Annotated in this window: 40 protein-coding genes, 2 rRNA genes and 4 pseudogenes (1 of these 46 running past the window's edge); 22 read left to right on the forward strand and 24 right to left on the reverse strand. The window is 71.5% G+C overall.

Annotated features, from left to right (window positions below; all coding sequences use genetic code 11):
• Positions 1-2,368 (reverse strand): 23S ribosomal RNA (locus N5I75_RS05115); the annotation flags it as partial.
• A gap of 315 nt (positions 2,369-2,683) precedes the next feature.
• Positions 2,684-4,209: ribosomal RNA gene (locus N5I75_RS05120) — 16S ribosomal RNA — on the reverse strand.
• Positions 4,210-4,918: 709 nt separating this feature from the next.
• Here N5I75_RS05120 and N5I75_RS05125 point away from each other — a divergent pair.
• Together N5I75_RS05125 and ptsP are read left to right on the forward strand one after the other, a co-directional pair.
• Positions 4,919-5,368 (forward strand): PTS sugar transporter subunit IIA, encoded by a 450-nt coding sequence (locus N5I75_RS05125; RefSeq protein ID WP_476674777.1) that lies wholly within the window; start codon positions 4,919-4,921, stop codon positions 5,366-5,368.
• 78 nt (positions 5,369-5,446) lie between these two features.
• A complete protein-coding gene (gene ptsP, locus N5I75_RS05130) occupies positions 5,447-7,117 on the forward strand; it encodes a phosphoenolpyruvate--protein phosphotransferase (protein WP_476674779.1) in 1,671 nt (556 codons plus the stop codon).
• A 104-nt stretch (positions 7,118-7,221) separates the two neighbouring features.
• On the opposite strand, the gene N5I75_RS05135 is transcribed toward ptsP, so the two are convergent.
• Both N5I75_RS05135 and N5I75_RS05140 read right to left on the reverse strand, forming a co-directional pair.
• The gene (locus N5I75_RS05135) at positions 7,222-8,121 is read right to left on the reverse strand and encodes a hypothetical protein (RefSeq protein ID WP_476674781.1); all 900 of its coding nucleotides are present in this window, start codon (positions 8,119-8,121) and stop codon (positions 7,222-7,224) included.
• 104 nt (positions 8,122-8,225) lie between these two features.
• A complete protein-coding gene (locus tag N5I75_RS05140) occupies positions 8,226-10,199 on the reverse strand; it encodes an acetoacetate--CoA ligase (protein WP_476674783.1) in 1,974 nt (657 codons plus the stop codon).
• Between the two features lie 212 nt (positions 10,200-10,411).
• On the opposite strand from N5I75_RS05140, the pseudogene N5I75_RS05145 reads away from it, so the two are divergent.
• Positions 10,412-12,711: pseudogene (locus N5I75_RS05145) on the forward strand (glycoside hydrolase family 31 protein).
• A 106-nt stretch (positions 12,712-12,817) separates the two neighbouring features.
• Here the strand turns inward: N5I75_RS05145 and N5I75_RS05150 are convergent.
• Positions 12,818-13,363 carry an NUDIX domain-containing protein gene (locus tag N5I75_RS05150; RefSeq protein ID WP_476674785.1) on the reverse strand — a complete coding sequence of 182 codons (546 nt, stop codon included), beginning with the start codon at positions 13,361-13,363 and terminating at the stop codon, positions 12,818-12,820.
• Positions 13,364-13,460: 97 nt separating this feature from the next.
• Here N5I75_RS05150 and N5I75_RS05155 point away from each other — a divergent pair, with 97 nt between their 5' ends.
• From N5I75_RS05155 to glpK, 5 genes and pseudogenes are all read left to right on the forward strand, one after another.
• A complete protein-coding gene (locus N5I75_RS05155; protein ID WP_476674787.1) occupies positions 13,461-14,270 on the forward strand; it encodes a M15 family metallopeptidase in 810 nt (269 codons plus the stop codon).
• Positions 14,271-14,434: 164 nt separating this feature from the next.
• On the forward strand, positions 14,435-14,911 hold the full coding sequence (locus N5I75_RS05160; protein ID WP_476674789.1) for a Zn-ribbon domain-containing OB-fold protein: 477 nt from the start codon (positions 14,435-14,437) through the stop codon (positions 14,909-14,911).
• Between the two features lie 16 nt (positions 14,912-14,927).
• The gene (locus N5I75_RS05165) at positions 14,928-16,118 is read left to right on the forward strand and encodes a lipid-transfer protein (RefSeq protein WP_476674791.1); all 1,191 of its coding nucleotides are present in this window, start codon (positions 14,928-14,930) and stop codon (positions 16,116-16,118) included.
• A gap of 349 nt (positions 16,119-16,467) precedes the next feature.
• A pseudogene (locus tag N5I75_RS05170) lies at positions 16,468-17,211 on the forward strand (MIP/aquaporin family protein); the annotation flags it as partial.
• A 78-nt stretch (positions 17,212-17,289) separates the two neighbouring features.
• On the forward strand, positions 17,290-18,819 hold the full coding sequence (gene glpK, locus N5I75_RS05175) for a glycerol kinase GlpK (RefSeq protein WP_476676922.1): 1,530 nt from the start codon (positions 17,290-17,292) through the stop codon (positions 18,817-18,819).
• A gap of 140 nt (positions 18,820-18,959) precedes the next feature.
• Here the strand turns inward: glpK and N5I75_RS05180 are convergent, their stop codons facing one another.
• The 4 genes and pseudogenes from N5I75_RS05180 to N5I75_RS05195 form a co-directional block, all read right to left on the reverse strand.
• Positions 18,960-19,562: a GTP-binding protein gene (locus N5I75_RS05180; protein WP_476674793.1), complete on the reverse strand. Its 603-nt coding sequence runs from the start codon at positions 19,560-19,562 to the stop codon at positions 18,960-18,962.
• Between the two features lie 63 nt (positions 19,563-19,625).
• A complete protein-coding gene (locus N5I75_RS05185) occupies positions 19,626-20,030 on the reverse strand; it encodes a DUF742 domain-containing protein (protein ID WP_476674795.1) in 405 nt (134 codons plus the stop codon).
• 9 nt (positions 20,031-20,039) lie between these two features.
• Positions 20,040-20,477, reverse strand: a complete 438-nt coding sequence (locus tag N5I75_RS05190; protein WP_476674797.1) for a roadblock/LC7 domain-containing protein — start codon at positions 20,475-20,477, stop codon at positions 20,040-20,042.
• A pseudogene (locus N5I75_RS05195) lies at positions 20,474-23,205 on the reverse strand (sensor histidine kinase). Before N5I75_RS05195 ends, N5I75_RS05190 begins: the two are co-directional and overlap by 4 nt.
• A 437-nt stretch (positions 23,206-23,642) precedes the next feature.
• Between N5I75_RS05195 and N5I75_RS05200 the strand changes: the two are divergent.
• Both N5I75_RS05200 and solA read left to right on the forward strand, forming a co-directional pair.
• Positions 23,643-24,065 (forward strand): hypothetical protein, encoded by a 423-nt coding sequence (locus N5I75_RS05200; RefSeq protein WP_476676923.1) that lies wholly within the window; start codon positions 23,643-23,645, stop codon positions 24,063-24,065.
• A 26-nt stretch (positions 24,066-24,091) separates the two neighbouring features.
• Complete coding sequence (gene solA / locus N5I75_RS05205; protein WP_476674798.1) at positions 24,092-25,255, forward strand: N-methyl-L-tryptophan oxidase; 1,164 nt, start codon at positions 24,092-24,094, stop codon at positions 25,253-25,255.
• A gap of 6 nt (positions 25,256-25,261) precedes the next feature.
• Here the strand turns inward: solA and N5I75_RS05210 are convergent, their stop codons facing one another.
• From N5I75_RS05210 to N5I75_RS05225, 4 genes are all read right to left on the reverse strand, one after another.
• Positions 25,262-30,028 carry a hypothetical protein gene (locus tag N5I75_RS05210; RefSeq protein WP_476674799.1) on the reverse strand — a complete coding sequence of 1,589 codons (4,767 nt, stop codon included), beginning with the start codon at positions 30,026-30,028 and terminating at the stop codon, positions 25,262-25,264.
• Positions 30,029-30,103: 75 nt separating this feature from the next.
• Entirely contained in the window at positions 30,104-31,003 is a 900-nt protein-coding gene (locus N5I75_RS05215; protein ID WP_476674801.1) for a hypothetical protein, read from the reverse strand.
• Positions 31,004-31,076: 73 nt separating this feature from the next.
• The gene (locus tag N5I75_RS05220) at positions 31,077-32,603 is read right to left on the reverse strand and encodes a hypothetical protein (protein WP_476674803.1); all 1,527 of its coding nucleotides are present in this window, start codon (positions 32,601-32,603) and stop codon (positions 31,077-31,079) included.
• 68 nt (positions 32,604-32,671) lie between these two features.
• Positions 32,672-33,370, reverse strand: coding sequence for a GntR family transcriptional regulator (locus N5I75_RS05225; protein WP_476674805.1), 699 nt, complete (start codon positions 33,368-33,370; stop codon positions 32,672-32,674).
• Positions 33,371-33,536: 166 nt separating this feature from the next.
• Here N5I75_RS05225 and N5I75_RS05230 point away from each other — a divergent pair, with 166 nt between their 5' ends.
• Together N5I75_RS05230 and N5I75_RS05235 are read left to right on the forward strand one after the other, a co-directional pair.
• Positions 33,537-34,859, forward strand: a complete 1,323-nt coding sequence (locus N5I75_RS05230) for an MFS transporter (protein ID WP_476674807.1) — start codon at positions 33,537-33,539, stop codon at positions 34,857-34,859.
• Positions 34,856-35,671: a putative hydro-lyase gene (locus N5I75_RS05235; protein ID WP_476674809.1), complete on the forward strand. Its 816-nt coding sequence runs from the start codon at positions 34,856-34,858 to the stop codon at positions 35,669-35,671. Before N5I75_RS05230 ends, N5I75_RS05235 begins: the two co-directional genes overlap by 4 nt.
• 33 nt (positions 35,672-35,704) lie before the next feature.
• Here N5I75_RS05235 and N5I75_RS05240 read toward each other — a convergent pair whose 3' ends face one another.
• Both N5I75_RS05240 and N5I75_RS05245 read right to left on the reverse strand, forming a co-directional pair.
• Positions 35,705-37,114 (reverse strand): HEAT repeat domain-containing protein, encoded by a 1,410-nt coding sequence (locus N5I75_RS05240; protein ID WP_476674811.1) that lies wholly within the window; start codon positions 37,112-37,114, stop codon positions 35,705-35,707.
• 278 nt (positions 37,115-37,392) lie between these two features.
• Positions 37,393-37,785, reverse strand: coding sequence for an ankyrin repeat domain-containing protein (locus N5I75_RS05245; RefSeq protein ID WP_361081006.1), 393 nt, complete (start codon positions 37,783-37,785; stop codon positions 37,393-37,395).
• Between the two features lie 287 nt (positions 37,786-38,072).
• On the opposite strand from N5I75_RS05245, the gene N5I75_RS05250 reads away from it, so the two are divergent.
• Together N5I75_RS05250 and N5I75_RS05255 are read left to right on the forward strand one after the other, a co-directional pair.
• Complete coding sequence (locus N5I75_RS05250) at positions 38,073-38,267, forward strand: hypothetical protein (RefSeq protein ID WP_324767692.1); 195 nt, start codon at positions 38,073-38,075, stop codon at positions 38,265-38,267.
• A gap of 37 nt (positions 38,268-38,304) precedes the next feature.
• Positions 38,305-39,879: pseudogene (locus N5I75_RS05255) on the forward strand (P-loop NTPase family protein); the annotation flags it as partial.
• Positions 39,880-40,657: 778 nt separating this feature from the next.
• On the opposite strand, the gene N5I75_RS05260 reads toward N5I75_RS05255, so the two are convergent.
• Positions 40,658-42,157, reverse strand: a complete 1,500-nt coding sequence (locus N5I75_RS05260) for an SCO1417 family PLP biosynthesis transcription factor (protein ID WP_476674814.1) — start codon at positions 42,155-42,157, stop codon at positions 40,658-40,660.
• 30 nt (positions 42,158-42,187) lie between these two features.
• Between N5I75_RS05260 and yczE the strand changes: the two genes are divergently transcribed.
• From yczE to N5I75_RS05280, 4 genes are all read left to right on the forward strand, one after another.
• The gene (gene yczE / locus N5I75_RS05265; protein ID WP_476674815.1) at positions 42,188-42,931 is read left to right on the forward strand and encodes a membrane protein YczE; all 744 of its coding nucleotides are present in this window, start codon (positions 42,188-42,190) and stop codon (positions 42,929-42,931) included.
• Positions 42,928-43,707 (forward strand): glycerophosphodiester phosphodiesterase family protein, encoded by a 780-nt coding sequence (locus N5I75_RS05270; protein ID WP_476674817.1) that lies wholly within the window; start codon positions 42,928-42,930, stop codon positions 43,705-43,707. Before yczE ends, N5I75_RS05270 begins: the two co-directional genes overlap by 4 nt.
• Positions 43,708-43,753: 46 nt before the next feature.
• Complete coding sequence (locus tag N5I75_RS05275) at positions 43,754-45,109, forward strand: MFS transporter (protein ID WP_476674819.1); 1,356 nt, start codon at positions 43,754-43,756, stop codon at positions 45,107-45,109.
• Between the two features lie 254 nt (positions 45,110-45,363).
• Entirely contained in the window at positions 45,364-45,738 is a 375-nt protein-coding gene (locus tag N5I75_RS05280; protein ID WP_003977404.1) for an RNA polymerase-binding protein RbpA, read from the forward strand.
• A gap of 86 nt (positions 45,739-45,824) precedes the next feature.
• On the opposite strand, the gene fxsA is transcribed toward N5I75_RS05280, so the two are convergent.
• From fxsA to N5I75_RS05300, 4 genes are all read right to left on the reverse strand, one after another.
• Positions 45,825-46,424: an FxsA family membrane protein gene (fxsA, locus tag N5I75_RS05285; protein WP_476674821.1), complete on the reverse strand. Its 600-nt coding sequence runs from the start codon at positions 46,422-46,424 to the stop codon at positions 45,825-45,827.
• Positions 46,425-46,491: 67 nt separating this feature from the next.
• The gene (locus N5I75_RS05290; RefSeq protein ID WP_476674823.1) at positions 46,492-47,304 is read right to left on the reverse strand and encodes a polyprenol monophosphomannose synthase; all 813 of its coding nucleotides are present in this window, start codon (positions 47,302-47,304) and stop codon (positions 46,492-46,494) included.
• A gap of 445 nt (positions 47,305-47,749) precedes the next feature.
• Positions 47,750-49,363: an amidohydrolase gene (locus N5I75_RS05295; RefSeq protein ID WP_476674825.1), complete on the reverse strand. Its 1,614-nt coding sequence runs from the start codon at positions 49,361-49,363 to the stop codon at positions 47,750-47,752.
• 76 nt (positions 49,364-49,439) lie between these two features.
• Positions 49,440-49,880, reverse strand: a complete 441-nt coding sequence (locus N5I75_RS05300) for an Lrp/AsnC family transcriptional regulator (protein ID WP_018534770.1) — start codon at positions 49,878-49,880, stop codon at positions 49,440-49,442.
• A gap of 234 nt (positions 49,881-50,114) precedes the next feature.
• Here N5I75_RS05300 and N5I75_RS05305 point away from each other — a divergent pair, with 234 nt between their 5' ends.
• Positions 50,115-50,591, forward strand: coding sequence for a hypothetical protein (locus N5I75_RS05305; protein ID WP_476674828.1), 477 nt, complete (start codon positions 50,115-50,117; stop codon positions 50,589-50,591).
• A gap of 15 nt (positions 50,592-50,606) precedes the next feature.
• On the opposite strand, the gene N5I75_RS05310 is transcribed toward N5I75_RS05305, so the two are convergent.
• Positions 50,607-51,710 (reverse strand): phosphotransferase family protein, encoded by a 1,104-nt coding sequence (locus N5I75_RS05310; RefSeq protein ID WP_476674830.1) that lies wholly within the window; start codon positions 51,708-51,710, stop codon positions 50,607-50,609.
• A 34-nt stretch (positions 51,711-51,744) separates the two neighbouring features.
• Complete coding sequence (locus N5I75_RS05315; protein ID WP_476674832.1) at positions 51,745-52,881, reverse strand: Rv3169 family protein; 1,137 nt, start codon at positions 52,879-52,881, stop codon at positions 51,745-51,747.
• Between the two features lie 401 nt (positions 52,882-53,282).
• Here N5I75_RS05315 and N5I75_RS05320 point away from each other — a divergent pair, with 401 nt between their 5' ends.
• Together N5I75_RS05320 and N5I75_RS05325 are read left to right on the forward strand one after the other, a co-directional pair.
• On the forward strand, positions 53,283-53,441 hold the full coding sequence (locus N5I75_RS05320; protein WP_476674834.1) for a hypothetical protein: 159 nt from the start codon (positions 53,283-53,285) through the stop codon (positions 53,439-53,441).
• A gap of 200 nt (positions 53,442-53,641) precedes the next feature.
• Positions 53,642-54,883, forward strand: a complete 1,242-nt coding sequence (locus tag N5I75_RS05325; protein ID WP_476674836.1) for a glycoside hydrolase family 18 protein — start codon at positions 53,642-53,644, stop codon at positions 54,881-54,883.
• 90 nt (positions 54,884-54,973) lie between these two features.
• On the opposite strand, the gene N5I75_RS05330 is transcribed toward N5I75_RS05325, so the two are convergent.
• Entirely contained in the window at positions 54,974-55,141 is a 168-nt protein-coding gene (locus N5I75_RS05330; protein ID WP_476674838.1) for an SCO1431 family membrane protein, read from the reverse strand.
• Positions 55,142-55,326: 185 nt separating this feature from the next.
• Between N5I75_RS05330 and N5I75_RS05335 the strand changes: the two genes are divergently transcribed.
• Positions 55,327-56,817: a M1 family metallopeptidase gene (locus N5I75_RS05335; RefSeq protein ID WP_476674840.1), complete on the forward strand. Its 1,491-nt coding sequence runs from the start codon at positions 55,327-55,329 to the stop codon at positions 56,815-56,817.
• 19 nt (positions 56,818-56,836) lie between these two features.
• Here N5I75_RS05335 and N5I75_RS05340 read toward each other — a convergent pair whose 3' ends face one another.
• Positions 56,837-57,671: the 3' portion of a peptidase C39 family protein gene (locus N5I75_RS05340; protein WP_476674842.1), read on the reverse strand. 560 nt of this gene lie beyond the right edge of the window; the window shows 835 of its 1,395 coding nt (coding positions 561-1,395); the start codon falls outside the window, past its right edge; the stop codon is at positions 56,837-56,839.

The following is a 57,671-nucleotide window of genomic DNA, read 5'->3' on the forward strand; positions in this document are numbered from 1 at the left end:
GAACTGGCGTCCAGAGTTCACAGTCTCCCACCTATCCTACACAAGCCGAACCGAACACCAATATCAAACTGTAGTAAAGGTCCCGGGTCTTTCCGTCCTGCTGCGCGAAACGAGCATCTTTACTCGTAGTGCAATTTCACCGGGCCTATGGTTGAGACAGTCGAGAAGTCGTTACGCCATTCGTGCAGGTCGGAACTTACCCGACAAGGAATTTCGCTACCTTAGGATGGTTATAGTTACCACCGCCGTTTACTGGCGCTTAAGTTCTCAGCTTCGCACACCCGAAAGTGCACTAACCGGTCCCCTTAACGTTCCAGCACCGGGCAGGCGTCAGTCCGTATACATCGCCTTACGGCTTCGCACGGACCTGTGTTTTTAGTAAACAGTCGCTTCTCGCTGGTCTCTGCGGCCACCCCCAGCTCAGACAGTAAATGTCATCACCGGTGATGGCCCCCCTTCTCCCGAAGTTACGGGGGCATTTTGCCGAGTTCCTTAACCATAGTTCACCCGAACGCCTCGGTATTCTCTACCTGACCACCTGAGTCGGTTTAGGGTACGGGCCGCCATGAAACTCGCTAGAGGCTTTTCTCGACAGCATAGGATCATCCACTTCACCACAATCGGCTCGGCATCAGGTCTCAGCCTCATGTGCGACGGATTTACCTATCACGGCCTACACCCTTACCCCGGGACAACCACCGCCCGGGCTGGACTACCTTCCTGCGTCACCCCATCACTCACCTACTACCAGATCGGGCCGGCGGCTCCACCACTTTCCATTTCCCCGAAGGGTCCGGAACGGCTTCACGGCCTTAGCATCACTGGATTCGATGTTTGACGCTTCACAGCGGGTACCGGAATATCAACCGGTTATCCATCGACTACGCCTGTCGGCCTCGCCTTAGGTCCCGACTTACCCTGGGCAGATCAGCTTGACCCAGGAACCCTTAGTCAATCGGCGCACACGTTTCTCACGTGTGTATCGCTACTCATGCCTGCATTCTCACTCGTGAACCGTCCACCACTAGCTTCCGCTGCGGCTTCACCCGGCACACGACGCTCCCCTACCCATCCATACGCCGTTGGGCTGTTGCTGAATGACACGACTTCGGCGGTACGCTTGAGCCCCGCTACATTGTCGGCGCGGAATCACTAGACCAGTGAGCTATTACGCACTCTTTCAAGGGTGGCTGCTTCTAAGCCAACCTCCTGGTTGTCTGTGCGACTCCACATCCTTTCCCACTTAGCGTACGCTTAGGGGCCTTAGTCGATGCTCTGGGCTGTTTCCCTCTCGACCATGGAGCTTATCCCCCACAGTCTCACTGCCGCGCTCTCACTTACCGGCATTCGGAGTTTGGCTAAGGTCAGTAACCCGGTAGGGCCCATCGCCTATCCAGTGCTCTACCTCCGGCAAGAAACACACGACGCTGCACCTAAATGCATTTCGGGGAGAACCAGCTATCACGGAGTTTGATTGGCCTTTCACCCCTAACCACAGGTCATCCCCCAGGTTTTCAACCCTGGTGGGTTCGGTCCTCCACGAAGTCTTACCTCCGCTTCAACCTGCCCATGGCTAGATCACTCCGCTTCGGGTCTTGAGCGCGCTACTATGTCGCCCTGTTCGGACTCGCTTTCGCTACGGCTTCCCCACACGGGTTAACCTCGCAACACACCGCAAACTCGCAGGCTCATTCTTCAAAAGGCACGCAGTCACGACGCAAGGAACAAGTTCCTTGCGCGACGCTCCCACGGCTTGTAGGCACACGGTTTCAGGTACTATTTCACTCCGCTCCCGCGGTACTTTTCACCATTCCCTCACGGTACTATCCGCTATCGGTCACCAGGGAATATTTAGGCTTAACGGGTGGTCCCGCCAGATTCACACGGGATTTCTCGGGCCCCGTGCTACTTGGGTGTCTCTCAAACGAGCCGCTGACGTTTCGACTACGGGGGTCTTACCCTCTACGCCGGACCTTTCGCATGTCCTTCGCCTACATCAACGGTTTCTGACTCGTCCTGTCGCCGGCAGACGACAGAAGAGAGATCCCACAACCCCCACGACGCAACCCCTGCCGGGTCTCACACGTCGTAGGTTTGGCCTCATCCAGTTTCGCTCGCCACTACTCCCGGAATCACGGTTGTTTTCTCTTCCTGCGGGTACTGAGATGTTTCACTTCCCCGCGTTCCCTCCACACTGCCTATGTGTTCAGCAGCGGGTGACAGCCCATGACGACTGCCGGGTTTCCCCATTCGGAAACCCCCGGATCAAAGCCTGGTTGACGACTCCCCGGGGACTATCGTGGCCTCCCACGTCCTTCATCGGTTCCTGGTGCCAAGGCATCCACCGTGCGCCCTTAAAAACTTGGCCACAGATGCTCGCGTCCACTGTGCAGTTCTCAAACAACGACCAACCACCCATCACCCCGAACCAGTAGATTCGAGTGCACTGGGGCCGGCACTGAAGGCAGCCGTACTCGGCCGTACCTTCAGATACCCAACAGCGTGCCCGACCCGGTCCCGTCCGGAGATCATGCTTTCCACGCCCCGAGGGGCAGTACTCACAGCCTCCGACCCGACAACCAGATCGAATAGTCAACGTTCCACCCATGAGCAACCAGCATCGAACGTGCGCCGATGTACTGGCCTCTGACCCGGACAAGTCCGAGTAAGAAGTGCTCCTTAGAAAGGAGGTGATCCAGCCGCACCTTCCGGTACGGCTACCTTGTTACGACTTCGTCCCAATCGCCAGTCCCACCTTCGACAGCTCCCTCCCACAAGGGGTTGGGCCACCGGCTTCGGGTGTTACCGACTTTCGTGACGTGACGGGCGGTGTGTACAAGGCCCGGGAACGTATTCACCGCAGCAATGCTGATCTGCGATTACTAGCAACTCCAACTTCATGGGGTCGAGTTGCAGACCCCAATCCGAACTGAGACCGACTTTTTGAGATTCGCTCCACCTTGCGGTATCGCAGCTCATTGTATCGGCCATTGTAGCACGTGTGCAGCCCAAGACATAAGGGGCATGATGACTTGACGTCGTCCCCACCTTCCTCCGAGTTGACCCCGGCGGTCTCCTGTGAGTCCCCATCACCCCGAAGGGCATGCTGGCAACACAGAACAAGGGTTGCGCTCGTTGCGGGACTTAACCCAACATCTCACGACACGAGCTGACGACAGCCATGCACCACCTGTACACCGACCACAAGGGGGACCCTGTCTCCAGGGTTTTCCGGTGTATGTCAAGCCTTGGTAAGGTTCTTCGCGTTGCGTCGAATTAAGCCACATGCTCCGCTGCTTGTGCGGGCCCCCGTCAATTCCTTTGAGTTTTAGCCTTGCGGCCGTACTCCCCAGGCGGGGAACTTAATGCGTTAGCTGCGGCACCGACGACGTGGAATGTCGCCAACACCTAGTTCCCACCGTTTACGGCGTGGACTACCAGGGTATCTAATCCTGTTCGCTCCCCACGCTTTCGCTCCTCAGCGTCAGTAATGGCCCAGAGATCCGCCTTCGCCACCGGTGTTCCTCCTGATATCTGCGCATTTCACCGCTACACCAGGAATTCCGATCTCCCCTACCACACTCTAGCCTGCCCGTATCGACTGCAGACCCGGGGTTAAGCCCCGGGCTTTCACAACCGACGTGACAAGCCGCCTACGAGCTCTTTACGCCCAATAATTCCGGACAACGCTTGCGCCCTACGTATTACCGCGGCTGCTGGCACGTAGTTAGCCGGCGCTTCTTCTGCAGGTACCGTCACTTTCGCTTCTTCCCTGCTGAAAGAGGTTTACAACCCGAAGGCCGTCATCCCTCACGCGGCGTCGCTGCATCAGGCTTTCGCCCATTGTGCAATATTCCCCACTGCTGCCTCCCGTAGGAGTCTGGGCCGTGTCTCAGTCCCAGTGTGGCCGGTCGCCCTCTCAGGCCGGCTACCCGTCGTCGCCTTGGTGAGCCATTACCTCACCAACAAGCTGATAGGCCGCGGGCTCATCCTTCACCGCCGGAGCTTTTAACCACCGTCCAGGAGGACGGAAGTGTTATCCGGTATTAGACCCCGTTTCCAGGGCTTGTCCCAGAGTGAAGGGCAGATTGCCCACGTGTTACTCACCCGTTCGCCACTAATCCCCACGGAAGTGGTTCATCGTTCGACTTGCATGTGTTAAGCACGCCGCCAGCGTTCGTCCTGAGCCAGGATCAAACTCTCCGTGAATGTTTCCGGGATATCCCGGTGACACCACGAGAGCGGACCGGGCGGGAGGAATAGTCCCGTCCGGTCACAGCGTCCTCGCTGTGTTTTGTTTCAAAGGAACCTCGCCCCAACCATCAGATGACGGCCGGAGACGGGGTAATCAACATATCTGGCGTTGACTTTTGGCACGCTGTTGAGTTCTCAAGGAACGGACGCTTCCTTTGTACTCACCCGAGAGACTCTCTCGTGGCTTTCCTCCGGGCGCTTCCCTTCGGTCTTGCTGTCTTGCGTTTCCGACTCTATCAGATCTTTCCGATCCGATTTTCTCGGGGTCTTGCTGGTACTGCTTGGTTCCGCTTTTCGGAATTCCGCTTTTCGCGGTTTTCCTTCCGGCGGTGCCGAAACTCTATCAGTGTTTTTCCGGCCCTCTGACCAGGCATCTGCGGACATGCAGAAGCCGAGCAAAGTTAAGGTTGACTTGATAGAGGCTGCCGGGCCGATGGACGCTCGGAGGCGTCGGTCTGCCCCAGGCAGGGATACGACAGTACATGGGGGTCAGGGTGCGGCGCAAATCGTTTGCCGGGCGCCCCTACGTCAGCCAACCGGTACCTCTGGTGCGGAACCGGGACTTTTTATGACTTACGCTTCTGAACAGTACGCCCTTGCACAGTACGCCGTCCAGCACAACAGTGACGGCGCTCAAGAATCTCCGCCCCCTTGGAGGCTTGCCATGACCAGTGTGTCGTCCCCTCTTGCTGGACGCGCCATCGGGCTCTCCGCTGTTCCTGACCCGGTGTTCTCCGGCGCCATGGTCGGCCCCGGCACCGCCATCGACCCCGTCCGTGAGCCCTCCGAGGCCGTCGCCCCCGTGGACGGCATCGTCGTGTCCCTGCACCCGCACGCCTTCGTCGTCGTGGACGACCAGGGGCACGGTGTGCTGACGCACCTGGGTATCGACACCGTCCAGCTCAACGGCGAGGGCTTCGAGCTGCTCGTCAACAAGGGTGACACCGTGCAGCGCGGCCAGGCCGTCGTCCGCTGGAACCCGGCCGCGGTCGAGGAGGCCGGCAAGTCGCCGGTGTGCCCGATCGTCGCGCTCGAGGCCAGCGCCGAGTCGCTGTCGGACGTCGTCGAAGATGGCGACGTCGCGGCTGGGGACGCTCTCTTCAGCTGGAAGTGACGGACGTCCGTACGCGGACGCCCGGCAGCAGCACAACCAACGCGGCGGCTCGGCCGCCGCACTATCGGAGACGGTGAGATGGAGACAACGCTTCGCGGCGTCGGTGTGAGCCACGGTGTGGCCATCGGCGAGGTCCGGCACATGGGGACCGCGGTGCTTGAGCCGCCGGCCAAGCAGATTCCGGCGGAGGAGGCCGAGCGCGAACAGGGGCGCGCCCGCCAGGCCGTCGAGGCTGTCGCGGCCGACCTGATCGCCCGCGGCAATCTGGCAGGTGGCGAGGCGCAGATGGTTCTCGAGGCCCAGGCCATGATCGCGCAGGATCCGGAGCTGATCGCCGACGTCGACCGTCGGATCACGGTCGGCAGCTCGGCGGAGCGCGGCATCTACGACGCCTTCTCGCACTACCGCGAGCTTCTCGCGGGCGCCGGCGAGTACATGGCGGGCCGCGTCGCGGACCTCGACGATGTGCGGAATCGTATCGTCGCCCGTCTGCTGGGGGTTCCCATGCCCGGCGTGCCGGACAGCGACAAGCCGTACGTCCTCATCGCGCGTGACCTGGCGCCCGCCGACACCGCGCTCCTCGACCCCGCGCTCGTCCTCGGCTTCGTGACCGAGGAGGGCGGGCCGACCAGCCACAGCGCCATCCTCGCGCGCGCTCTCGGTGTGCCCGCGGTCGTGGCGCTGCCCGGCGCGGGTGAGCTGGCGGAGGGCACCGTCGTCGCTGTCGACGGCAGCACGGGTGAGATCTTCGTGGACCCGACGCCGGAGAAGCGGGCCGCCCTCGAGGCATCGGCCGCCGAGCGCAAGGCCGCGCTGTCGGCCTCGACCGGCCCCGGCGCCACGTCGGACGGGCACAAGGTGCCGCTGCTCGCCAACATCGGCGGTCCTGCGGACGTCCCCGCCGCCGTCGAAGCCGGCGCCGAGGGTGTCGGTCTCTTCCGTACCGAATTCCTCTTCCTGGACGACAGCAAGCAAGCGCCGTCCGAGGAGAAGCAGGTCGAGGCGTACCGCCAGGTCCTCGAAGCGTTCCCCGAGGGCCGGGTCGTCGTGCGGGTGCTGGACGCCGGCGCCGACAAGCCGCTGGACTTCCTGACCCCGGCCGACGAGCCCAACCCGGCGCTGGGCGTGCGTGGTCTGCGCTCCCTCCTCGACCACCCCGAGGTGCTGCGGACGCAGCTGACCGCGCTGGCGAAGGCTGCCGAGGGTCTGCCGGTCTACCTCGAGGTCATGGCCCCGATGGTCGCCGACCGGTCCGACGCCAAGGCGTTCGCCGACGCCTGCCGCGAGGCCGGTCTGCAGGCCAAGTTCGGTGCGATGGTCGAGATTCCGTCCGCCGCGCTGCGTGCCCGCTCGGTGCTGCAGGAGGTCGAGTTCCTTTCGCTCGGCACCAACGACCTGGCCCAGTACACCTTCGCGGCCGACCGTCAGGTCGGTGCCGTGTCGCGGCTGCAGGACCCGTGGCAGCCCGCGCTGCTCGACCTCGTCGCGCTGTCCGCCGAGGCGGCGAAGGCCGAGGGCAAGAGCTGTGGTGTCTGCGGTGAGGCCGCGTCCGACCCGCTCCTCGCCTGTGTGCTGACCGGTCTGGGTGTCACCTCCCTCTCCATGGGTGCGGCCTCGATCCCGTACGTCCGCGCGACGCTCGGCAAGCACACGCTGGCGCAGTGCGAGCGGGCGGCGGCTGCCGCCCGCGCCGCGGACTCCGCCGACGAGGCGCGTGCCGCCGCGCAGGCCGTGCTGTCCGGCGAGTAGCCGCACAGCCCTGGCCCGGTCCGGGCCAGGGTTTGCTGAGGGGCGCTTCACCTTCGGGTGGGGCGCCCCTCAGCGTTGTCCGCGGACGCACTGCTCCCTTGCCGTCAGTGGCAGTGGCCGCTCTCCGGGACGGGGTCGTCCACCTCGGGCGCGGTGCAGTACTCGACGCCGGGCTCGGGTGCGGTCAGCTCGCCCGAGGCCGCGTCGGTGCAGTACGCGTCGAAGACCTGGGCGGCGGGGAGCTGCTGGAGGCGCTTGTTCTTCAGGCGCCAGCCATAGACGCGGTCGCTGTCGGGCGTGGTGGTGCGGACGACCAGGGCGCAGGGGCTGTCGGTGACGAGGGCGAGGGCCAGTACGGTCGTCAGCTCCATCGCCGAGGTCTCGTCGAGCCGGACGGTGTCGGATGCGGTGGCGTCGATGTGCAGTACGGCGAGCAGCATCTGCTGTCCGGTGGGGACGCTGCACACCCAGTGGTGGAGGCCTTCGCCGATGGTGTCGATGGCTCGGGCCACCAGGTACGAGGCGCGGGCGAAGGCGGTGCGGCCGATGTCCTCGCCGCAGGCCGGGCAGGGGCCGGTGCGGGCGAGGACGGAGGAGGCGTACTCCCAGGTCGCTTGGCGTACTGCTTCTTCGACGAGCCGGGGGACGAGGACGGCGAGGGGCTGTCCTTCGTACGGCAGCGAGGGGCCCGTCGACGCCAGTTCCGCGGTGAAGCGGGTGCGGCTGGTCGGGGTGTCGGGTTCGAGGCCCGCACCCGCGCAGAACTCGGCGTACTCGTCGGGGTCGAAGAGGGCGACGGTGGTATGGCCGCCCGCCGCGGCCAGCGATTTGAGCAGGGATTCGACCTGCCGCAGGTACACCGTGTGGTCGTCGAAGGTGAAGCTGCGGTAGCGCCGCATCCGCGTGAAGTCGTGTTCGTCGGCCAGGAGGCCGATGGTGCCCGCGATCTCGCGGCGCAGCACGGTGCGTGTGCTGGTCGTCCGGCCGTGCTGAGTGTCCGTCATGGTTCCCCCTGAGTACGCGCGTCGATCAATGCTCACTCAGAGTAATCGTCACCACTGACAACGGCCCTGGGGCGGGCACCGCCCGGCCGGACGCCGCCCGGCCGTCAGGCTCGCTTGCGGGCGATCTCCTCGTAGAACCGGAGCAGTTCGAGGTTGTCGATGGAGCCGGGGTTGACGGCCTTCTCCAGTGGAGTGCCCTGGAGGAGGCGCTTGACCGGGACCTCGATGCGCTTGCCGGTCAGGGTGTGCGGGACGCCGGGGGCTTCGACGATCTCGTCGGGTACGTGCCTCGGGGAGAGCTGTTCCCGGATGGTCTGCTTGATGCGGGCGCGCAGGTCGTCGTCGAGGGCGGCGCCGGGGGTGAGGTGGACGAAGAGGGGCATCCAGTAGTCGCCGTCGGGCTGTTCGAGGCCGATGACGAGGGACTCGCGGATCTCGGGGAGGCGTTCCACGGCCTCGTAGATGTCGGCGGAGCCCATGCGGACGCCCTGCCGGTTGAGGGTCGAGTCGGAGCGGCCGTGGATGACGACGGAGCCGCGGGAGGTGACGGTGATCCAGTCGCCGTGGCGCCAGACGCCGGGGTAGGTGTCGAAGTAGCTGTCGTGGTAGCGGCTGCCGTCGGGGTCGTTCCAGAAGCGGATCGGCATGGACGGCATGGGGTTGGTGACGACGAGTTCGCCGACCTCGTCGATGAGGTCGTGGCCGTCGGGGTCCCAGGCGCGCAGGTCCGTGCCGAGGCTGGGGGCCTGGAGCTCGCCGATGTGGACGGGGAGGGTGGGCACGGCGCCCGCGAAGCAGGAGCAGACGTCGGTGCCGCCGCTGACGGAGGCGATCCACAGGTCGGCGCGGACCTCGTCGTGGAGCCAGCGGAAACCGTCGGGCGGGAGCGGGGAGCCGGTCGTGGCGACGCACTTCACGCGCGCGAGGTCGTAGTCACGGGAAGGGTGGACGCCGGCCTTGCGGCAGGCCATGACGTACGCGGCGGAGGTGCCGTACAGGGTCGCTCCGGTGCGTTCCGCGACGGACCACTGCGCGCCGGTGTCGGGGAAGCCGGGGCTGCCGTCGTACGTGACGATCGTGGTGCCCGTCAGGAGTCCGGAGACGAGGAAGTTCCACATCATCCAGCCGGTGGACGTGTACCAGAAGAACCGGTCGTCGGGGCCAAGGTCGCAGTGCAGGCCGAGCTGTTTGAGGTGCTCGACGAGGATGCCGCCCTGCGACTGGACGATGGCCTTGGGCAGGCCGGTGGTACCTGAGGAGTAGAGCACCCAGAGCGGGTGGTCGAAGGGCACTTCTTCGTAGACGGGTGCCACGTCTGCGGAGGTGAGGGCGGACCATTCCAGGGCGCCTTGTGGTGCCTCGGTGCCCAGCAGGGGAATGTGCACCACCGCGCGCAAGGAGGGCAGTTTGGCGCGGAGTTCCGCCACGGTGTCGCGGCGGTCGTGCTCCTTGCCTCCGTAGCGGTAGCCGTCGACGGTGAAGAGGACGACGGGCTCGACCTGCTGGAAGCGGTCGAGGACGCTGCGGGCGCCGAAGTCGGGCGCGCACGAGGTCCACACGGCGCCGACGGCGGCGCTGGCCAGGAGGGCGACGACGGCTTCGGGGATGTTGGGCAGGTAGCCGCTGACGCGATCGCCGGGGCGGACGCCCAGGGCGCGCAGTTCCGCGGCGAGCGAGCCGACCTGCCCGCGCAGCTCGGCCCAGGTGACCGGGTGCTGCTCGTGCGTCTCGTCCACGTGGAGGATGGCGGGGGTGTCCGCGCGCGCGGGGTCGTCGGCGGTACGCAGTGCGTGCGCCGCGTAGTTCAGGGTGGCGCCGGGGAACCATTCGGCGCCGGGCATGGCGCGGTCGCCCAGTACGCGCGTGTAGGGGTGGGTGAAGCGCACCTCGAAGAAGTCGGTGACGGCCTTCCAGAAAGTGTCGAGCTCGGTGACCGACCAGCGGTGCAGCGCCTCGTAGCCACCCTCCGCGGGTGCTCCGTACCGGTCGGCGGCCCAGGCATGGAACCGGGTGATCCGCGCGTCGGCGATCTGCTGCGGTCCGGGCTGCCAGAGCGGCGAGGGGTTCGCTGTGGTCATGGTGCGGCTCCTGGAAGTACGCGGCGTGTGCGTCTGTGCGCGCACGGGCTGGGGTGTGCGCGTGACGCGGCTGAAAGGACGATGCCACGTGATCGATTGCGGCACCAGGGCGTCCGCCACACAGTGCGGCTCGTGAGGATGTGCGGCGGCCACGGGTGAACGGGAGTTGAACGCGGCACGCGCGCGGGTCGGCGAGTGGCAAGGTGAGCGGCATGGACGGTGGTGGTCTGGTGCGCTCGGTGAAGGTGTCCTCCCTGTTGGGGCCGGTCCAGGGGGTGCTGGCCGTGGGGGCGGCGTGGCGGCGGCGCCGGGCGGATTCCGCGGGCCTCGCCCGCCGGGGTCCGGAGCGGGCGCGGGTGCCGGGGTGCGTGGTCGGGGCGGAGCCCGCGCCGGGTGGTGGCGTGGTGCGGTTCGACCGGTCGCGACTGCTGGTCAGGGTGACGGTGAGCGGTGCGGTGTTTCTGGGGTGGGACGGGGCCGAGCCGACGCCGTCCTACGGTGTGGCGGGGCGGTGTCCCGAGACGGATGCGCGGGCCGTTCTGGAGCCGGACAAGGACGGCGGCTGGCGGGTGGTGTCCGAGCGGGCGACCGTGGCGGTGTCGCGGCACGGTGCCGTCACGGTGTGCACGCCCGGTGGTGTGCTGTTGCGGCGTGCGTTGCCGCCGCGGTGGTGGGAGCCGGTGGGTGGCGGGGAGTCCCGGTGGGTGCAGCGGTCGGAGGTGGCGGCGGACGCGCGGTTCTTCGGGCTCGGGGGGCGGATGTCGGGTCCACGGTTGCGGGACGGGACGTATGCCCTGTGGAACAGCGACGTGGGCGGTGCGCCCGGCCCGGCGGGCGACGCGTCGTCCGTCACGGTGCCGGTGCAGCTGGTCGTGGCGGACGCGGGCACGCATCTGGTGTTCCACGACAGCACGTGGGGCGGCACGGTGAAGCTGCGGGAGGGGCGCGAGGGCGCGGGGTCGGGACACGACCGGCCCGGCACCAGCGAGCTGCGGATGGGCGGCCCGTTGCGGTGCTGGGTGGTGGTGGGCACGCCCGCGCGCGTGCTGCATACGTGGACACGGCTGACGGGGGCTCCGGCGATGCCGTCGCCATGGGCACTGGGGCACCACTACGCGCGCGGGGATCTCGATGGCGGCGAGGAGGAAGTGCGCCAGGTCGTCACCGGCTTCATGAAGCGTCGCCTTCCGTTGACGGCCGTGCATGTGAGGTCTGCCGTCCCGGGGCGCGGCCGGGTGTGGAGCCCCGGCTTGCCGATGAGCTGCGGGCGGACGGCGTCCGGCTGGTGGGCGGGGTCAACCCTCAGGTGGAGGCCGTGGACGGCAATGCGGTGTTCGACAGCGGGCGGGCTGTCGATGCCTATGTGCGTGATGCGTCGGGGCGCCGTGTGCGTGGGCGCGTGCGGTCGGTGGAGGCGGTGTACCCGGACTTCACGGCGGAGGGGGTCCGGAAGTGGTGGGGCAGCCTCTACGAGGAACGGCGGGCGCAGGGCTTCAGCGGTTTCTGGCACGACGGGCCCGCTTCCATGCCCCGCTCGGCCCGGCACGCGCTCGAAGGACGAGGCGGCGACCATCGCGAGGCGCACAACATGTACGCCCTGTGCATGGCCCGGGCCGCGTACGACGGGTTGCGCGAACTGGGCATGCGCGAGCGGCCGTTCGTGGTCTCCCGGGGCGGCTGGGTGGGCATGCAGCGCTACGGCGGGGTGTGGTGCGGAGATGACGACGTGCCGTCCGGCTGGCCCGGGCTGCGGGCCGTGCTGTCGCTGGTGATCGGATGGGGGCTGTGCGGAGTCCCGTACGCGGGGTCGGACGTGGGCGACCTCGGAGACCCGTCGCCGGAACTGTTCGTGCGCCGGGTCCAGCTGGGCGCGTACCTGCCGCTGTTCTGTACACGTGCCGCGTCGCGGGCGGGGCGGCGGGAGCCGTGGGACTTCGGGGACGAGGCGCTCGCCCACGCGCGCGTGGCGCTGTGGGAGCGGCGCCGCCTTTTGCCGTACTTCCTGTCGCTCGCGCAGGTGGCCCGGCGGACGGGTGCTCCGTATGTGCGGCCCTTGTGGTGGGCGGCGCCGGAGGACCGGCGTCTGCGGGACTGCGGGGACGCCTTCCTGCTCGGCGACTGTCTGCTCGTGGCCCCTGTGCTGGAGCCCGGGGCCGAACGCAGGGGCGTACGCCTGCCGGAGGGGCGGTGGTACGACACGGCGACCGGCACGGCGTTCGACGGCCCCGGGCTGGTGCGGGTCGACGCTCCCCCGGCACGGATTCCGGTGCTCGCGCGCGCGGGCGCGCTGGTGCCCGTACGCGGTGAGGGCGGCGGGACCGAGCTGGAGGTGTGGGCCCCGGAGCTGGGGCGTACGGGTGGTGGCCTGGTCGTGCCGGACGTGGGCGACGGCTGGGAGGAGCCGGAGGCCGAGCGGTACCGCGTGCGGTGGAGCGAGGGGCGGGTGGTCGTGGAGGGGGACGGCGGCGAGGGGAAGCCGCCGCCGTACCCCGTCCGGGTGCGCGGCCTCTGAGGGCGCACGCGCGCGTGGGCGAGGGCTCGACATGGTCACTCGGGGCACGACAGCCGCCGCGCCCCGTGGTGCGGGCCGCAAGGGCCCGCACCGTTACAGAGGATCGTTACAGAGGGCGTGCGTAACGGCCCTCGAACCAGGCCTTGGACGCCACCGTGTGCAGCGGGAATGCCAGTTCGGCCGGGTGGCGCAGGAGGTGCCAGCCCTCCGTCTCGTCCGTCGCCGCGCTGGCGGGCAGTTGGGCGGCCGGGCGTTCGGGGAGGAGGCCGAAGAGCAGGAGGTGGCCGTCGGGGGCGCTCATGGCGTCCACGAGGCGGACGTCGCGGGTGGCCGCGTCGATGCCGGTCTCCTCCTTCAGTTCGCGGACGACGGCGTGGCGCCAGTCCTCGCGGTCGTCGATGAAGCCGCCCGGCAGAGCGGCCTCTCCGCGCGCGGGGGCGATGGTGCGGGTGATGACGACCAGCGCGGTGCCGGTCGTGTCGTACACGGGCTGCAGGGCGATGGCGACGGGCAGCGGGTTCCGGTAGGCGACGGTTGTGCATACCGGGCAGGTGCGCGGCCAGCCGTGCACCTCGGCCCCGTAAGCGGCTCCACAGCTCGAACAGTGGGAATCCGGAACGGGGTTGACCTTGGAGTGGGTTTCTGCGGACACGGCGCGGACTGTATCCGATCACCTGGGGACGGTCTTCCCCGGATGGCACCAGGGACGGTCTTCCCCGGAGGGGGTGGCTCCTGATAGACGCAAGGCCATGACCACAACCGTCACCGCTCTTCGCCGGTTCGCCGCCATGACGGCCGCCGCCCTGCTCGGCACGGCCGCTGTCCCGGCGACCGCGCACGCCACGCCCGAACCGAAGGCGCCCAAGGACTTCGTGGCACTCAGCGACGTCGATCCCACGATCATCCAGGAGATGCGCTACTTCACGGAGCACGACTTCGTGGGTGAGCCGATCGACGGCTACAGGAAGCCCCTGTGCATCCTCACGAGGCCCGCCGCGAAGGCTCTGCACAAGGCGCAGCTCGGGCTCCGCAAACAGGGTTATTCGCTGAAGGTGTACGACTGCTACCGGCCGCAGCGGGCCGTCGACCACTTCGTACGGTGGGCCAAGGACCTGGACGACCAGCGGATGAAGGCGGAGTTCTATCCGCGGGTCGACAAGACGCGGCTGTTCGCGGACGGCTACATCGCCGAGAAGTCGGGGCACAGCCGCGGCTCCACCGTCGATCTGACCGTGGTGAAGCTGCCGGCCAGGCCCACGCGCGCGTACGTGCCCGGAGAGCCGCTCAAGGCCTGCTACGGGCCCGAGAAGGAGCGGTTCCCCGACAACTCCGTGGACATGGGCACCGGGTTCGACTGTTTCGACACACTGGCGCACACGGACGATCCGCGCATCAAGGGCGTGCAGCGGGCCAACCGGGATCTCCTGCGGAACGCGCTGTCCGGGCAGGGGTTCGTGAACCTGCCGGAGGAGTGGTGGCACTACACGTACAAGCCCGAACTCCACCCCGACACCTACTTCGACTTCCCGGTCTCCCGGCGGTCGCTCGCGGGGCGGTGAACCGGAGGGCGCGGCCGGAAACACCCCCGTCGGATCCCGGTCGCGCCCTCACGGGTAGACGGACGCACAGGAGGCGCACATGGTTCTGCGCGACACCTGACGTCGTCCTGCCGACCGTGGCACACTTCTGACGTTCCGTCAGATTCGCGCGTTGGGGAGGGACCGTGGCGCGTGCGCGTACACCTGTCGTCGCCAACTGGTTCGCGGGGGAAGGGCACGACTTCCGTCTGCTGGGCACGCGGTGCTCGGCCTGCGCGTCGGTGTTCTTCCCGCGTGAGGACTCGGCGTGCCGCAACCCGGGGTGCGCGGGCGGTGAGCTCGTCGAGGTGCCGCTGTCGCGGCGGGGCCGGGTGTGGTCGTACACCGACGCCCGGTACCGGCCGCCCGAACCGTATGTGTCGGACCGGGAACTTCCGTGGCGGCCCTACACGTTGATCGCTGTGGAGCTTGCGGCAGAGCGACTCGTGGTGCTCGGCCAGGGGGCTCCGGGGATCTCCGTGACTGATCTGGAGGTCGGCATGGAGGTGGAGCTCGTGCCGGGCGTGCTCGGCGAGGAGGGGGACGACGAGAGGGGTACGGCGTTCACGACGTGGCACTGGCGGCCGACGAGCGTGGCGCCTGACGGGGTGGTACCGGAATGACGGGGGCGGTGGCGGGATGACGGGGGACGTGGCGGTCCTCGGCGCGGGCATGCACCCCTGGGGCAAGTGGGGGCGGCCCTTCGTCGAGTACGGGGTGGCGGCGGCGCGGGCGGCTCTCGCCGACGCGCGCGTGGAGTGGCGCGACGTGGACTTCGTGGTCGGCGCGGACACCGTGCGCGGTGGCTATCCGGGGTACGTGGCAGGGGCTACGTTCGCCAGGGCGCTCGGATGGCAGGGCGCCCGGGTCACCAACGTGTACGCGGCGTGCGCGTCGGGGGCGCAGGCGGTCAATGCGGCTCGGGCGCAGATCCTAGCGGGGCTCGCCGAGGTCGTCCTCGTGGTGGGCGCGGACGCCGCGCCCAAGGGCTTCTTCCGCCCGGCGGGCGGGGAGCGCCACGACGACCCCGACTGGCTGCGCTTCCGGGTCCTGGGCGCGACCAATCCGACGTACTTCGGGCTCTACGCGCGGCGCCGCATGGCCGTGCACGGGGACACGCTGGAGGACTTCGCGCAGGTCAAGGTGAAGAACGCGGCTTGTGGCGCGCTCAATCCGAACGCGCGCTACCGCGCGGCGGTCACGGCCGAGGAGGTCGCCGCGTCCGCTGTCGTGGCCGATCCGCTGCGCCTGCTCGACATCTGCGCGACCTCGGACGGAGGCGCGGCCCTCATCCTGTCCAGCATGGAGTTCGCGCGCCGTCACGGCGTCACGGCGCCGGTCCGTGTCCGGGCGGTCTCCACGGTGACGCCGACGTACCCGGCCACGGTGCTCGATCTGCCCGACATCGCCACGGACTCGGCGGCGGATGCCGAACCGGAGGGGCCGGGATTCCGGGCCTCCATCGCGCACGCCGCCTACGAGGAGGCGGGGATCGGGCCCCGCGACCTGTCGCTCGCCGAGGTCTACGACCTGTCCACGGCGCTCGAACTGCAGTGGTACGAGGATCTCGGGCTGTGCGGTGAGGGCGAGGGGGCGAAGCTGCTCCGCGAGGGCGCGACCGCGCCCGGCGGCCGCATACCGGTGAACGTCAGCGGTGGTCTCGCCTCCTTCGGTGAGGCGGTTCCGGCACAGGCGATCGCGCAGGTCTGCGAGCTGACGTGGCAGTTGCGCGGGGAGGCGGGGGCGCGGCAGGTGGCGGGGGTGCGGGCCGGGATCACCGCGAACCAGGGGCTGTTCGGGCACGGCTCGGCGGTCGTCGTCGTCCGCTGATCCACCGCGCGCTCAGGCCCTGATCTTCGCACCGCCCCCTACCTCAACCTCCGTCCGTGTGGCGGGAATTGGGGCTTACCGGCCTCCCCTCAACCGGTGTCGTCCGCGACCTTGACGCTCCAGTACGGCCGGTGAACACTTCCGGTGTCAGTCGGCATCGCCGCATGTCGGCCCTTCGTCCACGGGCCGCTCCCCCACGCTCGGCGGCAGTGCGGGCACGCTTGTCACGGACGCCGGGCGGGGCGCGGGACGCTCCGCCGCCGGCCGAAGTCGCCGGAACCAGCCATGGGATACGCACCCTGCACGGAGGACCGGGGCGAGGGCCCCGGGCGAGGGCCTAGGAGCCGCCATGAGCAATGGAGACATCTTCGTAGGCGAGGTCATCGGCACCGCCATCCTGATCCTGTTCGGCGCGGGCGTCTGCGCCGCCGTCACGCTCAAATACTCCAAGGCGAAGGCGTCCGGGTGGATCGTCATCGCGTTCGGCTGGGGCTTCGGCGTCCTCGCGGGGGCGTACACGGCCGCGCCGCTCTCCGGCGGGCACCTCAACCCCGCTGTCACGCTCGGCATCGCCGTCGACACCGGCAAATGGGACAAGGTCTGGGTCTATCTGTGCGGCCAGATGGTCGGGGCGATGCTCGGCGCCGTCCTCGCGTATCTGGTGTACCTCGCGCAGTTCAACGCCAATGTGAGCGCGGGCGCGAAGCCGGACGCGGAGGGCGCGCAGGAGCCGGCGGGCGCCACGGAAGGCGGGGGTCCGGTGCCCACGCTCGGGATCTTCTCCACGATCCCCGAGATCCGGAACCCGGTCGCGAACCTGATCACGGAGATCATCGCGACGATCGGCCTGGTCCTGCCCATCCTCGCGTTCGGCCTGACCAAGGGCCTGGGCGAGTCCGGCATGACGGTGCTGCTCGTGTCGCTGGTCGTCGTCGGCATCGGCCTGTCGCTCGGCGGGCCCACGGGCTACGCCATCAACCCCGCCCGCGACCTGGGGCCGCGCATCGTCCACCAGTTCCTGCCCATTCCCAACAAGGGCACCTCCGACTGGGGCTACGCCTTCGTCCCGGTGGTCGGACCGCTCATCGGCGGGGCGCTGGCGGGGTCATCTACAACGCAGCGTTCTGAGCACGTCACCACTCGCACGCCGTCTTCTCACGAAGGGGTAGCCATGCCCGACAACTCCGTGAAGTACGTCGCCGCCATCGACCAGGGCACCACGTCGAGCCGTTGCATCATCTTCAACCAGGACGGCGAGATCGTCGCCGTCGACCAGCGCGAGCACCGTCAGATCTTCCCGAAGCCGGGCTGGGTCGAGCACGACGCCACCGAGATCTGGTCCAAGGTGCAGGCCGTGGTGGCGGGCGCGATCGCCAAGGCGGGCCTGCGCCCCGACCAGCTCAGCGCGCTCGGCATCACCAACCAGCGCGAGACGACGGTCCTGTGGGACCGGGCGACCGGCAAGCCCGTGCACAACGCGATCGTGTGGCAGGACACGCGGACCTCGGCGCTCTGCAAGGAGCTCGGCGGCACGGACGGCCAGGACCGGTTCCGCGAGCAGACGGGGCTGCCGCTGGCCAGCTACTTCTCCGGGCCGAAGGCGGCGTGGCTGCTCGACAACGTGCCCGGTCTGCGGGCGCGCGCGGAGCGCGGCGAGATCGCGTTCGGCACGATGGACTCCTGGCTGATCTGGAACCTGACGGGCGGCACCGACGGCGGCGTCCACGTCACGGACGTCACCAATGCCGGGCGCACCATGCTGATGAACCTGGAGACCCTGCAGTGGGATCCGACGATCCTGTCGGCGATGAACGTGCCGCAGGCGCTGCTCCCCGAGATCCGGTCCTCGGCCGAGGTGTACGGCACGGCGGTGGGTCAGCTCTCCGGGGTGCCGGTCGCCTCCGCGCTCGGCGATCAGCAGGCGGCCGTCTTCGGGCAGGCCTGCTACGACACGGGGACGGCGAAGAACACGTACGGGACGGGCAGCTTCCTGCTGCTCAACACGGGGAACCGGCCGGTCGCCTCGAAGAACGGCCTGCTCACCACCATGGGGTACAAGATCGGTTCCGAGGCGCCGGTGTACTGCCTGGAGGGGGCCATCGCGATCACCGGCGCCCTGGTGCAGTGGTTCCGCGACCAGCTCGGCATCATCAAGAGCGCCGACGAGATCGAGACGCTTGCGGCGAGCGTCGACGACAACGGCGGGGCGTACATCGTGCCGGCGTTCTCCGGTCTGTTCGCGCCGTACTGGCGCTCCGACGCGCGCGGTGTCGTCACGGGCCTGACCCGCTACGTCACCAAGGGGCATCTGGCCCGCGCCGTCCTGGAGGCGACGAGCTGGCAGACCCGTGAGGTCGTCGACGCCATGTACCAGGACTCCGGGGTGCGGATCACGACGCTGAAGGTCGACGGCGGCATGACGAAGAACAACCTCCTCATGCAGCACCAGGCGGACGTGCTCGGGGTGCCCGTCATCCGGCCCAGGGTGTCCGAGACGACGTGCCTGGGCGCCGCGTACGCCGCCGGGCTCGCGACGGGCGTGTGGAACGACCTGGACGAGCTGAAGGCCCACTGGCAGCGCGACGCCGAGTGGACCCCGTCGATGGACGAGCGGACCCGGGACGGCGAGTACCACAACTGGCGCAAGGCGGTGGAGAAGAGCTTTGGCTGGCACGAGGAGGAAGGCGCCGGGAAAGCCTGAGCGCGGGCCCCGGGGGCAGGCACGGGCGAGGCAGACACGGGCGAGGCAGGCACGGAGCAGCCACAGGCAGAGAAGCACGCGCGCGTAGCGGCGAAAAACGTCCTACGCGCGCGTGCCGCGCCGTTCAGTTCAGGTCAGGGTCAGGTCACCGCGGGCTGGCGGCGGCGGGCGGCCGCGTCGGCGGCGTGCTCGACGACGCGGATCAGGACGTCCTTGACGGAGTCCTTCTCGCGGGCGTCGCACAGGACGACGGGGACGCTGTCGTCCAGGTCGAGTGCCTGCCGCACCGAGTCGGCGGGGTAACGGGCGGCCCCGTCGAAGCAGTTGACGCCGATCACGAAGGGGATGGAGCGCCGCTCGAAGTAGTCGACGGCGGCGAAGCAGTCCTCCAGGCGGCGGGTGTCCGCAAGGACGACGGCGCCGAGCGCCCCGGTGGCGAGCTCGTCCCAGAGGAACCAGAAGCGGTCCTGTCCCGGGGTCCCGAAGAGGTACAGGACGAGGTCCTCGCGGAGCGTGATGCGGCCGAAGTCCATGGCCACCGTGGTGGTGTGCTTGCCCTCCACGCCCTGGGTGTCGTCGACGGGCCGTCCGGCCTCGCTCAGCAGCTCCTCCGTGCGTAAGGGCCTGATCTCGCTGACCGCGCCGACCAGCGTGGTCTTGCCCACGCCGAAGCCGCCGGCCACCAGGATCTTGAGCGTGACGGGCTCGACGGGGCCCTTGCGCTCGGATCGCCCGAAGATCATGGGTTGTCTCTCCTGCCTCACTACTGGATGTCGCTGGGTGCTTGCGCGCCGTCCCAGAGGGTCTTACAGGGCTCTGAGGCCGTCGATGACGTCGCGCAGAATGGATGCGTCGGGCAGTTCCGCGGGCGGCACGGGACGGCTGACGTGGACCAGTTCGTCGTCGACGAGATCGCCGATGAGGACCCGGACCACGCCGACGGGCAGGTCCAGCTCCGCGGCGAGCTCGGCGACCGACTGCGGGGCGTCCTGGCAGAGCCCGACGATGTCGACGTGCTCCGGCGACAGGGTCTGGTCGGCGACCGGGTCGTCGTCACGGGACTCCGCGACGACGACCGCGATCAGGTCGAGGCGATGCTGGGCCGCGCTGCTGGTGCGGCCGCGTGTCATGGCGTACGGACGGACGACGGGGCCTGCCTCGTCGTCGAACCAGGCGTGCGTCTCCTGCGTCTCCTCACCGTCTGCGCTCATGCCGACCCACTACCCTCCAGCGGTCTTGTCCGTGCGGGGAGCCGTGCCCAGGTGTGTGCCCACGCGCTTGACCAGCAGAGTCATCTCGTAGGCGACAAGGCCGACATCGGAGTCCGCGTCCGACAGGACGGCGAGGCAGCTGCCGTCGCCGGCGGCGGTGACGAACAGGAACGCGTCGTCGAGCTCGACGACGGTCTGCCGGACGCCGCCCGCGTCGAAGTGGCGTCCGACGCCCTTGGCGAGGCTGTGGAATCCGGAGGCGACGGCGGCGAGATGCTCGCTGTCCTCCCGGCTGAGGTCTTTGGAGACCCCCGTCGGCAGTCCGTCCCCGGAGAGCACGAGCGCCTTGCGGATGCTGGCGACGCGCTCGACCAGGTCGTCGAGGAGCCAGTTGAGCTCCCCGGATCCACCGATCGTGGTCTGCGCGGTGGCCTTCGGTGCGGTCATCGACCGTCCCCCTCAGAAGTCGTTCCCTGTGCTGTGCCGTCGGCGCGGTCGGCGCTCCCGGCGTTCTCCGCTGTCTCAGCGTTCTCTTCGCGGCCGCGCCGCCAGCCCCGCTGGAGCGAGGCCATCCGGCTGCGGACCTCTTCGGCGTCCCGGTCGGCGGGCGATGCGGAGGCGGTCTCGTCGCGGGCCTTCGCGCGGTCGCCGCGCAGGTCGGGCCCGTCCTTCAACTGCGGTGCCAGGTTCGCCTGCCGTACGCGCCTGGGCAGGCCCCCGGCCGCTTCGGCGGGCGCAGCGGGCTCGGCGGCACGCGCGCGCCTGCGCGGGAGGTCGGCGGGCGGTGTCGGCGCGAGGCCGCGCGGGCTGTCGGCGCCGTCCCGGTCGTGGCGCTCCCCCGGCTCCGTGGCGCCGCCCCGGTCGAGGGCGGCGGGCCGGGTGCGCGTGACGGGCCTGCCGTGCGAGCTGACGAGCTTGGGGGCGCGGCGGCGCGGCAGGGGCACGAGACCCTCCGGCAGCGCGTCACGGCCCCCGTCACGGCCGCTCTCGGCGGTTGTCACCTCGTCGGCCTGCTGGTGCTGTTCGCCGGGGAGACCGGCGACCGGGCGGCGGGGCCGGAACAAAGCGCCGCGTTCGCTGTCCTCGTCGCCGAGCGCGCCCGGGAAGGCGGTGGTGTCCGAGGCAGCCGGGGCCTCCAGGGTGATGGGCTGTCCAGCTCGACGGGGCCGCCGAGCACGGACGCCGGAAGGCCGGGCAGGCCGTCGGAGGTGCCGAGGCCGGGCAGCGGCGCGTGGCGCGTCCCCTCGGGCCGGTCGAGGCGGAACCCTGCGCCCTCGGTGTCGGGGGCGTCGGTGAGCAGCGCGTCCGGGATGAAGACGACCGCGGTGGTGCCCCCGTACGGGGACGGCTGCAGGGAGACGCGGACGTTCTGCCGCTGGGCGAGACGGCTGACGACGAAGAGGCCGAGCCGGTCGGTGTCGGAGAGTTCGAACTCGGGGGTCTCGGCGAGGCGCAGGTTGGCGTCGAGGAGGGCGTCGGCGGCCATGCCGAGGCCGCGGTCGTGGATCTCCAGGGTGAAGCCGTTGGCGACGCGCTCGCCGAGGACCTGGACGGCGGTGTGCGGGGGCGAGAACACCGTGGCGTTCTCCAGGAGTTCGGCCACCAGGTGGGTGAGGTCGGCGACGGCGGGCCCGGTCACCGCGATCCGCGGGAGGCGCCGCACCTCGATGCGCTCGTAGTCCTCGACCTCGGCGACGGAGGCCCGCACGATGTCCATGAGCTGCACGGGCTTGCGCCACTGGCGGGACGGCGCGGCCCCGGAGAGGATCACGAGGCCCTCGGCATGGCGGCGCATACGGGTCGTCAGGTGGTCGAGGCGGAACAGGTCGGCGAGCTCGTCGGTGTCGTCGGTCCTGCGCTCCATGGCGTCGAGCAACGTCAGCTGTTTGTGGAGGAGGACCTGGCTGCGGCGCGCGAGGTTGACGAAGACCTCGGAGACGCCGCGCCGCAGTTCGGCCTGCTTGACGGCCGCCTCGACGGCGGAGCGCTGCAAGGTGTTGAGCGCCTGGCCGACCTGGCCGATCTCGTCCTTGTCGTACTCCAGGCGCGGGGACTCGGTCTCCACGTCGACGGTCTCGCCCGCTGCGAGGCGGCGCATCACGCCCGGCAGCCGTACGCCGGACGCCTCATGGGCCTCCAGGCGGAGACGGCGCAGGTCGCGTACGAGGCCGCGGCCGACGCGGACGGACATGAACAGGGAGACGAGCAGGGCGAGGAGGCCGAGGACCCCGGCGATGCCGGCCCGGACGAACACCTTGACGGCGATCGGTTCCGCGCGGTCCTGGTAGCGCTTCGCGGCGGCGGTGTCGCGCTCGGCCAGCTCCCCGAGGACCTGGCTCGCGGCCTTGTCCCAGCTGGCGGAGGTGACGCCCCTCGGGGTGCCGGGGGCGCCGGTGACGAGGGCGTTCTCGGCGGTGCGCAGCGGGTTGGTGTCGGGGCTGCGCCAGTAGCGCTGGTAGCGGGCGCGTTCGTCGGCGGGCAGCAGGGCGAGGTGGGTGTCGTACAGGAGCGTGCGCTGGGCCACCAGGTCGGAGACCTGGCGCAGTTCCTGCTGCGTGAGACGGCCCGCGACGAGGCCCGAGGCGACCAGGGCGTCCTCGCGCGAGAGCAGTTCGCGGGCCTCGATGACCCCGGCGACGGCACGTCCCTGGCTCTCCACGTCGGAGTCGTCGAGAGCGGTGAGGTGGAGCAGGAAGCGGTCCGTCGGCTCGAGCAGGCGGGTGTAGAAATCGAGCGCCTGCGCGCGCGTGACGGTCCCTTCGTCCACGTTCCTGCGCAGGGACTCGATGCCTTCGAAGCCCTCGACGGCGGCGTCCAGGGCACCGCGGGCCTCGCCGTTCAGATCGTCCCGCAGACCGGCGTCGTCGGCCTTCCGCTTGATCACGGACATCTGCTCGTCGGCGACGCCGCGCTGGGTCCGCAGGTCGGACTGGGCCTCGGAGGCGCGCGGGTCGGCGAGGTAGACGAGGGTCTGGCGGCGTTCGTCCTGGAGTGCGCGGCTGGTGTCGACCAGCGGGTAGCCGATGGCGTCGGCGGCGTTGTCCGCCGAGAGCAGGTGCATGGCGGCCCGGCCGGTGATCACGGAGGCGAAGGCCCAGATCGCGGTGAGGGACAGGAGCGGCACGAGCAACAACGCCACGATCTTCCGGCGGATGGACTTCCCGCGAAAGCGCATGGCCTCCCCCAGATCGCCCCCGTGTGGTCGCCAGGGGCACACATGTGCGTCAACAAACGGCGCGAGCCTACTACTGAGACACGGCCAACTCGAAGGCCTGTCCGGATGCTGTCCGGTCCCTTTGCGGTACGGGCGCCCCGAGTTGTCCGGGCATTGCGGGAGATTGCATCCCGGGATTCCGGTTGACGGCGCGTGTGACTGTTGGACGACTGTGACAGGCAGTTGGCCGGAATTCTTCGGTTCCTCTTTCGACTTCGGGTCAGTTGTCCGGAACGGGAATCTTTGTGGGCGGCCGTTCGTCTTTCTTGCAGGATGTACGGGGGGTGTACGGGGGCGCGGAGCGCACACCGGGAGGTGGCGTGAAGCGGAGCAGTCCGGGCACTCACTGTGCAGGCGGCCGGTGCGGGGGCACCGGAGCGCGGTGTCGCAGGCAATGCCTGAGAGCGGTGGGGAGTGACGTGGTGTCGGAGACGGCGGAGCGGCGGGAGTTGTGGGTCGAGGAGCCGGCGAAGCGGCGCCGGATGCCCGATCCGGTGCGTACGGCGGCGGTGCGGGCCGTCCTCATCAGCTCGGTCACGCTGATCCAGGCGATGGTCGCCTTCCTGTGCACGCTCGCCGATTCCTGGCTGGCCTTCCCCATGGTGCTCAGCAGCGTGGCCAGCACGGTCGTGGCGACGTGGAGCGTGCTCGACGTCTGGGTCACGCGCCAGGTCTGGTACCAGCGCCACGGGGTCATCTCGGTCCCGGCCAGCACGGCGCGCCAGCTGCGCAAGGAGCGGCGGCAGGCGCGGCGGGCGGGGCGGCGGGCACCGGAGGGCATACGGCGGACCGGTCGCGCCGGTCAGCTGAAGCACACGTGAGCCGGCTCCACCCGGGAGGCCCGCCCATGTCCCCCGCCTACGACGTGATCGTCATCGGTCTCGGCGGTATGGGCAGCGCCGCCGCGCACCATCTCTCCGCGCGCGGCGCCCGGGTGCTCGGCCTGGAGAAGTTCGGCCCGGTGCACCACCGCGGGTCCAGCCACGGCGGTTCGCGCATCACACGCCAGTCGTACTTCGAGGACCCCGCGTACGTACCGCTGCTGCTGCGCTCCTACGAACTGTACGAGGAGTTGGAGCGGGCCACCGGCCTCGACATCGCCACCTTGTGCGGCGGCGTCATGATCGGCCGTCCCGACTCCGTCACGGTCAGGGGTTCGCTGCGCTCCGCCGAACAGTGGGGTCTGCCGCACGAGATGCTCGACGCGCGCGAGATCCGGCGCCGTTTCCCGACGCTGACGCCGACCGACGACGAGGTCGCGCTGTTCGAACGCAAGGCCGGGCTGCTCCGCCCCGAGAACACGGTCGCGGCGCACCTTCGACTGGCCGAGCGGGCCGGTGCCGAGCTGCGTTTCGAGGAGCCGATGACGCGGTGGGAGCCGTGCGCGGGCGGCGGCGTGCGCGTGCACACCGCCGAGGGCACGTACACGGCCGGGCAGTTGGTGATCTGCCCGGGGGCCTGGGCGCCGCGGCTGCTCACCGACCTGGGCGTCCCCTTCACCGTCGAGCGCCAGATCATGTACTGGTTCCGGCCGAGCACGGGCGAGGCGCCGTTCCGCCCGGAGAGCCATCCGATCTACATCTGGGAGGACGCGGCGGGCGTCCAGGTCTACGGCTTCCCCGCCCTCGACGGGCCCGGCCTGGGCGCCAAGGTGGCCTTCTTCCGCGGCGGCGCGGAGTGCACCCCGGAGACCATCGACCGGACCGTCCACGACGCCGAGGTCCGTGCCATGGCCAACCACATGTCCCGCCACATCCCGGCGCTGCCCGGCACCTTTCTCAAGGCCGCGACCTGCATGTACACCAACACGCCCGACGAGCACTTCGTCATCGCCCGGCACCCCGCGCACCCGGACTCCGTGACGGTGGCCTGCGGGTTCTCCGGGCACGGGTTCAAGTTCGTGCCGGTCGTCGGGGAGATCCTCGCCGACCTGGCGCTGACCGGCGCCACCGCGCACCCCGTCGGCCTCTTCGACCCGAACCGGTTCACCGGCACGCCCGCCGGCCGGTGAGCCGTTTCACGCCTCCTGGGCCGCCTGCTCCGTGCGGGCGGCGGGCACCGTGGGCTCGGTGGGGTCCTCCGGGCGTTTGAACATCCGGGTCGCCGTGATCTCGCCGTGCACCGTCTCCCCCTCGGGATCCTGCTGCGGCAGACCGGGGCGCAGGTGCTCCTCCACGCTGATGTACTTCAGGCCCGCCCGCAGGTCGGCATCGTTGCGCAAGCGGATGACCAGCGGGAACTCGGCGAGCGCCGTCGTGTCGAAGAGGCCGGTGGTGTAGAGGAGCTGGACGCCGAGCGCGTCGGAGACTGCGCGCTGGAGCTCCAGGAGGTACGTGGCGTTGGCGCGGCCGATGGGGTTGTCGAGGAACAGGGTGCCCGCGTGGCGGTGCTTGTCGCGGCCCCGGTCGTTCGAGCGCAGCGCGGCCATCGTGCAGTACAGCGCGATGGCGGCGGTGAGCAGCTGGCCGCCCGAGAACACGTCGCCCATCTGCCCGACGGGCACCCGCTCGGCGCGCAGCACCGCGTCGGGCTTGAGGATCTCGACGGCGACGCCCTTGGGTTCGAGCGCGGCGCCGACGCTGCGCAGCAGCAGGGACATGCCGTCGCGCCGCATGTCGGAGTTCTTCTTCACCGCCGCGCGCGTGGCGTCGTCGATGACCTCGCCGAGGCGTTCGGTGAGCGTGGCCTGGTCGGGCTCCTCGAAGCGGATCCGCAGGAACTCCTGGCCCGACCATTCGCCGAGCCCTTCGGGGAGCCGCGAGAGGCGCTGCGCCGAGCGAAGGGTGGCCAGCGAGGATTCGACGAGGCCGCGCAGGCGGTCCACGATCGAGTCCCGGTTGCGTTCCAGCTGCGCCAGTTCGTCGGTGAGCACCCGCAGCCGGGGCGCGAACGCGTCGGCCCAGCGCTGCGCGTGCTCGGGCAGCGCCGACGCGGGCAGCTCCCGGATCTGCTGCCGCGCGGGCGTGCGCACCTGCTCGTAGCGCGTGGAGTTGGCGTGCCGTACGAGGATGTCGCTCGCCTCGCGGACAGCGGCCTCGGCGGCGGACAGGTCGGCGGCGCAGCCGCGCAGCGAGCGGCGGGTCTCGGCGGCGGCGGTGCGGGCCTCCTCCAGAGAGCCCGGGTAGGGCTCCGGCTCCTCCTGGTCCTCGCCGTCGGCGTGGTCGCGGAGCAGGTCGCGCAGGAGGGCCGCCGTCTCGTCGAAGCCGCCGGTGCCGTCCTCGGCGGCGCGGTGGGCGTCGAGGAGGTCGCTGTGGACCGCGCGCGCGGTGTTCAACGCCTCGGTGCGCGCGGCCAACTCCGTGGTGACCGTGCGCAGGAGGGCGCCCGCCTGTTCGGCGTCGGCGGGGACGAGGTCCTCGGGCAGCTCGGTGTGGGCCTCGCCGTCCTCGGGGGCGTGCCGCTCGGCCTCGCCGCGCAGCCGGCCGAGCTGCTCGCTGGCGGTGGACGCGCGCGTCTCCAGGAGCTGGACGAGTTCCTCGGCGCGGGCGGCGGCGGCCTGCCGGGACGGGCCGTCGGACCCGTCGGGCGATTCGAGGAGCGCGGCGGCACGGGTGCGCACCTTGTTGCTGAGCCGGTCCAGCTCGCTGAGCGCGGCGGACTCGTCGCTCTCGGCGCGGGCCTGCTCGGCACGGAGGTCGGCGCCGACGCCGACCTTCTCGTAGAGCTGCGACGCGGCGCGGTACGCCTCGCGCAGGGCGGGCAGCGACGCCTTGGGCGCCTCCCCCTCGGGCACGTCGTCGGGGGCGCCCGCGATCTCGGCGCGCTCCGCGCGCAGCGCGCGGGCGGTGCGGCGGGTGTCGTCGGCGGAGCGCTGGGCGGAGCGCCGGTCCTCGTCGGCTGCGCGGGCGGCCTCCAGGCAGACCTGGGCGCGGGCTTCCGACTCGACGGCCTCGTCGGCGAGTTCGCGGACCTTGGCCTGCCAGGCGGCGCGCTCGCGCAGGCGGTAGGCGAGTCCGGCGAGGGCGTCGGCGGTGCGCCGGGCGCGCTGGGCCGCCTCCTGGCGCTCGTCGCGCACGCGAGTCGCCTCGGCGGCGGCCTCGTCGGCCTCGGCGCGTACGGTGCGGGCCTCGGCCAGCTCGGCCTCGGCCTCCCCGGCGAACGTACGGGCCTGCTCGGCGGCCGTGGCGAGTTCGGTGAGGCGGCCTGCCGGGCAGCCCGCGCGCCAGGAGCCGAGCCGGGCGGACAGTTCACGGTCCTTGGCGAGGCGTCCGGCGAGGGTGCGGATGTCCTCGTCGCGCTGGGCGGCACGCGCGCGCAGCGCTTGGCGCTCCTCGTCTGCGGCGTGCTCGTCGTGCATGGCCGGGTTCGGCGGCACGAGGAAGACGCCGTCGCCGGACGCGCTCTCGCCCGGGGTGGGGGCGAGCAGCGCGCCGGAGGTGCCGACGGCTACGGCGGAGCGAGGCAGGAGCGCGGCGCCCGCGAGGGCTGCACGCGCGCGTGCGTGGGAGGCGGGGTCGGTGATGATGACGCCGTCGACCAGCTCGGGGCGGGCGGCGAGCACGCGCGCGTGGTCGACCGGGTCGACGGACTGGGCGAGGTAGCGCCAGCCGGGCAGGGCGGGGATGCCGTGCTCGCCGAGGTACTCGACGGTGGCCAGGACGTCCGGTCCGGGCGGGAGCAGGCCGCCGTCGCCGAGGGCGCCGAGGATACGGGAGTCGTCGGCGGCGGCCGTGCGCAGCTCGAACAGCTGCCGCTCGGCGGCGGAGACGGAGTCGTCGAGGAGGGTGGCGAGGTCGTCGGCGGCGCGGTCGAGGTCCTCGGGGGTGAGCGGCGCGTCGGCGGCGTGGTCGCCGGTGGTTGTTGGGGCGCCGGTGGTGCCGGTGGTGCCGGTGACCCGAGTGGTGCCAGAAGTACCGGTCGCGCCGGAAGATCCGTCAAGGCCGGTGGTGGCCGCCGTGGTGCCATCGGCACCGAAGGTGCCGGCGGTGGCGCCCAACGGGCCGTTCACGCCCAGGAGTTCGGCGATCCGCTCCTCCCCGGCCAGGGCGGCGGCCGCCCGCTCCTCGGCCCGGTACGCCTGCTCGGCGGCGTTCGCCGCGTCGGCGGCGCGGGCGGCGGTCAGCTCGGCGCGGGCCTCGGCCGAGGCGGCCTCGCGCGCGTGCTCGGTGGCGCGGCGGGCGGCCTCACGGGCGGTGTCCCAGGCGGCGACGGTCGTCTTCTCGGCGTCGGACGCGGCGAGCGCGGCGCGCGCCGGGTCGGCGTCGGGCGCGCTGTCGTCGAGCCAGCCCGCGCGGACGGCCTCGGCGGTCTCCTGCTCGACCTCGGTCAGGCGCTGGCGCAGGTGGCCGAGTTCGCTGCGGGCGCGCTGGGCCTCGGTGGCGGCGGCGGTCGCGTCGCGGTGCGCGGTCTCGCCCGCCTCCTGGAGGACGGCGGAGCGCTCCTCCTCCTCGTTGGCATGGCTCTCGGCCTTCTCGGCGGCGCTGTGCAGGGCCCGGACCAGTTCGGCGGCGGCCTTGGCGCGGGCGGCGAGCGCCGGGGCCGCGTCGCGCTCGGCCTCGCGGATGGCGGCGGCCACGCGCGCGGAGCGGTCGGCCGCGGCGCGGTGGCGCAGGACGGCCTCGGCGGCCTGCCAGGCGGAGTGCAGCGTACGGGCGTCTGCCAGCTCGCGCTTCTGCGCGGCGGCGGCCTTCTCGGCCCCGGCGAGCGCCAAGGAGGCGTGGCGGTAGGCCAGTTCGGCGGCGATGAGGGCGCTGCGCCCGCGCGCGGACTCGGCCTCGGTGACGGTGTGCGCGGCGGCGGTGACCTGCTGGGCGAGGTCGGCGGCGCGCCCGCGCTCGACGCCCGCGCGAGCGGAGAGGCGCCGGGCGAGCGTGCGGGTGCGGCGCTCGGCGGCGGCGTGGATGTCACGCGCGCGTGCCCGTGTATCGGCAGCCTCGACGATACGGGTCAGCAGGTCGACGGAGCCCGCCGTGAAGTCCCGTTCGGCGATCAGCTCGGCGCGCCGCCCCAGCTTGTTGCCGAATCCGCTGACCAGGTCGGCGAGGCCGTCCGTGTCGCGGGTGTCGGTGACGGCGCGCAGCAGCAGGTCGGTGAAGTCGGAGTCCTTCTTGACGGCGAAGAGACCGGCCGCCTCGCCCTCGTCGGCGTTCATCTCGCGCTGGTAGCGGAAGAGTTCGGGGTCGAGCCCGAGGTCACCGAGGTGTTCGTTCCACCGGTCGTGGCCCTCCTCCCAGTTCACCTCGAGGTGCGGATACGCCTTGCCGGCCTCGTTCAGGGCGTCTCGGAAGCCCTTCATGGTGCGGCGACGGCCCTTGGCGCCCGAGGCGCCCTCGGCAGTGGCGCGGACGGCGGTGGACTCGGCGACGGGCAGCGAGTCGAGGCTGAGGCCGGGCCCCGGCCGGAAGGAGTACCAGGCCTCGGCGAACTTGCGGGGGTCGTTGGAGACCTGCCGTCCGCGCCATTCGCTGGCCTTGCCGACGACGACGCACTCGCCGGTGAGGGTGTGCTGCCACTCCAGGGCGACGTGTCCGCAGTCGTCGGCCAGGAGGAACTTGCGGAGCACGCCGGAGCTGGCGCCGCCGAGCGTGTTGCGGTGACCGGGCAGCATCACCGAGAAGATCAGCTTGAGCAGGACCGACTTGCCGCCGCCGTTCTCCAGGAAGAGCACACCGGCCGGCGCGGGGCGGCGCGGCGGGCCCACGGGCTCGTCCTCGAAGAACTCCGCCTGGGTGGGCGCGGGGTGGGGCACGGGCGCGCCGACGCCCCGCAGGTCGAGCACGGTGTCGGCGTAGCGCGCACCGGCCGGCCCGATGGAGTAGAGGCGAACCCGGGACAGCTCGTACATGGCGGACTCTCGTGGTAGGTACGGACGGACAAAAGGTACGGGGTCGGTCGGCGGTCGGCGGTCGGCGTCGGAATGTCAGGAGTGGAACGGGAGGCCCGCGTCCGCGACCAGCTCCGCCGCGTCCTCGTCCATCGGCGGCACCAGGCTCGCCGAGCCGTCGGTCACGGCGACCACGCCGAGCTCCAGGAGTTCGGCCATGGCGGCGGTGCCGGCCATGTCGCGGACCTGCAACTGGTAGCGGGCCGTGGTGCGGTAGGTGCCGCCGCCGTCGTCCCCGGTTCTCTGCAGGAACCCGGAGTCCGTCAGGAACGCGACGGCCTTGGCGACGATGCCGGTCGTGGAGCCCGCGAGGCGGCGCGCGTCCTTGGTGGCACCGGTGGAGCTGCGCCGCGCCCAGATCCGCCAGGCCGCTTCGAGCCCGGGGGCGTCGGTGGCCGGGTCGGTGTTCTCGCCCTGTTCGTCGGCGCGCTCCTCCAGCTTGCGGCAGGCCTGGCGGACGAACGCGTCCACGCCGTTGACGCTGACGCGGCCGATGTAGCCGTCGTCGGCGAGGTCCTCGGGGCGTGGGAAGGCGAGTGCGGCGACGGCGAGGTGGGCGAGGCCGTGCAGGAAGCGGTCGGTGGAGTCGGCGGCGGTGCGACGGGCGTAGTCGCCCATGCGGACCGCGAACACCGAGTCCTCGGCGGCGGTCACGGCCATCCCCGCGCGCGGGGACACCTCAAGGACGACGAGGCCCAGGCCCGTGGCGACGGCGTCGGCCAGGCGCGCGAACGGCGGGTCCTCGCGGTAGCGGCGCAGCAGTTCGCCGTACTCCTGGTCGCGGGCGGGCTGGAGCTTGGGCTGGAGGCCGAAGGAGACGAGCCGGGCCGCGTCCGCGGCGTCGGCGGGCGTGACCGGCGCGGGTGCCCTGACCGCACCCGCACCCGCGGACTCGGGCTCGCCCCACTCGGCGTGGTCGTCGGGGTGCTCGGTCACGGGCGGTGCTCCTCGGTCATGTTGTCTCGGCAGGTCACGTCTCGGTACACGGCGCCCCTCTGCGATGGGCGCATCACGCCGCCTCCGTCCGGTCGGCCGCCATGCCTGCCGCGTCGAGCAGGGCCGTGCCGACTATGAGGTCGGCGCCGCCGAACTCCTGGTCGTCGAGTTCGGTGCCGTCGTCCACGGCGAAGAGCAGCTGGCCCTCGCCCTGGCGGTAGGCGGTGCCGACCGGCGGGCTCGCCGCGTGGACCGCCAGCAGGGCGACCAGGTACGGCAGTTCGGGGTCGCGCCGCCGGGCTTCGGCGAGGAGGCCCGACAGGCGGCGCGGCGCGTCCGCCGGCAGGTCGAGCAGCTCCTTGGCGCTCGCGAGCTGCTCCTCGCTGAACCGGCTGTCGTCCGGGGTGGCGATGAGGTCGGGCTCGGGCATCTCGGCGCCGAGGTGCTCCCGCTCCATCGGCGGGGTCAGCAGTATGTCGACCAGGTCGCCGACGCGTACGGAGACGGGCGTGCGCAGGCCCGTACCGCGCGCGAAGAACGCGTCGGTCACCCGGCGGGCGTCCTGCACCGGGAGCGGCAGCAGGGGCGCGACGAGCTGCCCGTACAGGTCGAGGCCCGCGCGCGCGGAGGGCGTCGCGAACGCCTGGCGGTCCTGTTCGGCGCGGAACAGCGGCCCGGCCTCCAGGAGGCGCGACTGGAGCTGTGTGTGGCGGCGGATGCAGTCCTTGACGATGTCGACGAGTTCGGCGGCGCGGCGCTTCTGCTCCGGGTCCTCGGACTCGTCGCGTGCCTTGCGGATGTTCGTCAGGATCGCGTTCTCGTGGCGGTAGCGGTCGGCGACGTGGTCGAGCGCCTCGGCGATCATGTCGGGGACGGCCTTCAGCCAGTCGACGGCGCGCACATTGCGGCGCGTGGCGTCGAGCGCCTTGCGCAGCGTCTCGGAGTACTGCACCGTCCGGTAGCGGGCCTGCTCGGCGGCGAGCTGCGCGTCGGCCAGGCGGCCGCGGCTGATCAGCACCTCCAGCTTCACCTCGGCGGCGATCTGGGCGCTGGTGACGTCGGTGTCGAGGGCGCCGACGAGCACATTAACGGCCTCGTCGGTGGTGCGGAGGTAGACGCTGCCGCCGGGGCCCGGGACCTCCTCGATGAGCTTGAAGTCGTAGTCGCGCCGCACATAGGAGCCGTCCGTCGCGAACGTGCCGTACACGGCGCGGAATCCGCGGTCCACCGAGCCGACGTTGATCAGGTTCTCCAGGACCCAGCGGGCGACGCGCTCGTGCTCGGCGCCGGGCCGCTGGGGCGCCTGGGCGGCGATGCGGGGCACCAGACGGGCCACTATCTGCTCGTGGTCGGCGCCCGTGTCGAAGTCCATGGTGAGCGTGACGAGGTCGATCGCGCTGAGCGCCACCTCGGCCATCCCGTACGTCGAGTACTCGCCCGCCAGGTTCGCCTTGCGCACGTCGAGATCGTGCAGCGGCGCGGTGCAGGCGAGCGCGCGGAGCCGCCGCGCGAGCCCCTCGTCGGCGGCCGGCCCCGGCGCGGGGCGCGGCCCCGCGCTGAGCTGGGGCGGAACGGATTCCGTGGTGGCAGGCGAAGTCACGGAGCACAGACTAGGCGCTGGGTCTGACAACGGTCGAAACGACGCAGATGCGACCCGGCCCCGGGCCGCTACAGGTCGGCCGGGACCCGCTGCCCGTAGACCTCGACGAGGCCGTCGCGGGAGTCGTCGAGATAGGCGGCGAGGAGCGCCTCGGCGTCGTCCCTGCGGCCCTCCTTCAGGGTCTCGACGATCTGGACATTGCGGGCGAGATAGGGCTCGTGGAGGCGGCGCGGGTCGTCCACGACGTGGAAAGCGAGGCGGAGTTCGGCCAGGACGCTGCGCATCAGTTCGTCCGTGCGTTCGCTGCGCGCGAGGGCGACGAGTTCGCGGTGGAAGTGGATGTTCGCGGTCGAGACGCCTTTCCACTCGCGGGCCCTGGCTGCGCGCTGCCCGTCGGCGACGGCGGCGGCCACCCCGTCGATCGCGTACGGGGGTTCGCCGAGGGAGCGCACGACGGCGCACTCGATCATGCGCCGGATCCGGTAGATGTCCTCGACGTCGTCGACGCTCAGGACGCGCACGAAGACGCCCCGGTTGAGCCGGTGTTCGAGCAACCGCTCGTGCGTGAGCAGCCGGAACGCCTCGCGCAGCGTGTTGCGCGAGACGCCGAGGGCGCCGCCGATGCTGTCCTCCGACAGCCGGGTGCCGGGCGGGAAGAAGCCGTCCGCTATGCGGCTCCTCAGGATGTCCGCGACGCGCTCGGCGGTGCTGGTGCGCCCGAGCAGCGGGCGGTCGTCGGCGAGTGCGTTCAGTTCTTCCGTGGCCACGGCCGAATTCAAGCGCAGATACAGGAACGAGACAACATGGGTATTGAGGGATCGTTCAACGATCCTCTACCTTGACGTCCAGAGGGGTCCCGGGACCGGGCCCTCGCGCGCTCTCCGCTCATCCCGTACGCACCGCCACGCACACACATCCCCTGCGAGGTGCCCCATGAGCACGACTCCACCGACGCCAGGCGCGACCCTCCCCGACGGACAACCCGTGCCGGACCCCGGGCCACAACCCGGCGCCGACAGCGGGCCGTTCGGCTGGCTGCGCGCACTCGGCCCGCGCGGCCGCCGCGCCTTCGCGGGCGCTTTCGGGGGATATGCCCTCGATTCCTACGACTACTTCACGCTGCCGTTGAGCATGGTGGCGCTGGCCGCCTACTTCGGCCTGAGCAGCGGCCAGACCGGGCTCATCACCACCGTCACGCTGGTCGTCTCGGCGGTCGGCGGCGCGGCGGCGGGCGTCCTCGCCGACCGGATCGGCCGCGTCAAAGCGCTGATGATCACGGTGCTCACGTACGCGGTCTTCACCGTGGCCTGCGGTTTCGCCCCCACCTACGAGGCGCTGCTCGTCTTCCGCGCCCTGCAAGGGCTCGGCTTCGGCGGCGAATGGGCGATCGGCGCGGTCCTCGTCGCCGAGTACGCCTCCGCGAAGCACCGGGGCCGCACGCTCGGCGCCGTCCAGAGCTCCTGGGCGGTGGGCTGGGCCCTGGCCGCGCTCGTCTACACGCTGGTGTTCCAGTTCCTCGACGCCGATCTGGCCTGGCGCGTCATGTTCTGGACCGGCGCGCTGCCCGCCCTCCTGGTCGTGTGGCTGCGCCGCCGCGTCCAGGACGCCCCGAAGGCGGCACAGGAACGCGAGTCGGGGCCGCGCAAGGACGCGCTCACACAGATCGCGGCGATCTTCCGGCCCGGTCTGCTGCGCACGACGCTCTTCGCGGTCCTCCTGTCGACCGGCGTCCAAGGCGGCTATTACACGCTCGCCACCTGGGTGCCCACCTACCTGAAGGACGACCGGGGCCTGACCGTGGTCGGCACCGGCGGCTATCTGTCGTTCCTCATCTCGGGCGCGTTCCTCGGCTACCTGACGGGCGGCTACCTCACCGACCGGCTCGGCAGGAAGCGCAACATCGTCCTCTTCGCCGTGCTCTCCGCGGTGTGCATCGTGGCGTACACGAACATTCCGGACAGCGCGAACACGCTGCTCCTGGTGCTCGGTTTCCCGCTCGGCTTCTGCATGTCGGCCATCTTCAGCGGCTTCGGCTCGTTCCTGAGCGAGCTGTACCCGACCGCCGTACGCGGCACGGGCCAAGGTTTCACGTACAACACCGGCCGCGCGATCGGCGCGGTCTTCCCCACCCTCGTCGGCTTCCTGGCCGACAGCTGGGGGGTGGGCGGCGCCCTGGTCTTCGGGGCGATCGGCTACGGCCTGGCGGTCGTGGCGCTGCTCGGACTGCCCGAGACGCGCGGAAGGGAACTCCTGTGAACACTCTCGAACCGGTCACGCGTACGGACGACCGCCCTGCCTCCTGGTCGCCCCGCCGGGCCCGCGCCCACTTCCGCGCGGGGGCGAGCGCCCCCACCGCCGGCTGGGCACGCGGCCATACGCAGGCCAACCTCATCTCCGTACCGGCCGACTGGGCCTACGACATGCTGCTGTTCTGCCAGCGCAACCCGAAGCCCTGCCCCGTCCTGGACGTCACGGACGCCGGCTCGTGGACGACGCCGCTCGCACCCGGCGCCGACCTGCGCACCGACCTGCCGCGCTACCGGGTGTGGCGGGACGGCGAGTTGACGGCCGAGCCGACGGATGTGGTCGACGTCTGGCGCGCGGACCTGGTGTCGTTCCTGATCGGCTGCAGCTTCACCTTCGAGTGGGGGCTGGCCGAGGCGGGCGTGCCGCTGCGCCACGTCGAGCAGGGCAGGAACGTGCCCATGTACGTCACCACGCGCGCGTGCCGCCCCGCCGGGCGGCTGCACGGGCCGATGGTGGTGTCGATGCGTCCGGTGCCGCAGCACGCCCTGGAGGCCGCCGTACGGGAGAGCTCGCTCATGCCCGCGGTCCACGGCAGCCCGGTCCATCTCGGGCCGCCGGACGGCCTGGGCATCGTGGACCTGGACGCGCCCGACTTCGGGGACCCGGTGGACCGCGAGCCCGGGGACATCCCCGTCTTCTGGGCGTGCGGGGTGACGCCGCAGGCGGCGGTGATGGCGTCGCGTCCCCCGTTCGCGATCACGCACGCGCCGGGCCACATGTTCCTCACGGACACCCGGGACGCGCAGCACCGGATCCTGTAGGGCGGCGGCACCGGATCTCGTGGCCGCAGGCCGTCAGGCCGCCGCTTCCGGGCCGATCCTGGCGCGGACGGCGGTCTGCACCTCGGCCTCCTCGGCCGGGTCCGCGGCGAGGCGGCGGAGCTGGTCGACCACGCGCGCGTCGCCGGTCTCGGCGTGGCGGGCGGCGACCTCGCGGGTGGACTCCTCGCAGTCCCACAGGCACTCGACGGCGAACCCGGCGGCGAAGGAGGGGTCGGTGGCGGCGAGGGCGCGGGCGGCGTGCCCGCGCAGATGGGACGAGGCGGTCTCGCGGTAGATATGGCGCAGTACGGGGGCGGCGCAGGCGATGCCGAGCCGTCCCGCCCCGTCGACGAGGGGCCACAGGGCGGGGGTGTCGGCTCCGTCGCCGCGCACCGCCTCCCGCAGGGCCCACAGCACGAGGTCGCTGTCCTGGGCGCCGCCCCGGCAGGCGAGCATGCGGCCCGCGGCGGCGCCGAGCGCGTCGGGCCTGCGCCCCCAGCGGCGGGCGCGCTCCACGGCGGCGAGGCTGCGCATCCGTTCGAAGGAGTCGAGGGCGGCGTCCACCACCACGCGCGCGGGTGACTCGACGGCGGCCTCGATGAGATCGAGGACGTCGGGATCGTGCGCGTCGGCGAGGTAGCGCAGGGCGGTGCAGCGTGCCCCGTCGTCGCCCTCCCGCGCGGCCCGCACGATCTGCGCGCGGTCCTCGGGTCCGGCGACGGCGGTCAGGCAGCGGGCGGCTGGCACGTAGAGGACGGCCCCGCGCTCGAAGCCTTCCTGCGCCCAGTCGAAGACGGCCTGCACGCTCCACCCGGGGCGCGGCCCCGAGGGCGTCATCTGACGCTGCCAGCGGTCGAACGAGCCGGCTTCCTGGGCGGCACGCACGCGTGCGCCCACATGCGGGCGCGGATCCTCGGCCCACAGGCGCCAGGGCCGCGGCTCGTAGGCGTCGCGGACGGCGGCGACGAGGGCGGCCTCGTCCTGCGCGGGGAACCTGGCGAGGACCGGCTCGGCGAGGGCGCGCAGGCCCGCGTCGTCGTCGCGCAGGGCCAGCTCGTCCAGGGCCCAGGCCCAGTTCGAGCCGAAGGCCGCGTACCTGCGCAGCAGCTCCAGGGCGTCCCGCCTGCCGTAGGAGGCGAGGTGGCCGAGGACCGCGAGCGCGAGCCCGGTACGGGTCTCGTCCGTGTCGAGGATGTCGTCGGGGCCGAAGAGATGCCGGTCGATCTCCCCGAGCTCGCCGTGGAGGTCGAGGTAGAGGCGGGCGTAGTAGAGGGAGCGGTTCTCCACCTGCCAGTCGTGGCGGGGGTCGCTCAGCACACAGTGATCGAGGGCGGCGAGGGCCTCGGCCCTCGGGGCCGTCAGCGCGTGCAGCGTGCCGTCGCCGCGGCCTCGCTGCAACAGGCCGAGCAGCGTACCGCTGGGCGCTATGACCGGTTCGAACATGGGAAACAGCCTCACATCAAGCGTCGACGCAACCGGGGACCTGGAACTACCTGGCCACGCGACAACACGTCGGAGCGCCCGCCGTCTCTTGCTTGCTGTAGACCATTTCTCTGCCTCTCGTCCTGGGTCCGGCCGGGCCGTTCACAGCCCGCGCGGTTCGTGGGCGTCACCTGCCCTGTCGCCGCGTCCGGAAATCACGTCGTCATCATGACCCAGCGGTTCTGCCCGCCGCGACCACATTTCCCGCACCCCCGTTTTGCCTGGTCAGACGCTGTGCGTCAGGAAGCTCCGAAGAGCTCCACGAGCTCCGCCTTGCCGAACATCCGGGCCGTGTCGACGGCCGAGGGAGTGCCCGCGGCCGGATCCGCGCCACCGTCGAGAAGGGCGCGGATCACACCCTCCTCGCCCTTGAAGACGGCGCCGGCGAGCGGGGTCTGGCCCTTGTCGTTGGCGCGGTTGGCGTCGGCGCCGCGCGCGAGGAGGGCGCGGACCGCGTCCGCGTGCCCGTGGTAGGCGGCCAGCATGACGAGCGTGTCGCCGCGGTCGTTGGTGAGGTTGGCCGGAACGCCCGCGTCCACATACTCCGCGAGCGCCTCGCTCTCGCCCCGCCGGGCGAGGTCGAAGATCTTGGTGGCCAGCTCCACGACCTCCGGGTCGGGGGCTTCGCTCATCGGCCGGACCGCCTTTCACATCTGTGCCGTCACGGCCGTGCGGCCGTACGAGTGAATCGACAGAGTACTGCCCGGCGGCGGCACATGAGCCGACCCCGCCGAGGCAAAGATCACCCCCAGTGCGGACGGGAGTCCGACGGCGCGACGGGATGAGGGACCCCTCCGACCACTCGCCGAATGGGTGAATTCCAGCTTATTCCACCCATTTGCACCTTTTGTCGTATAGATACATGCTGTGAGCCTGGAAGAACTCATGGTGACTGTCCCCATCAACCAGGAGAACCCTCATGATCCTCTCCATTTCGGGCGTCGTGCTGCTCGGCATCATCGTCTTCTTGTTCTTCCGCAAGGACGGCCTCAAGGCCTCGCACGCACTGGTCTGCGCCCTCCTCGGCTTCTACCTGGCGGGCACGGCCATCGCCCCGAGCATCAAGGCGGGCGGCGCGAGCCTCGCCAGCCTGCTCGGCGGGATCAAGTTCTGACGCCGTCCCCACCCGCACACACCCCCAGGAGACCGACGTGGCCAGGCGCCCTCTCCCCCGCATTCTGAGCACCGGCAGCGCCTCGATCGCCCGGAGCCGGGACATGGCACGGACGGCCGCCGACGGCGCCACCGACGTCCTCCACCCCCTCATCACGATCACCCGTGGCCTGCGCCGGCTGGCTGCCGCCGGACGGCGCAAGTGGGTGGAGACCCCGAAGGAACGGCGCAGCCCGCTGCTGTTCCTCGCGGGGGCGGTGGTCCTGGTCCTGGTGTTCCTCCCCTACGCGCCCCTGCTCGCCCTCATCTGCCTCATGGCGGTGGCCGCCTGGAAGGGCCGCGATCCCAAGCAGCCCGAGCCGACCGGCCCCGACGAGTCGCAGGTCCAGCGGCTCTCCTCGCTCTACGAGGCGCTCGTCCCGTACTTCTCCGTCGCCGAGGACCCCAGTCCCCTGTACGCCCACGGCGGCGAGTGGGAGAACGCGTTCGAGTCCTACGAGTTCGACGGTGACGGCCGCTTCGAGTCCCTCGCCCTGCGCTATCCGGCCTACTTCACCGACGGCGAGCCCGAGTCCCGGGCCCGCATCGAAGCGCTGCTCAACGCCAAGCTGGGGCGGGGCCGGGAGTATTACTTCGGGTGGGACGAGGAGGGCAACCGGCTCACCGTCACCGTCCTCGGCCCGCTGCCCACCGACATCGCCGCCCAGCGCTTCGTGACCTCCCCCGGCGAGACCGTGCTCGGCTTCACCGACGAGACCGGCGTGCAGCGCACGCTCCCCGTCATGGACGGCGAGGAGCAGCGCGACGTGCCGCCCGTCATCTGGCGCACCGGCATCCGCTCCACCGAACCCCACCTGCTCATCGTCGGCCAGCCCGGCACCGGCACGACCTCCCTGGTGCGCTCGGTCGCGCTCCAGGCCCTCAAGGACGGGGACGTCCTCGTCATCGAGGGCAGCGGGACCGGCGACTACGCGAGCCTCATCGGGCGGGCCGGCGTGCTCGCCGTGGAGTCGGGGCTCGCCGGCGCCCGCGCCATCCTCGAATGGGCCGCGCACGAGACCGAGCGGCGGCTCCTCTCCGCGAACCGGGCCCGGCAGACCGGGCACCCCGCGCCGGACGACACCAAGCGGCCCCTGTGGATCCTCCTCGACCGGCCCAGCGCCCTCGGCCACCTCGCGGCGGCGGACGGGCGTGAGGACCCGCAGTCCTTGTTGCGGGTCCCTCTGCGGCACGGGCGCGCGGCGGGCGTGACGGTCGTCGTCGCCGAGCAGTTCGACAGCCTCGGCGGCCTCGACGAGCACGTCGGCGCGCACACCCGCGCGCGCGTGGTGCTCGGCCCCGCCACTCCGGCGGAGCTCCAGGACGTCCTCGGCGCCCTCCCCCTCACCACCCCGACCACCGAGGCCCCTCCCGGCCGCGGCTACGCCCGCCTGGGCACCGGCCCGGTCCTCCGCCTCCAGGTGCCGGCCACCCCCGACCCGAACGACGACGCCACCAGCGAGGCCCACCGCCAGGCGGTCATCGCCCTCCTCCCGGACCCCATCACCCCACCGGACGCGGCCCCCGCGCCCCAGGCCGACAGCGCGGCGGCGGAGTCGATCCCGGCCGAGGCGATCTCCCACGCCCCGGCCTCGCAGACCCCGGTCAAGACGGAGCCGCCCCAGCACCCGCCGATCCCGACCGACCCGCCCAAGCCGCCGCCGACCCCGGCGAAGCCGCCCCGGCACACACGAACCCCGGCGGAGCCGCCCCAGCACACGCCGATCCAGGCGGAGGCGCCCGGGGGCGAGATCGTCCAGAGCGAACCGCTGGAGGAAACGTCCAGCGCGGCGGAGTCTGCGCCGACGAAGCCCCATTCGACGGAGCCGATCCCCACCGAGCCCGCGACGACCGGGCCTACGGCGACGAGGCCCGTTCCGACAGAGTCGATCCCCACGGAGCCTGCGCCGACCGAGCCCCCGGAGTCGATCCCGACGGAGCCTGCGCCGACCGAGCCCGCGCCGACGAAGCCCGCCACGACGCAGCCCGCGCCGACGAATCGCGCCCCGACGATGCCCACCCCCACGGAGCCGATCCCGACGGGCCCCGCGCCGGCGGAACCCATCCCGGCCGAGCCCATCCGGACGGAGACGGCCCCGACGGAGTCCGTCCCGCAGGAGGCCGAGGCGCTCGCCGAGCGATAGGCGCCGCCGAGGCGGGCGGACCCGTCACGCCACCGTCTGCCGCCCGCCCGGCGCCCGCACCCCGCCGCCCTGCGTGGCACCCGCACCCACACCCCGCCGCCCAGCCCGGCGCCCGCACCCACACCCCGTCGCCCAGCCCAGCGCCCGCACCCGAACCCGCCACCCCGCCCAACCACAACTCCGCACTCCGAGCAGCCGCACCGCACCCTCACGCGATCAACGTCCGGGGAACCTCCCCGCCCACCCCCTGCCCCTCCCGCACCAGCCTCGCCGCCGTCGCCAGGCGGAGGGCCGCTTCCTCCGCCACCGCGCCGCTCACCGTGAAGGGCAGGCGTACGTAGCCCTCGAAGGCGCCGTCGACGCCGAAGCGGGGGCCGGAGGGGACGCGGACGCCGACGCGTTCGCCGACCTCGGCGAGGCGGGAGCCCGAGAGGCCGCCCGCCTTGACCCAGAGGGTCAGACCGCCGTCGGGGACGTCGAACTCCCAGGAAGGCAGCGCGCGGCGGACCGCCGTGACGAGCGCGTCCCGGTTCTCCCGTGCCTGGTCGCGGCGCAGCTGCACGGCCGCCTCCCACCCCCCGGTGCTGAGCAGCCAGTTCACGGCCAGCTGTTCGAGCACGGGCGTGCCCAGATCCGCGTACGCGCGCGCGGCGACAAGGCTGCGGATGACGTCCGGCGCGGCCCGGACCCAGCCGATCCGCATACCGGCCCAGAACGCCTTGCTCGCGGAGCCGACGGTGATCACGGTCGATCCGGCCGGGTCGAACGCGCAGACCCGGCGCGGCATCTCCCGGCCCTCGTCGAGCCGCAGCTCCGTCATCGTCTCGTCGACGACGAGCACCGTGCCCGCCGAGCGCGCGGCGTCGACGAGGGAGCGGCGCTGCTCCTCGTCGGCGAGGGCGCCGGTCGGGTTGTGGAAGTCGGCGACGACGTACGCGAGCCGGGGCGCGGCGTCGCGCAGCACCTGCCGCCACCGGTCGAGGTCCCAGCCGCTGAGCCCGTCCGCCATGGCGACGGGGACGAGCCGCAGGCCAGCCTCGCGCATGAGCTGGAGGATGTTGGCGTAGCTGGGCGATTCGACGGCGACCCGTTCGCCGCGGCCCGCGAAGAGGTGGCAGATCGCGTCGATGGCGCCCATCGCCCCGGTCGTGACCATGATCTGCTCGGGCATGGTCGGGATCCCGTGCGCCGTGTACCGCTCGGCGATCATCGTGCGCAGCGCGGGCAGCCCGGCCGGGTAGTCGCCGTGCGTATGGGCGTACGGCGGCAGCTCCTCCAGGGCGCCCTGCACGGCCCGGGTCAGCCAGGGTTCGGGCGCGGGCAGCGCCGCCGTGCCGAGGTCGATCATCGAGCCGAGCGCTTCGGGCGGCAGGGGTTCGAGCCCGCGCGCGGGGAGCGGATTGCCCGCCGGGACGGCCGTCCAACTGCCCGCACCTCTGCGCGACTCCAGGAACCCTTCGCCGCGCAGCGCCTCGTAGGCGGCCGCGACGGTCGTCCGGCTGACCGAGAGCGCCTGCGCCAGTTCGCGTTCGGCGGGCAGCCGCGCGGCGACCGGGACGCGGCCCTCCAGGACGAGCAGCCGGACACCGTCGGCGAGGGCGCGGTAGGCGGGCGGGCGGCGGGTGCCGGGCCCCGCCGGACGCGGTTGCTGCGAGGTGAGCAGCCGGGCGAGCTGGGCCGATCCGATCGCCGAAGTCCACTGAGCCATACGAATCAGTCCACCTTTCCGGAATTGGCCATGGTTCACATCCGCCTGGAAGCCACACAGTGGCATGCACCAGGCCACAACCACCACCCGGGGGACCCCTTGCCCGCACCGTCCACCTCACCCGCCCCGCACCGCCGCCTCCCCCGCCGCCTGATCCAGCTCTACGCCGGACTCGCCCTCTTCGGCTTCAGCTCGGCGCTCCTCGTCGAGGCGCGGCTCGGCCTGGAGCCCTGGGGCGTCCTGCACCAGGGGCTCGCGGAGCGCACAGGCATCTCCATCGGCGTCGTGTCGATCATCATCGGCGCGATCGTGCTGCTCCTCTGGATCCCGCTGCGCCAGCGTCCCGGCCTGGGTACGGTCTCGAACGTCTTCGTCGTCGGCCTCGCCATGGACGCGACCCTGGCCGTCGTACCGGATGTGCACGCCTACGCGGTGCGCGTCCCGCTGATGGTGGTGGCGATCCTGCTGAACGGGGTCGCGACCGGCCTCTACATCGCGGCCAGGTTCGGCCCGGGCCCGCGCGACGGCCTGATGACCGGCCTGCACCACCGCACGGGCCGCTCCATCCGCCTGATGCGCACCGCCGTCGAGGTCACCGTCGTGATCACCGGCTTCCTGCTCGGCGGCACGATCGGTGTCGGCACCGTCCTGTACGCGCTCGCGATCGGCCCGCTCGCCCAGTTCTTCCTGCGGGTCCTCGCCGTGCCGGCCCCGCCCGCCGACTCGACGGCGGTCGCCCCCGCCCCCGTACGCAAGGCGATACTGCGACGGTGACCAAGCCCGTACGCCGCCCCGTGCCGCACCCCTACCTCGACCACCCGGGCCCGCTCCCGTTCGCGCACCGCGGCGGGGCGGCGGACGGCCTGGAGAACACGGTCGCCGCGTTCCGCCGCGCGGTCGGCCTCGGCTACCGCTACATCGAGACGGACGTGCACGCCACGGCCGACGGCCGCCTGGTGGCGTTCCACGACGACACGCTCGATCGGGTCACGGACGGCAGCGGCCTGATCGCCGGCCTCCCCTGGGACGAGGTCCGGCACGCGCGCGTGGCGGGCAGCGAACCGGTCCCGCTGTTCGAGGAGTTGCTGGAGACCTTCCCCGACGTGCGCTGGAACGTCGACGTCAAGGCGGAGCCCGCGCTGCTCCCCCTCCTCGACCTGATCGAGCGCACGCGCGCGTGGGACCGCGTCTGCGTCGGCTCGTTCTCGGAGCCGCGGGTCGCCAGGGCCCAGGCGCTCGCCGGGCCGCGCCTCGCCACGTCGCTCGGCACCAGGGGCGTCCTGGGTCTGCGCCTGCGGTCGTACGGGCTGCCCTTCCCGTTGCGCGGCACGGCCGTGTGCGCGCAGGTGCCCGTGGGGCAGTACGGGGTCCGGGTCGTCGACCGTCGCTTCGTGCGGGCCGCCCACGCGCGCGGGATGCAGGTCCACGTCTGGACAGTCAACGACGAGGCCGAGATGCGGCGGCTTCTCGACCTCGGGGTCGATGGCATAGTTTCCGATCACATCGAGACGCTGCGCGACGTCCTCAAGGACCGGGGCACCTGGGCCTGAGCGCCGCCGCGCGGCGCCGGACCACGGGGAACGCAAGGGGACACGGGTGGGCACCGACACCGTGCGGGAGACGGCGAACGGGGCCAGTGCCCTCGCCGACCGCAGGCGCGAGCAGCGCGGCTGGTACGTCTACGACTGGGCCTGCTCGGTCTACTCGACGAGCGTCCTGACCGTGTTCCTCGGCCCGTACCTCACCTCGGTCGCGAAGGCGGCGGCCGACGCGGACGGCTTCGTGCACCCGCTGGGCGTCCCGGTCCGCGCCGGGTCCTTCTTCGCGTACACGGTCTCCCTGTCGGTGGTCCTCGCGCTGTTCGTGATGCCGCTCGCGGGCGCGGCGGCCGACCGTACGGGCCGCAAGAAGCCGCTGCTGGCCGCCTCGGCCTACGTGGGAGCGGCGGCGACGGCCGGCATGTTCTTCCTGTCCGGCGACCGCTACCTGCTCGGCGGCGCGCTGCTCGTGACCGCGAACGCCTCGCTCGCCGTGTCGATGGTGCTCTACAACAGCTACCTGCCGCAGATCGCGCCGCCGGAGGAGCGCGACGCGGTCTCCTCGCGCGGGTGGGCCCTCGGTTACGCGTCGGGCGCCCTGGTTCTCCTGGCGAACCTGTGGCTGTACACGGCGCACGACACCTTCGGTGTCGCGGAGTCGACGGCGGTGCGGATCTGCCTGGCGTCGGCCGGTGTGTGGTGGGGCGCGTTCACCGTGGTGCCCCTACGCCGCCTGCGCGACCGGCGTACGGCGTCCGGCCCGGCCCGTACGGCGCCGGGCTTCCGCCACTTCGCCGCCACGGTCAGGGACATGCGCCGCTACCCGCTGACGCTCTCCTTCCTGCTCGCCTACCTCGTCTACAACGACGGTGTCCAGACGGTCATCTCGCAGGCGTCCGTGTTCGGCTCCGAGGAGCTCGGCCTCGGCCAGTCGACGCTCATCGTGGCCGTGCTGCTCGTCCAGATCCTCGCGGTGGCGGGTGCCCTGGCGATGGGCCGCCTCGCGCGCGCGTACGGCGCCAAGTACACGATCCTGGGCTCGCTCGTGGCCTGGACGGTGACGATCGCGGCGGGTTACTTCCTGCCGCCGAAGTCGCCGGTGTGGTTCTTCACCCTCGCGGTCGGCATCGGACTCGTGCTCGGGGGTACTCAGGCGCTGTCACGGTCTCTGTTCTCGCATCTCGTGCCGGCCGGGAAGGAGGCGGAGTACTTCTCCGCGTACGAGATGAGCGACCGCGGCATGAGCTGGCTGGGGCCCCTGGTGTTCGGGCTCGCGTACCAGCTGACCGGGAGTTACCGGGACGCGATCGGGTCCCTGGTGCTGTTCTTTCTGGTCGGTTTCGCCCTGCTCGCCCGCGTTCCGGTGCGGCAGGCGGTGCGCGACGCGGGCAATCCCGTACCGACCCGGATTTAGCACCTGAAGGCAAAGGCCGGTAGTGTACGCGGTTGGCCTGCCAGGCGTACCGTTACTGCACGTCAAGAATGTGAGACGCTAGGTGACATCTGGTGTCAGATGTGACAAACCGGGCGTTGGTGGGTACAACAAGGGGCGGCTACGACGGCGACGCATTGCCCGGAACGGGAATCTTTACCGCCGACCGGACGTTGACCGGATGACGACGACAGCGACACCTGTCCTGTGGGCGACAAGCCCGGGAGGCACGATTCATGAGTGAGCGAGCTCTTCGCGGAACGCGCCTCGTAGTGACGAGCTACGAGACGGACCGCGGTATCGACCTGGCTCCGCGCCAGGCCGTGGAGTACGCATGCGAGAAGGGACATCGCTTCGAGATGCCCTTCTCGGTGGAGGCCGAGATTCCGCCGGAGTGGGAGTGCAAGGTCTGCGGGGCCCAGGCACTTCTGGTGGACGGTGACGGCCCTGAGGAGAAGAAGGCCAAGCCGGCCCGTACGCATTGGGACATGCTGATGGAGCGGCGCACCCGCGAGGAGCTCGAAGAGGTCCTCGAGGAGCGTCTGGCCGTCCTGCGTTCGGGCGCGATGAACATCGCGGTCCACCCGAGGGACAGCCGCAAGTCGGCCTGACCCGAGGATCCACGGCATAACGTGAGACGGCCGGGGCCGGACACACACTGTGTGTCCGGCCCCGGCCGTTCTCATTGTCCGAACAGTTACGACGGCATGATCGGCGGGCGCGGCCGGGCTCCGTCCGGGCCGTTCGACGGCTTGTCGTCGTCCCGGACGACCTCTCCCTGGATCACCGTGCCCCCACCGCCCGCCGGGCCGCCGCCGCGGCTCTGCTGGAAGGCGGTGCCGAACGTGCCCCGGGTGGCGGCGCTCATCTTCCGCTCGATGGTCCGCTCCGTGTAGCGGCTCAGCGCTGCCCGGACCGGCGGCACGAGCAGGAGCAGGCCGAGGGCGTCCGAGATCAGCCCCGGGATCATCAGGAAGAGGCCGGCGAGCATCAGCAGCCCGTTCCCCTGCGAGCGCTGCTCGCCCGCCTCCACGGTGCCCGGGCGCTGCTGGCGCTGGAGCGTCTCGCTGAGGTTCTGGAAGGCGCGGCGTCCGGCCGCCTTGATCACGGCGGCGCCGAGGACGAAGCCGCCCACGAGGAGCAGGAACAGCGTGAAGCCGCCGACGGCGCCCGCCACCACCGTCAGCAGCCAGATCTCCAGGACCACCCACGCGGCGACGGCGAGCGGCAGGAACGTACGGACCCGGGAGCGCCGGGCGCCGGTGGACTGGTTGCTGGGCGGTGTGCCTGTGGTCATGCTCCCAGTGTGCCTGGGGGCCCGTCCGAGTGGCGTAAACAGGGACTGAGCGGAGACGACGGCCCGGTCAGGCGCGGTCGGAGGATCTCGAGGCCCCTGAGGGGCCGGAGGAGCCGTCGGAGGGGCGGCCGAGCATCTTGCCCACCCGGGCGCCCACGCCCCACGTGGTGACCCGCCACAGGGCCTCCACGACGATGTCCTTGCTCATCTTGGAGTCGCCCAGCTCGCGCTCGACGAAAGTGATGGGGACCTCGACCACGTGGTAGCCGGCCTTCACGGCCCGCCGCGCGAGGTCGACCTGGAAGCAGTAGCCCTGTGAGGCCACGTCGCCGAGCCCGAGCCCTTCGAGGGTCTCGCGGCGGAACGCGCGGAAGCCGCCGGTGACGTCGCGGATCGGGACGTCGAGCAGCAGCCGGGAGTAGGTGGAGCCGCCGCGGGAGAGGAACTCGCGGGACTTGGGCCAGTTGACGACCCGTCCGCCGGGCACCCAGCGCGAACCGAGCACCAGGTCCGCGCCCTTGAGGGCGGTGAGCAGCCGGGGCAGCTCCTCGGGCTGGTGGGAGCCGTCGGCGTCCATCTCGACGAGGACGCCGTACCCCTGCTCCATGCCCCAGGCGAAACCGGCGAGGTAGGCGGCGCCGAGGCCCTCCTTGCCGGTGCGGTGCAGAACGTGGACATGGTCGTCGTCCGCGGCCAGTTCGTCGGCGAGCTTGCCCGTGCCGTCGGGACTGTTGTCGTCGGCGACCAGTACGTGGGCGTCGGGCACCGCGGCCCTGACCCGCCCGACGATGGCCGTGATGTTCTCCGCCTCGTCATAGGTCGGAATGATCACCAGGGCCGTACCGAGAGGGCCGAACTCGCGCCCACCGCCGTCGCTCACAGATTCCCCTTAAGAACTACACGCAGCACACCAGTGCGCTACCTAGCTGCACAAGGGGACCTACCTTAGCGAGCGCCGCAGGTCGGGCCGACACTGCGGATCGGGGCCGGGCGTCCTTCGGGCCGACCTGGGGCCCGCTGGCTGCGGGTCGACCGAGAGCCGTTGTCTACTGAACGCCCGGGCCCCACCCGGGTCGCACCTCGCCGACCGGCCGGAACGTTCCAGCGCCCCGTGGCACGGGCGCCGGACTGCGTTCTACCACCGCGTAGTCTGCGCGGCCGTGCGAAAGGTGGTGGACTCGGCCGAACCTACCCGCCCCCTGCGGCGGTCTGTCAACAGCCGTCCCACCTGCACCTCTTTGTGAAGACGGCTGGTCAGGGGCGAGGATGCGCAGGTCTGCGGGGACCGCGGGTGCCCTGGGCGGGCCGCACGCCGCCCCGGTATCTCACTCGTCCGGCCCTACGTACACCGGCTGTCCGGAGACCACCGTCCGCAGGCAGACGGGGAGTTGGGCGCCCGGCGAGAGGTCCGGCAGCCCAGGGGTGCCGGAGCGCGGGTCGGTGGACCAGCGGGCCACCCGGTCGTCCGGGGCCTGCACGATCAGCTCGTCGGTGCGCCAGACGGCGTAGTCCGCGGGGGCGCCCGGAACGAGGATCCCGGCGTCGTCGCGGCCGACGGCGCGCCAGCCCCCGCGCGTGTGGGCGGTGAACGCGGCCCGTACGGAGACCCGGTGCCCGGGCGTGCGGTGGAAGGCGGCGGCGCGGACGGTGCCCCACGGGTCGAGCGGGGTGACCGGGCTGTCGGAGCCGAACGCGAGCGGGACCCCTGCGCGCAGGAACGCCGCGAACGGGTTGAGGGTGCGCGCCCGTTCGGCGCCGAGGCGGTCGGCGTACATGCCTTCCTCGCCGCCCCACAGCGCGTCGAAGGCGGGCTGCACGGACGCGGTGAGGCCGAACTCGGCGAAGGCGGCGACGGCTTCGGGCGTCATCATCTCGGCGTGCTCGACGCGGTGCCGGGCGGCGCGCACGCGCGCGAGGCCGACCTTTTCCGCGGCGGCGCGCATTCCGTCGACGACGGCGGTGACGGCGGCGTCGCCGATCGCGTGGAACCCGGCCTGGAGGCCCGCCTCGGTGCAGGCGGCGACGTGCGCGGCGACGTCGGCGGCGTCCAGGTAGCCGGTGCCTGTGTGTCCCGCGTCGGCGTAGGGCGCGTGCAGGCAGGCCGTGTGCGAGCCGAGGGCGCCGTCCACGAAGAGGTCACCGGCCGCGCCGAGGGCACCGAGGGCGCGGGCGCGCTCGATGTCGCGGTCGGCCCAGTACCCGGCGACGCGCGGGCCCGGCTCGGAGCGGGCGAGGTCGAGCAGCCCCGTGAAGTCGTCCTCGGAGGAGATGTCGGGGCCGCCGCACTCGTGGATCGAGCCGATGCCGAGGGACGCGGCGTGCCGCAGGGCGGCGCGCTGGGCCTCGGTGCGCTGCTGGGGTCCCACGGCGCCGAGGGCGGCGGCGCGGACCGCGTGGTGGGCGTCGCGGGTCAGGGGCTCGTCGGCCGCGAACCCGGCCTGGTCGCGGACGCCGGGCACCAGATCGAGCAGGGCGGTGCTCACGGCCGCGGAGTGCACGTCGATGCGGGAGAGGTAGAGGGGGCGGCCGCCGGTGGCCTCGTCCAGCTCCGCGCGCGAGGGCGGCCGGGTGTCGGGCCAGCGGGCCGCGTCCCAGCCGTGGCCGAGCAGCACCCGGTCGGCGGGGCGGGCCGCGGCGTGGTCCCGGACGAGGGTGAGGGCCTCCTCGCGGGTGCGGGCGGCCGTGAGGTCGAGCCCGGTGAGGGCGAGGCCGGTCGAGGTGGTGTGGACGTGGGCGTCGGTGAACGCCGGGGTGACCAGGGCGCCGTCGAGGTCGATCACCTCGTCCACGCCGTCCGCGAACGCGTCCGCCGCGCCTTCCGAACCGACCCAGGCGATGTGTCCGGCCTCCACCACCATCGCGGTGGCGAAGGGGTCGGCGGGGCTGTGGACCTCGCCGCGCCGGAGGAGAACGGTACGGATGCTGGGGGGCGTGCTCATGGGGGACAGTCTCCCGCGCGCGCCGCCACGCGCGCGTGCCGGGGTCCTTTTTGTCGGCCCTCGGCCCACCTGGGCGCTAAATGCGCGGCGGCCGGGCCTCGTAGGGCGTGGAGAGGACGACCGTCGTGCGGGTGGAGACGCCGGCGAGGGAGCGTACGCGCGCGAGGAGGTTCTCCAGTTCGTGCGGGGTCTCGACGCGGACCTTGAGGATGTAGTTCTCGTCCCCGGCCACGCTGTGGCACGCCTCGATCTCGGGGACGCCCGCGAGCCGCTCGGCGATGTCGTCGGGGGCGCTCGGGTCGAACGGCTTCACCGAGATGAACGCGGTCAGCGGCAGGCCCACCGCCTCGGGGTCGACGACCGCGGCGTACCCGCGGATCACGCCGCGCTGCTCCAGGCGGCGCACTCGCTGGTGCACGGCCGACGTGGACAGGCCCGTGGCCTTGCCCAGGTCGGTGTAGCTCATCCGCCCGTCCTTGACGAGCAGCTGCACGATCTGTCGGTCGAGCTCCTCCATGCGGCAGAACCTACCGCCCCGTGATCGCCCGGGATACCTCGGAGCGGCGCGAACGGCCCTGTGCGGCCCCTTCGCCTACCGCGCCCCGGGCACGGGCAATCGGCATGTGACGAAGACCACACACTTCCGACCGTGTCCTCACACGGGAAGCGATTACCGCGTGGGCGGGGAGGGAAGTGCTTGCTGTGGTCGTGGCCGCGGTTCCTGGTCGGCCCACCCGAGGGGGAGATTCCCATGCAGAACGTGAAGCGTCCCGGACGCCCCGCATCCCGTCAGCGCAAGCGCACCGTCGCCGAGCCCCAGCCGGAGGGCGTCGAACGCGACGTCTTCGACGAGGAGTCCGTCGAAGCGGACACCGGCATCGACGCCGACGCCGACTCCTACGACACGTTCGAGATGTACCGGGTGCTCTGCCCGGACTGCGCCCAGCCCATCGCGCTCCTCGCGGACGAGGACGTCCTGCCGGAGCACGCGCTGTGCGCCTCGCCCTGGAACCCGTTCGGACTCACCGTCTGCGCGGGCACGGGCCGGCCGGCCGCCGAGGCGCGGCCCGCCGACGAGCTGATCGGGGCTCAGGAGCAGGACACCGCCCTGCTCCTGACACTGCCTCAGGGGCTCGACTGGCGCATGCAGCCGTTCTCGCACGTGGGCGGGCCCGGTTCGCGGCCGCTGCGCGTGCCGTTCCAGCCGAACCGCCGGGCCGCGGCCTGAACCGCGCCCCTTCCTCTAGCCGAGATTTGTCCAGTACCTGCCCTGCACCATGGCCCGCAGGCTGCCGTGGTGCAGGATCAGCGTGTCCGGATCGGCGGGCACGACGGCCTCCCCGAAGTGGATCTGGCGGTAGGCGACGCGGAGCATCACGATCGCGTGCCGCAGCGCCGCGTAGAGCGTGTGGAAGTCCATGTCGCGCGGGATGTGCCCGGTGAGTTCGGCGTAGCGCGCCTCGACGCGGTCGCGGCGCAGGAAGCCGGGCAGGCCGCGCTGGCCGAAGCCCTCGGTCAGGTCCTGGAAGAAGCGGTGCAGATAGACCGTCCAGCCGAGGTCCACCTCGCGCGGGGCGAGCGCCGCCATCTCCCAGTCGAGGACGGCGACCGGGGTGAAACCGTCGTAGACGACGTTGCCGATGCGGGCGTCGCCCCAGTTGAGGACCGGCTCGCCCTCCTCGCGCGGCCACAGCTCCTCCAGGCGCGCGAAGGCGCTCTCGATGAGCGGTGAACGCGCGAGGCCCTCGACGACCCAGGCGTAGTAGGCGCGTTGGGCCTCGACGTGTCTGCGCAGCGGGCTCCCGTCGCCCGGCAGAGCGAGGAAGTCCGCCTCGGCCGCGGGTACGCCGTCGTGCAGTTGGGCGAGCAGTCGGATGCTGGCGTCCTCCAGACGGGCGCGCTCGTCGTCCGTGGCGGCGTGCAGCCAGTTCCCCTCGTACGTGTAGGGCATCACGTCGGGCGGGACGCGCCCGGCGACCCGCTCCATCACGAAGAACGGCGCGCCGAGCGCCGTCGTGTCCTCCTCCAGCCAGAGCACGCGCGGCACCGGCAGCCGGGCCCGTTCGGCGGCCAGCCGCATCGTGCGGTACTGCCGCCCCATGTCGTACACCGGGAAGACCGTGTACGCCGACGGGTCCGCGGCGAGCCGCAGCGCGCACGCCCTGACGGGAGGCCTGGGGTGCTCGATGTCGAAGAGCAGGGTCTCGCTGGACATGCCGTTGGACGTGGGGACGGTGACGTTCACCGCCTTGGCGCCGGGCAGGCGGTGGCCCAGCCAGGCGGTGAGGCGGCGGGCGATCTCCTCGGGTTCCCGCGTGGAGGTGCGGGGGCGCGGTGCGCCGGCCATGACCGGACTCCCTCCGAAGGCGACGGAACTGGGCTCAAGGTCGTTCGGGCGCCACCGAGTCGAAGCCGGTGAAGCCGCTCGGGTCGTGGCGGCCGAAGCTGCCGTGCTCGAAGATGCCGTGGCCGACGCGCCCGTCGAGGGTGAAGCGGGCGGCGTGGTCGGTCACTCCGTAGGCGGCGCGGGGGTGGGACGCGGGGTCGGAGAGGTCGTAGGTGCGGCGGTCGGTCCAGTCGCGCCCCTGCCAGGTGCCGTGCTGCCAGTCGTCGGCGGGCGGGTAGCCCGCGCCCAGGGCCAGCGGTGAGGAGGTGAGGATCTCCACCCCGACGTCGAGGGGCTTGCGGTCGTCCGGGTCGGTGAGGTGGATGACCGCGTCCCTCGGGTGGCGGGTGCCGGGGCGGTAGCCGATGTCGACGCGGGGCCAGCCGAGCCGGCGGTCGCGCCGGCCCTCGCGGACCAGGGTCGCGTCGTTCAGGGTGCGGTACCCGTCGGCATCCTCCTGCACCACCACCATCAGGAACCGGTCCTCGAAGCGGACCGGCGCCCAGACCCAGTGGAACCCGTCGGTCGGGTGCTCGGCGGCGAGCCGGCCGCCCTCCTCGCCGGGCACGGGCCGCACGCCCCAGCTGCGGTCGCGGGTCCCGGTCCAGCCGCGCACCTCGACCTCGCGGCCGCCGATCCGCAGCCGGCCGTCGCACCGTCCGGCCTGCACGAACCGTTTGCCCTCCAGGATGAGCCGGGCGCCGCGACGCTGCGTGTGATGGGGTTCCCAGAGCGCGGGGAAGTCGGCGTGCCAGGCGATCTCGTACGCGAGCCCGCCCGGGTCGCCGGTGTCGGCGGCGCAGGTCAGGACGAAGTCCTTCAGCGGCCGCTCGACGAGGATGCGCAGCGGGCCGACCTCCATCCGCGTCCGGGTCTCGTCGCTCAGCGCGTCCGAGGCGCGGACGGCGTGCAGCGTGTCGCCGTGCCGCAAGGTGGCGTACGCGTCGGTCACCCCGAGGTTGGGGTACACCCCGAGCCCCAGGATGAGCAGGAACTCGCCATCGGGGTCGAAGAGATGGAAGATGCAGCGATCGTAGGCGTTGCGGTCGCTGGTGGCGACGTGCGCCATCGAGAGCGGTACCTGATGGACCGGGTACTCGTCGAAGGCGACGGGGCGTTCGTCCTGGGCCATGTGTTCCCCTCCACCGGAGATTCGGCGCCGGAACCATGGAGCTGACGGTACGTCAGTTACGGCGGGCCGGGGTAGGTGTGCGGCAACAACGGCGGGCCGGGTAGGTGTGCGGCAACAACGGACCGGGGCAGGTGTGCGGCAACACCCCGGCCCCGGCGCCCCGTTCCCCACACCCCCGGTGATTCCGCGAACGGACGCCCGATTGCCGGTGCCGGTGACCGCCGGCGGGCGCCGCGCGTTGGTCCGGCATGACCCTGACGCAGACCTCCGCCCCTGCGCCCACCGGACGGCGCAGGCGCGGCCTCTCGCCCGTTCCGGCGCCCCTCTTCGCAGAATCGGTTCATCAGGCGCCTCAGATCCCTCAGATCCCTCAGATCCCTCAGGCGCCCCAGATTCCTCAGATGCCCCAGCCGTCACAGGACCCGCCCCTCTACCGCGCCCTCGTCGCCGCCTGGGCCGAGCGCGGGAAGACGCTGCCGGGGCGGCACGACCCCGAGTGGGTGCGGCTCGTGGCGCCCACGGTGCGGACGGGGCAGTTCAGCACCTCGCAGCGCTACTGAGGAGGCCCGGCCCTCTCGGCTGCGGGGTATCGCGTATGCCCAAGCACGGGCGTGCGGTGGCCAGTTGAAGAAGCGACGGAAATTGGTCCGGACCATTGACCGCACTGGTCTAGTCCTCCTACTGTCTGTTCCGTTCGCCGACTCAACGCGTTCATGTCATCCCCACGCCCCCAGGTCCCCCTCCCCCACGAGGAGACACCATGCGCATATCGCGCCTCCCCCGCACTCCCCTCAAGGCGCTCGCCGCAGCCGCTTGCTCCGCCGTTCTCGGCGCGGGCCTGCTCGCCTCCTCGGGCAGCGCGGCCGCCCAGACGGACACCGCCGCACAGCCGCGGGCCGCCGGGTCGAAGGTCGTCGGCTACTTCACCGAGTGGGGTGTCTACGACCGGAACTACCACGTCAAGAACGTGGAGACGTCCGGGTCCGCCAACAAGCTGACGCACATCAACTACTCCTTCGGCAACGTCCAGGGCGGCAAGTGCACGATGGGCGACGCCTATGCGGCGACCGACAAGGCGTACACCGCCGACCAGTCCGTGGACGGCGTCGCCGACACCTGGGACCAGCCGCTGCGCGGCAACTTCAACCAGCTGCTCAAGCTGAAGAAGAAGCACCCGAACCTCAAGATCCTCTGGTCCTTCGGCGGCTGGACCTGGTCCGGCGGGTTCACCGAGGCCGCGAAGAACCCGGCCGCGTTCGCCCAGTCCTGCTACGACCTCGTCGAGAACTCCAAGTGGGCCAACGTCTTCGACGGCATCGACATCGACTGGGAGTACCCCAACGCCTGCGGCCTGACCTGCGACACCAGCGGCCGTGACGCGTACAAGAAGCTGATGGCGGCGCTGCGCGCCAAGTTCGGCGCCAATTATCTGCTGACCTCCGCCATCCCCGCCGACGCCTCCGCGGGCGGCAAGCTGGACGCCACCGACTACGCGGGCGCCGCCCAGTACGTCGACTGGTACAACCCGATGACGTACGACTACTTCGGCGCGTGGGACGCCAAGGGGCCGACCGCCCCGCACTCGCCGCTGAAGGCGTACACGGGCATCCCGAAGGCCGGCTACAACACCGACGCCACCATCACCAAGCTGAAGGCCGCGGGCGTGCCCGCCTCGAAGCTGCTGCTCGGCATCGGCTTCTACGGGCGCGGCTGGACCGGCGTCACCCAGTCCGCCCCGGGCGGCACGGCGACCGGCCCGGCCGCGGGCAAGTACGAGCAGGGCATCGACGACTACAAGGAGCTGAAGACCAAGTGCCCCGCCACGGGCACGGTCGGCGGCACCGCGTACGCGCACTGCGGGACCAACTGGTGGAGCTACGACACCCCGCAGACCATCGCGGGCAAGATGACCTACAAGAACCAGCAGGGCCTCGGCGGCACGTTCCTGTGGGAGCTGTCGGGCGACACCGCCAACGGTGAGCTGATCAAGGCCGTCAGCTAGTCACGCCACGGCGCGGACCTTCCGCGTCACGATGCGAGGGGCGGAACCCGGTGGCCCGGGTTCCGCCCCTCGCGGCTGTTGTCGGCGGCGTCACATCAGGCCGGCCTGTGTGACGAACATCGCGAGCACGACGACCAAGGTCCACCCCATGAGGTGCTCGAGGATCTTCGGGCCGTCCTCCCGCGGGCCACCGGTGCGCGTGCGCGCGGCGGCGGGGGCCTGGCTGGCGGCGGAGGCGGCTACGGAGCTTGCGGTCATGGGGGTCTCACTCACTGGCACTGGGTTCGTGGGCGGTGCGCTTACCACCTTGCCACCGGAATGTCGGTTTGCGACCGAGACCTTGGTCACGCGCACGGCACGGCTGCCCCGCGCACAACCGGTCCGTGCTGTGGCGCGTCCCACACTGCGACGCGTTCCCGTCGGCCTCGACCGGAAGGTTCCCGATGCGCACAGACCGGACACCCCGCACATCCCGTCGCAGAGCCCGTCTCACCGTCGCCGTCGCACTCACGCTCGGCGCGGCGCTCACCGCCCCGGCGACCGTCTCGCAGGCCGCCGAGAACACGCCCACGCCGGGCGCCCCGGGCCTCGGCGACCCGATGTTCCCGCTCGACGGGAACGGCGGCTACCGCGTCCGCCACTACACGCTCGACTTCGACTGGCGGGCGCCGCTGACCCCGTTCGCCGCGTCGACGACGATCACGGCGACGGCGGAGCAGGCGCTGTCCCGCTTCAACCTCGACTTCGCGGGCAACGAGCTGCGCGCGGTCACCGTGAACGGGCGCCCCGCGCAGACCCGGCGGGACGGCGACGAGCTGGTCGTCACCCCCAAGTCGGCGCTGCGCGACGGCAGTTCGTTCACCGTGAAGGTCGACTACATCGCCGACCCGACGCAGACCCGGCACCGCGACGACGCGATCGAGGACTACGGCTGGATACCCACGCCCGACGGCACGGTCCTGTATCCGCAGCCCAACGGCGCCAAGTTGATCTTCCCGTCCGACGACCACCCGAGCCGCCGCGCGCCGGTCACCTTCCGCGTCACCACGCCGGGCGACCTGACGGCCGTCGCGGGCGGCAGGCTCGTCGACCGGTCCGTGCGCCCCGGCGGCCGGGTCCGCTGGACCTACGACTCCGAGCAGCCGGTGGCGGCGCAGCTCGTACAGCTCGCCATCGGGAGGTTCCGGCTCATCGACGGCAAGGGACCGGGCGGCCTCCCGCTGCGCGATGTCGTGCCCGACGCGCTGGTCGCGCCGACCGAGGAGTACCGCGCTCTGACACCCGCCCATCTGCGGTGGCTGAGCGAGCGGTTGGGCCCCTACCCCTTCGACCGGTACGGCGTCCTCGTCGGTGACACGGACCTGGGCGTGGCCCTGGAGACGCAGACCCTGTCGCTGCTGCCGAAGGCGGACCTGCTCGGAACCCGGGTCGACGCCGAGCGCGACCTCATGCACGAGCTGACCCACCAGTGGTTCGGCGACAGCGTCGCCCTCGCAGGCTGGTCGGACCTGTGGCTCAGCGAGGGCCACGCCCGGTTCTACGAGCGCGCGTACTCCGAGGAGCACGGCGGGGACAGCTTCGAGGCCGCCATGAGGACGGCCTACGAGAACCACGACCAGTGGCGCCACGACTACGGGGCGCCCGCCGAGCCGACCGAACCGAATCTGTTCAAGCGCATGCGCTACGACGGTTCGGCGCTCGTCCTCTACGCGCTGCGCGAGGAGGTCGGCGCCGGCACGTTCCAGCGGATCGAACGGGCCTGGCTGACGACCTACCGGGGCAGGGCGGCGTCGACGGCCGACTTCACGGCGCTGGCCACGAAGGTCGCCGGGCGCGACCTGTCCGGGTTCCTGCGCCCGTGGCTGTACGGCCCGAAGACCCCGCCGATGCCGGGCCGCCCGGACTGGGTGGTCGCACCCGTGGTCACCCCGTGACCGTGCGGTCCGGCGCGGGTCAGCGCACCCCCACCGCCGCCAGCGCCTTGCGCTGCTTCGGCGTCGGGTGGGCCGGGAAGTACAGGTAGCAGACGCCGCCGGTGCCGGAGGCCACCTTGCCGGAGGCGTTGTAGCGCTTCGTGCGCAGCCAGATCGTCTCCCACTCGGCCCGCTTGTACACGCGCCGCACCGCCGGGTCGCTCGGCGACGCCGGGTCGTTGGCGATCACGTCGCCCTCGGCGGTGAACCCGATGACCGTCATGAGGTGCCCGGAGGTGCCGTAGCCCGCACCCGTCAGCTCCTCCTTGAGGAACGACTGGGACGTTATGGCCGGGATGCCGGCCGCGATCAGCGTCTCCAGGTCCGTCAGGGAGGAGAGCCGGGTGACGACGCCCTGCATGTCCTCGTACGTCGCCGCGTACGCCGCGTTGAAGGGCCAGTTGCCGCAGCCCGCGTACTGGTAGTCATACGTATGACGGGCGGCGTGGCAGACCTGCGGGTCCGCGTAGGACGGGTCGACCCAGGCGAGCTGGGCGGGGGTCGGCTTGCGGCCCCAGTACTCGATGATCATCTGCGAGGAGGTGGGGCTGCACCAGGCCTCGCCGCCGTTGTCGTACTGCGGGTACTGCCCGGCGTGGATCTCCTGCGAGTAGCGCGGGACGTCCAGCTCCTTGGCGAGCCCGGGGGTGGAGGCCGGGACGGTGAAACGGTCCGGCACGTCCGAGCCCATCGCGCCGAGCCGCCACACGGTCGGGGCCGCCGTCGCGCCGGGGGCGCGCAGCAGGGTCAGGCGCAGGCTGTAGGAGACGAGCCGCAGGCCCGTGGCCGCGTCGTCGATGGAGAACGTGTCCGTC

It is taken from the genome of Streptomyces sp. R818, assembly GCF_056172735.1.

Excerpts from the sequence above, each read along its gene's own strand:
- N5I75_RS05320 (WP_476674834.1), top strand. The coding sequence starts at position 53,283 with ATGCCCCAGCCGTCACAGGACCCGCCCCTCTACCGCGCCCTCGTCGCC.
- N5I75_RS05330 (WP_476674838.1), bottom strand. The coding sequence starts at position 55,141 with ATGACCGCAAGCTCCGTAGCCGCCTCCGCCGCCAGCCAGGCCCCCGCC.
- glpK (WP_476676922.1), top strand. The coding sequence starts at position 17,290 with ATGCCCGACAACTCCGTGAAGTACGTCGCCGCCATCGACCAGGGCACC.
- N5I75_RS05190 (WP_476674797.1), bottom strand. The coding sequence starts at position 20,477 with ATGACCGCACCGAAGGCCACCGCGCAGACCACGATCGGTGGATCCGGG.
- N5I75_RS05230 (WP_476674807.1), top strand. The coding sequence starts at position 33,537 with ATGAGCACGACTCCACCGACGCCAGGCGCGACCCTCCCCGACGGACAA.
- N5I75_RS05125 (WP_476674777.1), top strand. The coding sequence starts at position 4,919 with ATGACCAGTGTGTCGTCCCCTCTTGCTGGACGCGCCATCGGGCTCTCC.
- N5I75_RS05245 (WP_361081006.1), bottom strand. The coding sequence starts at position 37,785 with ATGAGCGAAGCCCCCGACCCGGAGGTCGTGGAGCTGGCCACCAAGATC.
- N5I75_RS05305 (WP_476674828.1), top strand. The coding sequence starts at position 50,115 with ATGCAGAACGTGAAGCGTCCCGGACGCCCCGCATCCCGTCAGCGCAAG.
- N5I75_RS05140 (WP_476674783.1), bottom strand. The coding sequence starts at position 10,199 with ATGACCACAGCGAACCCCTCGCCGCTCTGGCAGCCCGGACCGCAGCAG.
- N5I75_RS05165 (WP_476674791.1), top strand. The coding sequence starts at position 14,928 with ATGACGGGGGACGTGGCGGTCCTCGGCGCGGGCATGCACCCCTGGGGC.
- N5I75_RS05315 (WP_476674832.1), bottom strand. The coding sequence starts at position 52,881 with ATGGCCCAGGACGAACGCCCCGTCGCCTTCGACGAGTACCCGGTCCAT.
- N5I75_RS05300 (WP_018534770.1), bottom strand. The coding sequence starts at position 49,880 with ATGGAGGAGCTCGACCGACAGATCGTGCAGCTGCTCGTCAAGGACGGG.
- N5I75_RS05310 (WP_476674830.1), bottom strand. The coding sequence starts at position 51,710 with ATGGCCGGCGCACCGCGCCCCCGCACCTCCACGCGGGAACCCGAGGAG.
- N5I75_RS05180 (WP_476674793.1), bottom strand. The coding sequence starts at position 19,562 with ATGATCTTCGGGCGATCCGAGCGCAAGGGCCCCGTCGAGCCCGTCACG.
- N5I75_RS05280 (WP_003977404.1), top strand. The coding sequence starts at position 45,364 with ATGAGTGAGCGAGCTCTTCGCGGAACGCGCCTCGTAGTGACGAGCTAC.
- N5I75_RS05250 (WP_324767692.1), top strand. The coding sequence starts at position 38,073 with ATGATCCTCTCCATTTCGGGCGTCGTGCTGCTCGGCATCATCGTCTTC.
- N5I75_RS05135 (WP_476674781.1), bottom strand. The coding sequence starts at position 8,121 with ATGACGGACACTCAGCACGGCCGGACGACCAGCACACGCACCGTGCTG.
- N5I75_RS05335 (WP_476674840.1), top strand. The coding sequence starts at position 55,327 with ATGCGCACAGACCGGACACCCCGCACATCCCGTCGCAGAGCCCGTCTC.
- N5I75_RS05155 (WP_476674787.1), top strand. The coding sequence starts at position 13,461 with ATGACCACAACCGTCACCGCTCTTCGCCGGTTCGCCGCCATGACGGCC.
- N5I75_RS05260 (WP_476674814.1), bottom strand. The coding sequence starts at position 42,157 with ATGGCTCAGTGGACTTCGGCGATCGGATCGGCCCAGCTCGCCCGGCTG.
- fxsA (WP_476674821.1), bottom strand. The coding sequence starts at position 46,424 with ATGACCACAGGCACACCGCCCAGCAACCAGTCCACCGGCGCCCGGCGC.
- ptsP (WP_476674779.1), top strand. The coding sequence starts at position 5,447 with ATGGAGACAACGCTTCGCGGCGTCGGTGTGAGCCACGGTGTGGCCATC.
- N5I75_RS05185 (WP_476674795.1), bottom strand. The coding sequence starts at position 20,030 with ATGAGCGCAGACGGTGAGGAGACGCAGGAGACGCACGCCTGGTTCGAC.
- N5I75_RS05295 (WP_476674825.1), bottom strand. The coding sequence starts at position 49,363 with ATGAGCACGCCCCCCAGCATCCGTACCGTTCTCCTCCGGCGCGGCGAG.
- solA (WP_476674798.1), top strand. The coding sequence starts at position 24,092 with ATGTCCCCCGCCTACGACGTGATCGTCATCGGTCTCGGCGGTATGGGC.
- N5I75_RS05325 (WP_476674836.1), top strand. The coding sequence starts at position 53,642 with ATGCGCATATCGCGCCTCCCCCGCACTCCCCTCAAGGCGCTCGCCGCA.
- N5I75_RS05210 (WP_476674799.1), bottom strand. The coding sequence starts at position 30,028 with ATGTACGAGCTGTCCCGGGTTCGCCTCTACTCCATCGGGCCGGCCGGT.
- yczE (WP_476674815.1), top strand. The coding sequence starts at position 42,188 with ATGGTTCACATCCGCCTGGAAGCCACACAGTGGCATGCACCAGGCCAC.
- N5I75_RS05240 (WP_476674811.1), bottom strand. The coding sequence starts at position 37,114 with ATGTTCGAACCGGTCATAGCGCCCAGCGGTACGCTGCTCGGCCTGTTG.